This is a genomic window from Streptomyces sp. NPDC028314 (assembly GCF_055565795.1).
Genome location: NZ_JBVHTP010000008.1, coordinates 57,331 through 115,001, shown reverse-complemented (window position 1 = coordinate 115,001; position 57,671 = coordinate 57,331). Strand labels below are relative to the sequence as shown.

Here is a 57,671-nt window from a genome sequence, read left to right as displayed (position 1 = left end):
ACGCTGTGGCCGGGGCTGCCGGTGGGCGAGGTGATCCGGCGGTACGAGGAGGAGTACGGGGCCGCGGCCGCGCCGGCGGCTGCCGAGGCCTCGGTTCCGCCGCCGCGGATCGACTCGGAGCAGACGTCGTTCATGCTCAGTCCGCCCGGGTGGCTCCAGGCGGCCGCGGACCGGGCGGGGATTCCCGGGGGTTCGGCGCCTGCCGCTCCGGCGCCTGCCGCTCAGGCTCCGGCGCCCGCCGCTCCGGCGCCGGCTCCGGCCGATGCTCCGGCCGACGCCGTGCCGTTGCGGCGCGGGGGCGAGGTGCCGTACGAGCCGACCGCCAACGACAGGGTTCCGTCCGGGGCCACGCCCTGGGCCGGGACCGATGTGAACTCCGGTGCGGACGAGGGTTCCGTACCGCTGCCCGCGACGGTGTTCGCGCCGCCGCTCTCCGGCTCCGACCTGGAGGAGGCCTCCTCGACGCCGTCCGGGGTGGCCCCGGAGGCGAAGACCACGCTGATGGCGGGCGGCAGCCAGCTGCCGAGGACCACCGTCGCGCCGGTGCTGGGGCACGAGCCCGGGCAGGGCCAGGGGCCCGGGCAGCCGCAGGGTCCCGGGCAGGGCCCCGCAGGTCAGGGCGCGGACGCGGGCAACATCGCCGACGCGCCGACGAGCAAGGCCCAGGTCTCGCGGCCCGGTGCGCCGGCGACCCCGCCGGGGCCGCCCGGTGCGCCGACGCCGCCCGGGCCTCCCGGTGCTCCGGGTGCGCCCGGTGGCGGGCTCGACCATGCGGCGACGATGCTCGCGGGTCCGGGTGTGCCGCAGCCGCCCGGTCCGCCGGGTGTGCCTGGTGCGCCCACGCCGCCCGGTCCGCCCGGTGCGCCGACGCCTCCCGGGCCTCCCGGTGCTCCGGGTGCGCCCGGTGGTGGGCTCGACCATGCCGCGACGATGCTGGCCGGCCCCGCGATGGTGCAGCCGCCCAGGCCTCCGGGTGCGCCCGGTGCGCCGACGCCCCCCGGTCCGCCGGGGGCTCCCGGTGCTCCTGCGGCTCCCGGTGGCGGTGCGCATCACGCCGCGACGATGCTGGCGGGTCCCGGTGTGCCGCAGCCGCCCGGTCCGCCGGGTGCGCCTGGTGCTCCGGGTGTGCCTGGTGCGCCGACGCCTCCCGGGCCTCCCGGTGCTCCGGGTGCGCCCGGTGGTGGGCTCGACCACGCCGCGACGATGCTGGCCGGCCCCGCGATGGTCCAGCCGCCCGGGCCCCCCGGCGCGCCGACCCCTCCCGGGCCTCCCGGTGGCGGGGCGCACCACGCCGCGACGATGCTCGCGGGTCCCGGCGTACCCCAGCCGCCCGGGCCTCCCGGTCCGGCGCCGCAGCACATGGCTCCGCCCCCGGCCCAGTCCGGCGCGCCCACGGTCGGCCCCGGCTACCAGGCCGTACTGCGCTACCGCGCGGCCGACGGCTCCGAGCAGCAGCTGATCCGCCGCTCGGCGCCCGGTACCCCGCACCCCGAGTGGCAGATCCTGCACGAGCTGCGCGCCATGAACGTGGCGCCGCAGCAGGTGCTGGAGCTGCACACCGAGCTGGCGTCCTGTGAGCTGCCCGGCGGCTACTGCGCGCGGATGATCCGGGAGACCTGGCCGCAGGTCCGGATCACGAGCGTGGCCCCGTACGGCACCGACCACGGCAGCCGTCAGCAGGGCATGCGCCACCTCATCACCCACCAGAGCGAACTCCACCAGGTCGCGGACGGCCCGGCGCGCCCCGCTCCGGTCCGGGCGCCGCTTCCGCAGGTCCCGCTGCAGCCGGCGATCCCGCTGGACGCGATCGCGCAGGAGCTGGCGGGGGCGTTCGGCCCGCAGGGCGTGTTCCGCTTCGACCAGCGGGCGGTGTCCCGTCAGGGCGTGCCGGAGATCGTGGCGCAGACCCTGATGTGGTCGGGTCTGCCGGTGGACTTCGGGCCGTTCTTCTGGGCGCAGGCCGTGCCCGGTCAGCCGGTTCCGACGCTGGCCGAGATGGCCGCGCAGCGGCAGGTGCAGCCGGCGTCCGACGCGGGCTCGTACCTCGTCGTGGGCAGCGACTTCGGCAAGGCGCTCTGCGTGCAGTACGGGACGGCGCACATAGTGGCGGTCCCGGTGGAGGCCGGGCCGGGCGGGGCACCGGTGCCCCCGCAGTTCGTGAACTCCAGCCTGCCGCAGTTCGTGCGGTCGCTGGCGATGCTGGGTCACATGTGGCGGCTGCGCCAGCATCTGACGCCGGAGCAGGCCGGCCGCTGGACCGTCGATTTCCAGACGAATCTGGCAGGGCTCGACAGCGCGGCACTTGCCTCGCCGGAGAGCTGGTGGTCGGTGCTGCTGGAACAGATGTGGGACGGACTTCTCTGACCCCACAGGTCGGTGTGAATGGCCGGGCCGGAACCCTCGAACGGGGTACCGGCCCGGCCATTCCGGCTTCTGCTCGCAAATAACGCATCCTTGACAGGAATCCCCGCGAGAGAGGCGCTTCCAGGATGAGTGCACCCATGTCACCTCACGGACCCAAGGGTTTGGCGACCGTGCGCGGTCGCGGTTACCGGATGGAAGAGGTCGACCGGTATCTCGCGAGGCTGTCGGGCAGCCGGGACGAGGCCTGGGAACGGGTGGCACGGCTCACCGTCCTCGCGAAGCAGATGGAGGCGGAGGCGGAGCGGCTGCGCGGGGCGGTGGCCGCGCTGGCCCCGCAGACGTACGACGAGCTGAGCGAGCGCGCCCGGCGGATCCTGCTGCTCGCGGAGGAGGAGGCGGACTCGCTGCGGACGGACGCGCGGGTGGACGCCTCCACGACCCAGGGCGCGGCCGAGGCCCACGCCGACCGGGTCGCCGAACTGGCCAGGCAGGACGCGGAGGCGGTGCGCGAGCAGACCGAGGTCCGGGCGCGGCAGGGCCTGTTGCGGGCCCAGCGGGAGGCGGACGACTGCCGGACGGAGGCCCGCGACGACGCGGCGGGCTGGCGGGCCGAGGCGCAGGCGGCCCTGGTCGAGACGCGCCGCCGGGCGGAGACGCTGCTGGCCGACCGCGAGCAGGAGCAGGCGGAGCGCTGGGAGGCGGCCGAACGCGACCTGGCGGCGCGGGAGGCGGAACTGGAGGCGCGGCACGCCGAACTGGAACGCCACGCCGACGGCCGGCTGGCGGAGGCGCGGCGGGCCTTCGCCGAGGCCGAGGAGTCGGCGCGGCACGGGCAGGAGGACGCGGAGGCGCGGGCGGCGGAGCTGATCGCGGCGGCACGGGTGCAGGAGGAACGGACGGGCCGGGAGACGGACCGGGTCCTGCGGGAGCACGCGGAGGCGCAGGAGGAGATGCGGGCGCACATGAGCCACGTCAGGTCGAGCCTGGCGGCGCTGACGGGGCGGGCGGCGGCGGAGGGCTGACCGGTGCCCTGGCCGGGCGTTTGACGGGGTCGGGGTGTCCCCGTGGCCCCTGCCGTTGCCCTGGCCGGGCCGTTGGTCGGGGTTCGGTTGCCCCCTGCGGGGCGGGGTTTTGTTTGCGGCTCGGCTGCCGGTGCCCTGGCCGGGCGGGGGACGGGGTTCGGGTTGCCCCTGCCCTGGCCGGGCGGGGGTCGGGCTGCCCCTGCGGGGCCGGGCCCGATTGCAGCTCGGCTGCTGCGGGGCGCCTCAAGCGCCGGCCGTTGCCCTGGCCGGGCGGTTGAGTTGGTCGCCTGCGGCGCCGTTGCTTCCGGCCCCGGGCTGCGCCCGGGCGCCTCAAGCGCCGGCGGGGCTGGGTTTGGCTGCGGGTTGGGCGGGGTGCCGGTGGCGCCGGCGGGGCTGGGTTTGGCTGCGGGTTGGGCGGGGTGCCGGGGGCGGCGCCGGGGTGGGGTGTGGTCCGGGGCGGGCATGATTTATGGCGCCCGATCCGGGTCCCCAGTCGCTGGGCGGGCGGGGCGCCAACAAATCACGTTTTAGCTCCGGACGACACCCCACCCCGTCCCCGCCCCCGGCTGCGCAGCCCAGCCCCTGCGGTGGGGGGAATGACACCTGGTCGGTCAGGGGAGCTTGGAGAGGAAGGTGGTGATCAGGGGGGTGATTTCGGGGAGGTGGGTTTCCAGGGCGAAGTGGCCCGCGCCCTCGAAGACGTGTACCTCGGCGGCCGGGGCGTCCCGCAGGTAGGCCTTGGCGCCGGCCGGGGTGAAGAAGGGGTCGCCCGCGCCCCAGACGACCAGCACCGGTACTCCCGCCGACCGCAGCCACGCCTGCCAGTCCGGGTAGTGGGCGAAGTTCGAGGCGTAGTCGAAGGCCAGGTCGGCCTGGGCGTCGGCGCGCCCCGGCAGGCCGAGGTAGTGGACGTCCAGGGTCCAGCTGTCCGGCGAGATCAGGCTGGTGTCCGCGACCCCGGTCTCGTACTGGAAGCGGGTCCCCTCCAGGCCGAAGAGCCCCCGGACGCGTTCCTCGTCGCCCGGCACGTCGCGCCGCAGCCCCGCGAACTCCCGGGCCGCGTCCGACAGTCCCTCCTCGTACGCGTTGCCGTTCTGCACGATCAGGCCCGTCACCCGCTCCGGCCGGCGCGTGGCCAGCCGCAGCCCGACGGGGGCGCCGAAGTCGAAGACGTACAGCGCGAAGCGGTCCAGCCCGAGGGCGTCGGTGAAGCCCTCCACGATGTCCGCGAGCCGGTCGAAGGAGTACGTGAACCCCTGGGGGGTCTCGGTCCGCCCGAAGCCGGGGTAGTCGGGGGCGATGAGCCGGTACGGAGTGCCGCCGAGGGCGTCCATCAGGCGGGCGAACTGGTGGGAGGAGGTCGGGAAGCCGTGCAGGAGCAGCAACACGGGGGCGTCGGCGGGGCCGCTCTCGCGGTAGGCGACGGTGACGCCGTCCACGTCGACGGTCCGGTGCTGGATGCGGTGGGCGGTCATCACATGCCTCCTGGGGTCTTGGTGGCATTAGTCTTGATCAGGATTGGTAATGGGTCAAGGGGGTTGGGTAGCATTAGGTCTGTGACAGTGAACTTTCCGCTCATCGGCGAGCCCCTGGCCCTCGACCTGCTGAACACCCGCCCTGCCGAGGGGGACCTCATCGCCGACCCGGCGGGCCTGGCGGCCTGGCTCGCGGAGCAGTCCGGGCGGCTGGGGCCGGTCGTCGGGGAGGTGGGGGAGGCCGAGGTGGCTGCCGTGCGGGCGGTACGGGAGGCGGCGGGCGTCGCGCTGGCCGCCGTGCGGGGTGGTGAGCGGCCGCCGTCCGCCGCGCTGCGGGTGCTGAACTCCGCCATGGCGGGCGCCCCCGCGCACCACGAGCTGTCCTGGACCCCCGAGTCGGGCCTGACGTCCGCACCGCACCGCCCGGGCGCCGGGCGCCTGGCGGCGGAGCTGGCCGAGGCGGTGGCGCAGCTGCTGACCGGGCCGCGGGTGGGGGAGGTGCGGGAGTGCGAGGGGGCGGGCTGCGTGCTGCTGTTCCTCCCGGTGCACCCGCGCAGGCGGTGGTGCGTGGCCGGCGTATGCGGCAACCGGGCGCGGGTGGCGCGGCACTACGCCCGTCGCCGGGGCCCTGGCCGGGTCGTTTGACGGGGTCCGGGCTGCCGTTGCCCTGGCCGGGCGGGGGTGGGGTTCGGGTTGCCCCCCTGCGGGGCGGGATCAGGTTTGCAGCTCGGCTGCCGTTGCCCTGGCCGGGCGGTTGAGCTGGTCGCCTGCGGCGCCGTCGCTTCCGGCCCCGGGCTGCGCCCGGGCGCCTCAAGCGCCGGCGGGGCTGGGTTTGGCTGCGGCCTGGGCGGGGTGCCGGTGGCGCCGGCGGGGCTGGGTTTGGCTGCGGTCTGGGCGGGGTGCCGGGGGCGCCGCCGGGGTGGGGTGTGGTCCGGGGCGGGCATGATTTATGGCGCCCCAGCCGAGTCCCCAGTGGCCGGGCGGTACAGGGCGCCAACAAATCACGTTTTAGCCCCGGACAACACCCCACCCCGACACCGCCCCCGCCCACGAAGCCCAACCCCCACGGTAGGGGGACAGTTATCCGACCACCGGGGTCGGTGACGGGTCCGGGGTGGGGTGTCGACCGGGGCTAAAACGTGATTTGTGGCGCAGAGAGGCCCGAACTTCAAGGTCCGGAACGGGCGCCATAAATCATGCCCGCCCCGGACGACACCCCACCCCGGACACGGCACCGACCCACCACCCCAGCCCCGCCGGCGCTTGAGGCGACACGCAGCAGCCGAGCTGCAAACCGACCCGGCCCGGCACGGGACAGCCCGAACCCCGCCACCCGCCCGGCCAGGGCAACGGCAGCCGAGCTGCAAACAGGCCCGGGGCACCGGGGACACCCCGAACCCCGCCACCCGCCCGGCCAGGGCACAGGCCCGGGGTACCGGGGACACCCCGAACCCCGGAAACCGCCCGGCCAGGGCAGGGGCACCCCGGACCCCGTCACACGACCCGGCCAGGGCACGGCACCGGGCCGGGCGACCGGTCCGGGGGTGCGGGGACGCCCCGGGACTCGTCGGAAACCCGGCCAGGGTAGGGGTCGCTGCGGAGGCCCCGTGACGTCACCACCACCGTGAACGCCGGCGGGGCGGTCGGCGGGAGGGGGGCCGTCAGGGTGCCCGTCGTCGGGTCCAGCGTCGAGGGGACCACCGTGTCGTCCACCGTCACGCGGGCCCCGTCGAAGCCGCCGCCCGAGATCGTGAGGGTGCCGTCCGCGACGGTGACGTCGGTGATCACCGGGTTGGCCCGGGTGGCGAGCTTGTTCACCAGGTACGCCCCCGCCGGGGCCCCCGTCAGGGCCCAGATCTCCGTCGGGAGGTGGGGGAGGCCGGCGCCCACGTCCGACAGGAAGAAGAGCACGACGTAGAGCATCGTGATCGCGTTCAGGGCGACGTACTGGAGGTCCACCAGGTCGGTGCGGCCGCCGTCGTTCGCGATCAGTTCCCGCAGCGGCCGCCGGCCCGTGGCGGTCCGCTTCGGGGCGGGTTTGGCCATGCTGCCGTTCTCGACCCGGATCCCGACGACGGTCTTCGCCGCGATGAGCGCCACGTACGGGCCGCCGAGCAGCGGCAGGTACACCGTCGTGAGCGGGGACAGCGGGCCGTGCTCGCCCTGGAACCAGCCGGCTCCGCCGCCCGCCGTCAGTCCGTACGCGAGGATGGTGAGCAGCAGCCAGACGAGGATCACCGTCCAGGCCAGTGCCAGGGTGATGGACGTGGACAGGCGGCCGTCGCGGCCGGTGACGAAGCCCGGGTGGCGGGCGAGCCGCAGGGCGACGGGGCCGGCCAGGGCCGCCAGTAAGAGCAGTGCGAAGAGTGCGGAAGTCATCGTGTTCCCCCGGGGCGGCGTCAGTGGGTAGAGACATAACCCGCTCGCCCCGGTCATGACAACCAGGCCCCGTCCCGGCCGCCCGGCCGCCGCTACTCCTGCTCCGGCAGCACCGGGAACTTCCGCGGCGCCATGACCAGCAGCACCAGCAGCGCGGCCACCGCCGCCGCGGTCGCGCCGAGGAAGATGTGGTCCACCGCGGCGTCCACGGCCTCCCGCAGGTAGTCGGCGGCGGCCTGCGGGAGCAGCCCGGGCCGGTCGAGGGCCTTCGATACGTCGTCCAGGTGGTCCGGCAGCCCGGCCATGGGAGCGTCCGCCAGCCGGGCGGCGATGGTGGCGTTGGCGACGGCCCCCATCAATGCCGCTCCCACGCTCTGGCCGACCTGCCGGGAGAAGAGCACCGAGGCCGTCGTGGTGCCCCGTTCCGCCCAGCCCACCGTGGACTGGACCCCGACGATCAGCGGGAGCTGGAACAGCCCGAGCGCCCCGCCCAGCAGCAGCATGATCAGCGCGGGCTGCCACACCGAGCCGGGGTAGGGGAGCAGCGTGAAGGCGAGCAGCATCACGGCGGCCAGCCCCACCCCGACGGCGGCGCTGTTGCGGTGGCCGATGCGCCGGTAGACGTGCTGCGAGAAGGCGGCGGTGACGGGCCAGGTCAGGGTCATCGCGGAGGTGAGCAGCCCGGCGCCGACGGCCCCGAGGCCGAGCACGGTCTGGGCGTAGGTCGGCATGAACACCTGCGGGGCGACGATGAGCAGGCCGAGGGCGCCCATGGCGAGGTTGACGGCCGCGATGGTGCGCCGGCGCCAGACCCAGCCGGGCAGGATCGGTTCGGCGGCCCGGCGTTCCACCCGGACCACCACCGCGGCCAGGGCGGCGCTCGCGCCGAACAGGCCCAGCGAGGGCGGGGAGAGCCACGGCAAGGCGACTCCGCCCTGTACGAGGGCGAAGAGCAGCAGCCCGCCGCAGGCGAAGATGCCGACGGCGCCCGCCCAGTCGACGGGGCCCCGGCGGCCGGGGGACCGTACGGGCTCGACGAGGTGGCGGGCGATGAACCACAGGGCCACGGCGGCCGGCGGCAGGTTCACGAGGAAGATCCACCGCCAGTCCGCGTACGTGGCGATCGCCCCGCCGACCGCCGGGCCGGCCAGTGCGGACACGGCCCAGACCGCGGACATCCGGGCCTGTATGCGGGGGCGTTCCTTTCCCGGGTAGAGGTCGGCGGCGAGGGTCTGGACGGTGCCCTGGAGGGCGCCGCCGCCCAGGCCCTGGAGGATCCGGAAGCCGATGAGGGCGGCCATGTTCCAGGCGGCCGCGCACAGCAGGGAGCCGAGCAGGAAGAGGGCTATGCCGAGGAGGAGCACGGGCTTGCGGCCGTAGGTGTCGGACAGCTTGCCGTAGACGGGGAGCGTGACGGTGGTGGCGAGGACGTAGCCGGAGAAGATCCAGGAGAAGACGGAGAAGCCGCCGAGGTCGCCGACGATCTGGGGGACGGCGGTGGAGACGATGGCGGCGTCGAGGGCGACGAGGCTCATGGTCAGCATCAGGGAGGCGACGACGGCGGTCCTGGGCCGTCCGGGCGGCGGGGGCGCGGTGTCGGGGAGGCCCGTCGCGGAGGCTTCGCCGGCCGCGGCGGCCGGGCCCTCTCCGAGGGGTGCGTCCGCGCTCTCCCCCAAGCCCATCGAATCTCCTTCACCGTGCACGCATCTGCGGGGAACACCTTCTCACCGAGGTGTTTCCGGCGGTATCCCTCATGGCGGGTACTCCGAAGGATGGACATCCCCTAGGGGTTCCTCAGCACTAGGGCCCAGGGGTCTTTCGTCCCGGCGGAGGAGGTAGAAGGTCCCGGCGCGTCCTTAACTTGTTCATACGAGCGGGGCGCGGGGGTGGGGATAACCCCCGGACGGATACGGCGATGGGCACCAGGGCGCCGAAAGCCCCCCGCACCACAGACTTCACCACGGCGATCCACGCGGACCGACGCGGACCGATGCGGGCACACACGCCACTGACGAGGAGAAACACCGTGACAACGGCTATGACCGAAACCAGGCACGGGGGTACTGGAGGGCATGAAGCCGTCGCGGCCCGGGCACGCAAGGTGGTCAAGGCGTACGGGGCGGGCGAGACCCGTGTCGTGGCCCTCGACGAGGTGGACGTGGACATCCGCCGCGGCCAGTTCACCGCGATCATGGGTCCGTCCGGCTCCGGCAAGTCCACGCTGATGCACTGCCTCGCGGGTCTGGACACGGTGACGAGCGGTCAGATCTTCCTCGACGACACCGAGATCACCGGCCTGAAGGACAAGAAGCTCACCCAGCTGCGCCGCGACCGCATCGGTTTCATCTTCCAGGCGTTCAACCTGCTGCCGACGCTCAACGCCCTGGAGAACATCACGCTCCCCATGGACATAGCGGGCCGCAAGCCCGACGCGCAGTGGCTGGACCGGGTCGTGGAGACGGTGGGCCTCGCGGGCCGCCTCAAGCACCGCCCGACCGAGCTCTCCGGCGGCCAGCAGCAGCGCGTGGCGGTAGCCCGCGCGCTCGCCGCCCGCCCGCAGATCATCTTCGGCGACGAGCCGACCGGAAACCTCGACTCCCGGGCCGGCGCCGAGGTCCTCGGCTTCCTGCGCCAGTCGGTGGACGAGCTGGGCCAGACCATCGTCATGGTCACGCACGACCCGGTCGCCGCCTCCTACGCGGACCGCGTCATCTTCCTGGCCGACGGCCGGATCGTCGACGAGATGTTCAACCCGAGCGCCGACCAGGTGCTCGACCGGATGAAGGACTTCGACGCACGCGGGCGGACCTCGTGACCGTGATGAAGACGGCGCGGCGCAACTTCGTCGCGCACAAGGGAAGGATGGCGCTCTCCGCCATCGCCGTCCTGCTGTCCGTGGCCTTCGTCTGCGGCACGCTGGTGTTCACGGACACCATGAACACCACCTTCGACAAGCTGTTCGCCGTCACCAACTCCGATGTGACGGTCAGCCCCAAGGCGGCCGAGGCGGGGGACGAGACCCCCGACAGGGGCAAGCCCGAGACGCTGAACGGCTCGCTCGTCGAGCAGGTCAAGAAGGCCGAGGGCGTGAAGTCCGCCGAGGGCGGCGTCGTCTCGATGTCCGTCACGGTCGTCAACACCAAGAACGAGAACCTCGGCTCGACCACCGGCGCCCCGACCATCGCGGGCAGCTGGACCGAGAACGAGCTCAAGTCCATGAAGATCACCTCGGGTAACGCCCCGCGGGGCCCGACCGAGGTGATGATCGACGCCGACACCGCCGAGAAGCACCACCTGAAGCTCGGTGACGAGATCCGCACCATCGCGGTCACCGGCGACAACCGGGCCAAGATCAGCGGTATCGCCTCCTTCACCGTGACCAACCCGGGCGCGACCGTCGTCTACTTCGACACCGCGACCTCCCAGCAGTTCCTGCTCGGCGACCCCGGCGCGTTCACCCACATCAACGTCGTCGCCAAGGACGGGGTGAGCGACGAGCAGCTCAAGCAGCACGTCGCCACCGCGGTGGGCGCCGACACGTACAAGCTCCAGACGGCGAAGGAAGCCGCGGACGCCAACCGCAAGGACGTCGGCTCCTTCCTGGACGTCATGAAGTACGTGATGCTCGGCTTCGCCGGGATCGCCTTCCTGGTCGGCATCTTCCTGATCTTCAACACCTTCTCGATGCTGGTCGCCCAGCGCACCCGCGAGATCGGCCTGATGCGCGCCATCGGCGCCGACCGGCGGCAGATCAACCGGTCCGTCCTCCTGGAGGCCTTCCTCCTCGGGCTCGTCGGCTCCGTCCTCGGTGTCGCCGCCGGTGTGGGCCTGGCCGTCGCCCTGATGAAGCTCATGGGCCAGATGGGCATGGAGCTGTCCACCGACGACCTGACCATCGCCTGGACCACCCCGGTCCTCGGCCTGGTCCTCGGCGTGGCCGTCACCGTCGTCGCCGCCTACGTCCCGGGCCGCCGGGCCGGCAAGGTCTCCCCGATGGCCGCCCTGCGCGACGCCGGCAGCCCCGGCGACAAGAAGGCCGGCCGGATCCGGGCCGCCCTCGGCCTGGTCCTCACCGCAACCGGCGGCGCGGCCCTGTACCTCGCCGGCGCCGCCGAGAAGGCCGGACCGGGATCCATGTGGCTGGGCCTGGGTGTCGTCCTGACGCTGATCGGGTTCATCGTGATCGGCCCGCTGCTCGCGGGTGTCGTGGTCCGGGCGCTGTCCGCCCCGGTGCTGCGGCCCTTCGGCTCCGTCGGCCGGCTCGCCGAGCGCAACGCCCTGCGCAACCCGCGCCGCACCGGTGCCACCGCCGCGGCGCTGATGATCGGCCTGGCGCTGGTCGCCTGCCTGTCGGTGGTCGGCTCCTCGATGGTGGCCTCGGCCACCGACGAGCTCGACCGGACGGTCGGCGCGGACTACATCGTCGATTCCTCGGCCATGCAGCCGGTCGTGCCGCAGGCCGAGCAGGCCATGCGCGCCGTCAAGGGCCTCGACCACGTCACCGCCTACCGCAAGGTCACCGCGAAGATCACCGCCCCGGACGGGTCCAGCGCGCAGAGCGACCTGAGCGCCACCGACCCGACCTATGCCCAGGACCTGCGCCGCAAGACGCTCGCCGGCCGGCACGAGGACGCGTACGCGCCGGGCGCCATGTCGGTCGGCTCGCTCTACGCCGAGGAGCACCACGTCAAGGTCGGCGACGAGCTGACGGTCGCCTTCACCGGAGGCAGGACCGCCAGGCTGAAGGTCGCCGCGATCACCTCGGACGAGGGCAACATCGACAAGGGCGTGAAGTACATCAGCACCGCCACCGCCGAGGCCAACATCCCGGCCGAGGAGCTGGCACGCCCCTTCATGCTGATGGGCACCGCCAAGGCCGGCCAGGCCGACGCCGCGTACGGCGAGCTCAAGGCGGCGCTCGCCGGGTACCCGCAGTACACGGTGCGCAACCAGACCGACTACAAGCAGAACCTCAAGGACCAGGTCGGCCAGCTGCTGAACATGGTCTACGGGCTCCTCGCCCTCGCGATCATCGTCGCCGTCCTGGGTGTGGTGAACACCCTGGCCCTCTCGGTGGTCGAGCGGACCCGTGAGATCGGCCTGATGCGCGCCATCGGCCTCTCCCGCCGCCAGCTGCGCCGCATGATCCGCCTGGAGTCGGTGGTCATCGCCCTCTTCGGTGCACTGCTCGGCCTCGGCCTGGGCATGGGCTGGGGCGCCACCGCCCAGCAGCTGCTCGCCCTCCAGGGCCTGAAGGTGCTGGAGATCCCGTGGCCGACGATCCTCGGCGTGTTCGCCGGATCGGCCCTGGTGGGCCTGTTCGCCGCACTGGTCCCGGCCTTCCGGGCGGGGCGGATGAACGTACTGAACGCGATCGCCACCGACTAGCTCGGCAGCGGTTGTCACGGGGGTACGCCGGCCCCGGCCGTCCGAGAGGACGGCCGGGGCCGGCGTCGTGCGCGGGGGGCGAGCGGTCAGTACCGCTGGAGGAGGACGATCCCGTCGGCGTCGCCGACCAGGCGGAACCGGGCGTCCGGGTGCAGCCACCGGGCGTAGCCGAGCGGGTCCTGCCCGGCCCACCCGGCGGAGCCGTCGAAGACGAGGAAGGCCGGCCGCTGCCCGCGCGCGTCCCCGATCCAGAACACCCGGCAGCGTGAGGTCAGCCGGCTCAGCGGGGTGGTGTCGGCCTCGACGGTCGAGCCGTCCGGGATGCGGGCGAGGAGCCGCTCGACTTCGGTGACCCGCGCGGGCCGCTCGTACGCGGACGCGTGCCGCAGCCGCTCCAGCGGCAGGACGGTCATGCTCAGCGCGAGGGCGACCGCGAGGAGGGCGCCGGGCAGCTGGAGGGCGCAGGCGCGCAGCCACGGGCGGGGGCTGCGCGCGGTGGCGTCGAGGGCGTCGGTGAGGGCGAGGGCGACGACCGGCATCAGGACGGCGCTGTAGTGCCAGCCGGTGGACCAGTGGAGGCTGTCGCCCGACAGGAACCGCCAGCCGAGGGTGGGGGCGGCGACCAGCAGCAGCGGGGAGCGCAGCGCCAGCAGCCCGGTGGTGGGGACGAGGACCCAGCCCAGGGTCTCCAGCTTGGCGGCGAGCCCGTCGAGGGGGGCCGCGCCGCCGACCTTGTCCCAGTAGGCGTAGCCGCTGCCGAAGGCCGGGATGACGACGGTGAGCACCAGTACGGCGGCCACGACGGCCCCCGCCGCCACCCCGAGCGCGGCCCGGGCGGCCCGCGGGTCGGTGCGCCGGGCCCGCCAGGCGACCACCGCGGCCAGGGCCGCCAGGGTGAACCCGAGGTCCTCCTTGACCAGCAGCAGCGGCAGCCCCCACAGCAGGGCGGCCCGCCACCGCCGCGCGAGCAGCGCTTCGAGGGCGAAGGCGAGCAGGGGCACGGCGAAGCAGATCTCGTGGAAGTCGGCCTCGACGGCCCGCTGGAGGCCCCAGGCCAGCCCGTACGCCGCCCCGAGCGCGAGCCCCCGGACCCTTCCGAGCAGCCGGGCCGAGGCCCGGGTGACGGGCACGGCGGACACCGCGAAGAGGGCGGCCTGGACGACGAGCAGGGTCACGGGGCCGGGGAACAGCCGGTACAGGGGGGCGATCAGGGCGATGACGGGGCTGAAGTGATCGCCCAGGATGTTGGCCCCGGGCCCCTTGAGATCGACCACCGGCGCCTGGAAGTGCGCGTACGCCCGTACGGCCTGCTCGAAGATCCCCAGGTCCCAGGAGGCGGGGTCCATCCGCCGGTACCGGGATACGGACAGCACGGTGTAGGCGGCGAACAGCAGGGCGGCGAGCACGTACGGTCCGGGCCACCGGCGGTGCGGCGGGCCGGTCCCCGGCCGCGGGCCGGCGGTGGCCGGGCGGGTTGTCGCGCCACTCGTCACGGACTCGTGCTCCCTCGGCCGGTCGGAAGGACGGCACGGCGGGATGATCAGTACGAAAACATCGTAGGACGGTCGTACGGGTCACGCGTGGCGAGGCGGCGACTTGCAGGGGGCGGTGCGGAGGCGGGGGGCGGTGGGGGACCGGCGGGGCCGGTAGGAGAGCCGGGTCACTCCCCGGAGTGACGGCAATCCCCCGCGCGGCCGAGGGTGCCGCGTCGTAGGGTGGGAACCCCCGGCCCGTTCTCGTGTCGGGCCCTTCGCGTTGCCCCTCCACCGGACGGAAAGCCTCCTTCATGAGCCTGCACGGACTGCTCGACGCCGTCACCCGGGACCCCGCCCTCGCCGAGGCGGTCGCGGCGGCCGGTGACGGCAACCGGATGCATGTGGACCTCGTCGGCCCGGCCGCCGCGCGGCCCTTCGCGATCGCCGCGCTGGCCCGCAGCACCGGGCGGACCGTGCTCGCGGTGACCGCCACCGGGCGGGAGGCGGAGGACCTGGCCGCCGCGCTGCGCTCGATGATGCCGCCGGGCCGGCAGGACACGGTGGCGGAGTACCCGTCCTGGGAGACGCTGCCGCACGAGCGGCTCTCGCCGCGCAGCGACACCGTGGGCCGCCGCCTCGCGGTGCTGCGCCGGCTGACGCACCCGAGCGCGGACGACCCGGCCGCCGGGCCCGTGTCGGTGGTCGTCGCGCCGATCCGGTCGGTGCTCCAGCCGCAGGTCAAGGGGCTGGGGGAGCTGGTTCCGGTGAGCCTGCGGCAGGGTGAGAACGCCGATCTGGGGCAGGTCACCGAGGCGCTGGCCGCCGCCGCGTACGCGCGGGTGGAGCTGGTGGAGAAGCGCGGGGAGTTCGCCGTGCGCGGCGGCATCCTCGACGTGTTCCCGCCCACCGAGGAGCACCCGCTGCGCGTGGAGTTCTGGGGTGACGACGTCGAGGAGATCCGCTACTTCAAGGTCGCCGACCAGCGCTCCCTGGAGATCGCGGAGCACGGGCTGTGGGCCCCGCCCTGCCGTGAGCTGCTGCTGACCGAGCAGGTGCGGGAGCGGGCCGCGGCGCTCGCCGAGCAGCACCCGGAGCTCGGGGAACTGCTGAACAAGATCGCCGAGGGGATCGCGGTGGAGGGCATGGAGTCCCTCGCCCCGGTCCTGGTCGACGACATGGAACTGCTGATCGACGTACTGCCGGCCGGGGCGATGGCCGTGGTCTGCGACCCGGAGCGGGTGCGGACCCGGGCGGCCGACCTGGTCGCGACGAGCCAGGAGTTCCTGATGGCCTCCTGGGCGGCCACCGCGGGCGGCGGTGAGGCCCCCATCGACGTCGGCGCGGCCTCGCTGCGCGGCATCGCGGACGTCCGCGAACACGCCCGCGAGCTCGGCATGATGTGGTGGTCGGTCTCCCCCTTCGCCGCCGACGAGGTGACCGGCGGGGACACCCTCACGCTGGGCATGCACGCCCCCGAGGCGTACCGGGGCGACACGGCCCGGGCGCTCGCCGACACCAAGGGCTGGATCGCCGACGGCTGGCACACCGTCTACCTCACCGAGGGCCACGGCCCGGCCGCCCGTACCGTCGAGGTGCTCGGCGGCGAGGGCATCGCGGCCCGGCTGGAGGCCGACCTGCACACGCTGGAGCCCGGCATCGTCCAGGTGGCGTGCGGCTCGGTCGACAACGGGTTCGTGCACCCGGGGCTGGGGCTCGCCGTCCTGACCGAGACCGACCTGACGGGGCAGCGCACCGCCAGCAAGGACCTCGGCCGGATGCCGACCCGGCGCCGCAAGACGATCGATCCGCTGACCCTGGAGGTCGGCGACTACATCGTGCACGAGCAGCACGGCGTGGGCCGCTACATCGAGATGGTCCAGCGGACGGTGCAGGGCGCCACCCGCGAGTACCTCCTCGTCGAGTACGCGCCGGCCAAGCGCGGCCAGCCCGGCGACCGGCTGTACATCCCCACCGACCAGCTGGAGCAGGTCACCAAGTACGTCGGCGGCGAGGCCCCCACCCTGCACCGGCTGGGCGGCGCCGACTGGACCAAGACCAAGGCGCGGGCGAAGAAGGCCGTCAAGGAGATCGCCGCCGACCTGATCAAGCTCTACAGCGCCCGGATGGCGGCCCCCGGCCACACCTTCGGGCCGGACACCCCCTGGCAGCGCGAGCTGGAGGACGCGTTCCCGTACGCGGAGACGCCCGACCAGCTCACCACGATCGCCGAGGTCAAGGAGGACATGGAGAAGTCGGTCCCGATGGACCGGCTGATCTGCGGCGACGTCGGTTACGGCAAGACCGAGATCGCGGTGCGCGCCGCCTTCAAGGCGGTGCAGGACGGCAAGCAGGTCGCCGTCCTCGTGCCCACCACCCTGCTGGTGCAGCAGCACTTCGGGACCTTCTCCGAGCGGTACGCGCAGTTCCCCGTCAACGTGCGGGCGCTGTCCCGCTTCCAGACCGAGACGGAGTCGAAGGCGACGCTGGAGGGCCTGCGCGAGGGCTCGGTCGACATCGTCATCGGCACCCACCGGCTGTTCTCGCAGGAGACGAAGTTCAAGGACCTGGGCCTGGTCATCGTCGACGAGGAGCAGCGGTTCGGCGTCGAGCACAAGGAGCAGCTGAAGAAGCTCCGCGCCAACGTGGACGTGCTGACGATGTCCGCGACCCCGATCCCGCGCACCCTGGAGATGGCGGTGACCGGCATCCGCGAGATGTCGACGATCACCACCCCGCCGGAGGAGCGCCACCCGGTGCTGACCTTCGTCGGCCCGTACGAGGAGAAGCAGATCGGCGCGGCCATCCGTCGCGAGCTGCTGCGCGAGGGGCAGTGCTTCTACATCCACAACCGGGTCGAGTCCATCGACCGGGCGGCGGCCAAACTGCGTGAGATCGTGCCCGAGGCGCGGATCGCGACGGCGCACGGCCAGATGTCCGAACAGGCCCTGGAGCAGGTCGTGGTGGACTTCTGGGAGAAGAAGTTCGACGTCCTCGTCTCGACCACGATCGTCGAGTCCGGCATCGACATCTCCAACGCCAACACCCTCATCGTGGAGCGCGGCGACAACTTCGGCCTCTCCCAGCTGCACCAGCTGCGCGGCCGGGTGGGCCGCAGCCGCGAGCGCGGGTACGCGTACTTCCTCTACCCGCCGGAGAAGCCGCTGACCGAGACCGCGCACGAGCGGCTCGCGACGATCGCCCAGCACACCGAGATGGGCGCCGGCATGTACGTGGCGATGAAGGACCTGGAGATCCGCGGCGCGGGCAACCTGCTGGGCGGCGAGCAGTCCGGCCACATCGCGGGCGTGGGCTTCGACCTCTACATCCGGATGGTCGGCGAGGCGGTGGCCGACTACCGCGCCGCTGTCGAGGGCGGGGTGGAGGAGGAGCCGCCGCTGGAGGTCAAGATCGAGCTGCCGGTCGACGCGCACGTGCCGCACGACTACGCGCCCGGCGAGCGGCTGCGCCTGCAGGCGTACCGGTCGATCGCGGCCGCCAACTCCGAGGCCGACATCAAGGCCGTACGGGAGGAGCTCACCGACCGCTACGGCAAGCTGCCGGAGCCGGTGGAGAACCTGCTGATGGTGGCGGGCCTGCGGATGCTGGCGCGGGCCTGCGGGGTCGGGGACATCACCCTCCAGGGGCCCAACATCCGCTTCGGGCCGGTGGAGTTGCGGGAGTCGCAGGAGCTGCGGCTCAAGCGGCTGTACCCGGGGTCGGTGCTCAAGCCGGCCGCCTCGCAGGTGCTGATCCCGCGGCCGAAGACGGCGAGGGTCGGCGGCAAGCCGCTGGTCGGGCGGGAACTGCTGGCCTGGACCGGAGAATTCCTCACGACGATCCTCGACTCGTAGCCCTCTGGCGGCGGGGGCCGGGCGGGGCGGAAGGGGCCCAGTGCTGCGACCCTGCAACGGTTGCGGCCATCCCCTCACTGACTGCGGACAACGCTGTATACGCTCTGTCCCGAAACCCGTCGTCTTTTTTCCGCACGGCCCGTCAGGAGCAGCGATGCACGGCCCCGGCTTCCCGCCGCAGCATGGCCACCCAGGTCCCCGTCCCAACAACGGGAGCGTGGTGACGCTGCGCGTGCTGTTCGCGTTGCTGCCCCTGCTGACCTGCGGGTTCTTCGCCTGGGGCACGATGCTTCGGCTCGCGCTGGTCACCCGTAAGGCGCGGGACTGGGCGCTGCTGGTCCTCAGCGGTGTGCTCGCGGTCGCGTGGATCGTCTTCATCGAGCTCGACCCGACGGAGGACACCAGCGGCTGGCAGGGCAACCTGGGCGCCGGCGGCAGCATCTTCACCGGCTTCGCGACGTGCGTGTACTTCCTCGTCGTGGACATAAGGCACCACGAGAACCGGGGCGCCGTCGTCCCGCAGGGCCAGTGGTACCCCGCTCCCGCGCCGTACGCGCCGCCGCAGCAGACGCCCGCGCCCGGTTACGGGTACCCGCCGGCGGCCCAGACGGCGACCCCGGTCCCGGGCCAGGCGCCCGCCGTTCCGCCGCACGCGACCCCGCCGCCGCGGATCGGCCAGGTCCGCGCCGAACTCGACGAGCTGAGCGAACTGCTGCGCCAGCAGCCGCCGCAGCCGAACCGGCCCCCGCAGCCCGGCGGTCCCTACCAGGACCCGAACCGGACCGCGATCCAGGACCCGAACCAGTGACCGACCGGCTCATCGGGGACCGCTACCAGCTCGCCACCATCCTGGGCCAGGGCGGCATGGGGCAGGTGTGGACGGCGTACGACCGCAGGCTGGACCGCCGCGTCGCCGTCAAACTGCTGCGCCCCGACAAGGTGGCCGGCCCGGGCACGGTCGCCGAGGAGCTGCGCCGCCGGTTCGTGCGCGAATGCCGCGTCACGGCCCAGGTGGACCACCCCGGGCTGGTCACGGTCCACGACGCGGGAAACGACGGGGACGAGCTCTACCTGGTCATGGGCTACGTCGAGGGCTCCGACCTCGCCGACCACCTCGCCGAGCACACCCCGTACCCCTGGCAGTGGGCGGTGGCCGTCGCCGCCCAGCTGTGCTCGGTGCTGTCCGCCGTGCACGCGGTGCCGATCGTGCACCGCGACCTGAAGCCGCGCAACGTGATGGTCCGCCCCGACGGCACCGTCCTGGTCCTCGACCTCGGCGTGGCCTCCGTGATGGACACCGACACCACGCGCCTCACCAGCACCGGCACCCCCATCGGCAGCCCGGCGTACATGGCGCCCGAGCAGGCCATGAGCGGCGCGGTCGGCCCGTACACCGACCTCTACGCGCTCGGCGTGCTGCTGTACGAACTCCTCAGCGGCAACGTGCCCTTCGCCGGATCCACCGCCCTGGGGGTGCTCCACCGCCACCTCTACGAACCCCCCGCCCCGATCCGCGGGCAGCGCCCGGAGATCCCGGCGGAGCTGGAGGCGCTCCTGATGCGCCTGCTCGCCAAGGACCCGCAGGACCGCCCCGACTCCGCGCAGGCCGTCTACGAGGCCCTCGCACCGATGCTCCCCGGCAGCGGCAGCCGGACCCCGGCCGGCCCGCTCGACCCCACCCGGCCCTTCCTGCGCCCGCACGCCCCGTGGCCGGACCGGGCCGCGGTGATCCCCCCGCAGCCCACCTCCCCGCCCACCCCGGCGCCCGCGCGGCCGGACATCCCCGGCGCCGTGGACGAGGCCCGCACGCTCCTGGACCAGGGCCGGCTCACCCAGGCCGTGGACATCCTCGGCGGCATCCTGCCGGCGGCCGCGGCGCAGCACGGCGAGCACTCGCCGGTGGTCCGCTCGCTGCGCAAGCAGTACGCGGCCACGCTGATGGACGACGGCCAGTACCGGCGGGCGCTGCCCGAACTGCGCCGCCTCGCGGACGAGTTCCCGGCCGGGGACACCCAGTCGCTGCGCTTCCGCTACGACGCGGCCCAGTGCCTGGAACAGCTCGGGGAACCGGCGGCGGCGCTCGCCGAGTACCGCTCCCTGCTGCCGCTGTTCGAGAACCACTACGCCAACCCGGACCCGGGCCTGCCCCTGGAGGTCCGCCGCCGGATAGCCCACCTGCTGCTGTCCCTCGGCGACCGCCCGGCGGCGCACGACACCCTGGTCCGCCTCCTCTTCGACGCGGACCGCCTGCACGGCCCGAACCACCCCCTCCCGGTGGACATCCGCCGCACCCTCCACTGGCTCGGCCAGGTCCGCTGACGCGCCGCGCGCGGCCGGTCAGCCGGCCGCGGCGGCCCGGCGGCGGCGCCGCGACACCCCGCCGAGGACGGCCGCCGCCAGCAGGGCCGCCGCTGCCGCGGCCAGGCCCGCCGTGAGCCCGGGGGGACGGAAGGTGCAGGTCAGGGCCGGGGCGGCGGGATCCAAGGGGGCGGCGACCAGGCCCAGATGGGCGGCGGCCGGGCGGCCGTTGCAGGTCCAGCCCGCGATGGCCGGGGCGGAGAGGACCGCCGTGCCCGTACTGCCCGGGGGCAGGGTGGCCCGGATGCCTGACGGGCCGACCCGTACGGAGGTCGCCGCGCCGGCCCGCAGCGCGGCCACCGCCGCGTCCAGGCGGGAGCGGTCCAGGCAGGACAGCTCCCACCGGGGCGGCTCGGGCCGGTCGAACACCAGGTGCGAGGCGGGCCCCCGGGAGGGGCCCATCGGCTGGAGCGCGGCCCGGTTGCGCGGCGGGCTCGCGTTCAGCCGGAAGGCGGGGCCGTCCGCGAGGCGGGCCGTGGCGTTGTACTCGGGGGCCCACAGGAAGGCTTCGGTGCCCGCGCGGCAGACGCCGGGGGCGACCGGGTCCTCGTAGACCTTCGCGCCCAGCAGGAGCTCCTGGTTGGCGAAGGGGGAGGGGCCGTAGGCGAGGCCCGGTCCGGGCGGGCGGACCGTGACCAGCGGCGGGACCTCGGCCCGGGCGATCGTGCCGTCCGGCCGGAGCCGGGCGCCCACCGCGAAGACGGCGTCCGTGACCGGGTTGTCGAGGCTCTGCACGTTGCGGCCCCGCGAGGTCCAGCCGGCCCCGAGGGCGACCATGGTGCGGGTGAACACGTCCGGGGTGTGGCTGCTGTAGTACGCGCCGCCCTCGCCGCCCAGCAGCAGCGGGTCGTTGCCCGACAGGGCGGGCCGCCCCGCGTCGGTGCGGTACGCGGGCCAGCCCTCGGCCCCCGCCAGCGCCTCGGCGCGCGCCGTGTGGGCGGGGCCCCAGGAGGGGTAGTCGTCGAGCCCGCCCAGCTTGCCCCGGTGGCCGTAGGCCGTGGTGGCCGCGGCCTGGGCCACGAGGACCACGGCCAGCAGCCCGGCCGCCGGCAGCGCCCAGCGGCGGTGGCGCAGCGCCCACCAGGCGGCGGCCGCCGCGGCCAGCCCGCCGCAGAACAGGGCGTACCCCCAGGCGGTGGCCAGGGGGCTGCCGCTCGCCCCCAGCGCGGCCGCGCCGAGCACCGCCGCCCCGGCCGCCAGCGCCCGCGGCCCCGGCAGGCCCGCCGCGAGCCCGGTCCAGGCGGCGATGACCGCGATCCCGGCGAGCACGAAGGTCTGCCGGTACGGGCTGCCGTTGGGGGTCGCGAACACGTGCCAGGCCAGGTGGGTCGGCGCCCACTGGAGCGACAGCAGCACCGCCGCCACCAGCCCCGCCCACCACAGCCGGGTCCGCACCGGCACCGCCCGGTGGAACGGCAGCGCCGCCACCAGCAGCAGGGTCCCGGTGCCGACGAAGAGGGCGGGGGAGGAGAAGGAGTACGTGGCGGGCAGCAGCCGCGCCAGCAGATCCCCGGCCGGCACCGGCGCGAACTCCTTGAACCACCCCGGGTACGCCTGCTTCGAGCTGAGGAACAGCGGCACCAGCACCGGAGCCGACAGCGCGATGCCCAGCACGGTCGTGCCCGCCGCCCGAACGAGCACCCGCACCCGCTCCCGCAGCCCCTGCCGGGTCAGCACCACCCGTACGCACAGCACCAGCGCGGCACCCAGCGTCGCCATGTAGGCGGTGTAGAAGTTCGCCGTCCAGCAGACGGCCACCACGGCCGCCGCCGCCGTCGGCCGGCGGGAGCGCAGCGCCCATTCACCCGTCAGACACAGGAGCGGGAAGGCGATCAGCCCGTCCAGCCACATCGGGTTGTACGAGGCCTCGATCACCGACCAGCCGCAGAGCGCGTACGAGGCTCCGAGCAGCCCCGCCGCCCACCAGGGCCCGCGCCGCTGCGTGCGCAGCAGCCAGGCCATCGCGGCCGCCGCGGCCGTCATCTTGAGCACGGTGACCACGTACACCGCGAGGTCCGTCTCCGCGCGCGGGAAGAGCCCCACCAGCGCCGCGAAGGGGCTGGTGAGGTACGTCCCGAAGTCGGGCAGGAAGCTGGTCCCGTACCCGGACTGCCAGTTGAGGAGCAGGCCGCCGTGGGCGCGCCCGTGCAGCAGGTCCCACAGGTGCGCGTGGAAGGGCACGAACTGGTTGCCGAGGTCGTTGACGCTGCGGTGGCGGGGCCCGTACGGGTAGACGCGGGCGGCGGCGTCCCCGGCGCACACGGCCACGGCCGTGATCAGGGCGGCGAGCGCGGAGCCGGACAGGCTGCGGCGCCGCGGCGAGCTGTGCGGTGTCGACATGGTGGGCCGACCCTGGCAGCAGCGGAGGGCGGGGGGATGGCCGCGGGGTGGCCGGGACGCGAATCCGCGACGCAGAGCCGGGACGCGCCGGCCGGATGCGGAGCCGGGACGCGGACGGGGGTGTTGGGGCACGGACGGGGCCGCACCCCAACACCCCGGGAATCGTTGGTCGAATTGGTGGCTCGGACCAGCCTGACTGCATACCATCGGTCACCGCACGGCCCTTGTGCACCGACGCACAATCTCCCGGCCCTGGAGGCTCCTTTGCACCGTCGCACTGCGCTCTCCGTCTCCGCCGCCCTGCTCGCGGCGGCCCCCCTGCTGTCCGCCTGCTCGGGCGAGACCCGCCCCGGTACGGCGGCCGTCGTCGGCGGCGAACGGATCACCACCTCCGCGCTCCAGGCCCAGGTGAACGACGTCCGCGCGGCCCAGAACCGCTCCGAGCAGGGCGCCCAGCTCATCGAGGCGACCCCGCGCCTGGACCGCGACAAGCTCAACCGGCTCATCCAGACCGCCGTCCTGGAGCGGGCGGCGAAGGAGGCCGGGGTGAGCGTGTCCACCAAGGAGATCGAGGACGTCCGCAAGACCCAGCTGGAGAAGGCGCGCACCTCCGAGGCGCTGGAGTCGGCGGCCCTCCAGCAGGCCCACCTGGCCCCCGGGCAGATGGCCGAGGACACCCGCTTCCGGCTGCTGCGCGACAAGCTCTTCGAGCACTACGGCGACCAGGACAAGGCGCTGGCCAGGCTCGGGGCGGCCGCCAAGGCCCTGCACGTGGAGGTCAACCCGCGCTACGGCAGCTGGGACGCCCAGCAGATCGTGCTCGGCGACACGGAGACCCCGTGGATCACCCAGCGGACCAGGCCCGAGCAGGTGCCCCCCGCCGGGGCCTGAGCCGCGCGGGCGGAGGTAGGTTCGGGGGGTGACTGAGCACGCGTCCCCCGAGCCCGCCGAGCCCACCGGCCGCATCGTCCTGCTGACCACCAGCCACCGGGTCGCCCCCGGGCTGCTGTCCTGGCCGGCGTGGCAGACCCTGCACGCCGCGGACCGGGTGCTGTGCGCGGACCCCGGCCACCCGCAGCTGCCGTACCTGCGCGAGGCGGGGGTCGAGGTGGTCCACGCGGCCCCCGACGCCCACGAGCTCGTCGAGGCCTGCGCGGGCGGCGGCACCGTCGTGGTGCTCCCCGGCGGCGAAGGCGACCAGCGGCTCACCGACGGGCTGGCCCGGCTGGCCGGCTCCGGCCGGGTCAGCATGCCCGACCTGGAGCTGCTGCCCGGGTCGTACGACCTGCCCGGTGCGCGGCTGCTCGACCTGGTGCAGGTGATGGACCGGGTGCGCCGCGAGTGCCCCTGGACCTCCGTGCAGACCCACGAGGGGCTGGTGAAGTACGCGATCGAGGAGGCGTACGAGCTGGTCGAGGCGATCGAGGCGGGCGACCGCGAGGAACTGCGCGAGGAGCTCGGGGACGTACTGCTCCAGGTCTTCTTCCACGCCCGCATCGCGCAGGAGCACGCCGACGAGCCGTTCTCCGTCGACGACGTGGCCGGGGACCTCGTGGAGAAGCTGATCCGCAGGCATCCGCACGTCTTCGGCGACGCGCGGGCGCAGACCCCCGAGGACGTCAGCGCGCACTGGCAGCGCACCAAGGCGGTGGAGAAGCAGCGTGAGTCGGTGACCGACGGCATTCCGCTGGGCCAGCCCGGTCTGGCGCTCGCGGCCAAGCTCGCCGGCCGGGCCCGTACGGGCGGGCTCGCGGTCGAGCTGCCGCGCGGCGAGGGCGTCGGGTACGAACTGCTGGAGCTGGCGGCGCGCGCCGAGGCGGCGGGGATCGACCCCGAGGCCGCGCTGCGCGCGGCGGCCCGCGCCTACCGGGACGCGATCCGGGCCGCCGAGGGCGTCGGCGGGTAGCCGCCGGCGGCCAGGCCGGGGTCAGAGATCGCGCGGGGCGCGCCCGGAGGGGTCGTGCCAGTGCGGGGCGGGGCGGTTCAGGAACCACTCCCCGAAGCCCAGCGGGCGGGTCCGCGAGGAGCCGCCGGCGGGGACCGCGTCGTGGAAGATCCGGCCGGGCTGCGCGCCGAGTTCCTCCAGGAGGTACGCGGTCTCCTCGATGAACACCGACGGCCCGCTGAGGTAGACGTCCTGGTCCCGCCACAGGCCGCGGTGGCCGAGCGCGGTCGTCAGCCGGTCGGTGGCCTGGTTGCGGTGCTGCCCGGGCGCGGGCGTGATGTAGGTGACGCCGAGCCAGCCGAAGGCCCCGGCGTACGCGTCGATGAGCGGCCGGTCGTAGAGGTGCGCGGCGTCCCGGGCCACCACGAAGAGCCGTACGTCCTGATCGGGAGGGTGCTCCGCGAGGTCCTCCAGCATGGCCCGGATCGGGGCCCAGCCGGTGCCGGCGGCTATGAAGCTGACCGGGCGGTCCGCACGGCGCAGGGTGAGCTCCCCGCCGGGCGCGCCCAGCCGGAGCATGTCCCCGGGGCGCGCCTCGCGGACCAGCGCGGTGGAGAGCCGGCCGTCCTCGATCCGGCTGACGTGCAGGTCGACCGTGGTGTCGGCGCGGGGCGCGTTGCCGATGGAGTACGTGCGCCAGGTGGTCGGGACGCGGTCGCTGCTCACGCTGACGTACTGGCCCGGCAGGTAGGGGAGCGGGGCGTGCGGACGCAGGGTCAGTACGCCGATGTCCTGCCCGTACTGGAGGTGGCGGACGATCTCGGCGTCCCACCAGGGCGGGTCGGTGCTCTCGGCGGCTCCGGCCGTCATCGCGTCGGCGATCACCTGGTAGGCCTCGGCCCAGGCCTTCTCCACGTCCGGGGTCCACGCCTCGCCGGAGGTCTCGGCGAGGGCGGCGAGCAGGCTGGTGCCGACGGCGGCGTAGTGCTCGGGGCCGACGAGGAACTTGCGGTGGTCGCGGCCGAGGTGGCGCAGGTAGGGGACGAGCGTCCCGTCCTCCAGGTGGGCGATGACGTGGGTGAGCGCGGCGAAGAGCCGGTCCCGCTGGCGTTCCATGTCCTCGAAGGAGGCCGGGAAGAGCGCGCGCAGTGCGGGGTTGTGCCAGAACAGGTGGGAGTAGAAGTACTTGACCGCGTGCTCGGCCCGTCTCTCCACCACCGCGAAGCTGCTCTTCAAGATCCTCACATCCACAAAACCGAAAGTAGGAACGGCGGGCAACGCGAGGTCAAGGTTGAGGGGATCTACGGACAGCCGCGACGAAGCGCCCATATGGGATGCCCCGCCGGGGGCCGGGATACGGTCAGCGGGTGCATGAGCAGACCCCCGCAGACCCCGCAGACCCGACTTCCGCCCAGGGCCCGACCCTGTTCGACTGGGAGTTCGCCACCGACCCCTACCCGGCCTACGCCTGGCTGCGCGAGCACGCGCCGGTGCACCGCACCAAGCTCCCCAGCGGGGTCGAGGCCTGGCTGGTCACCCGGTACGCGGACGCCCGCCAGGCCCTCGCCGACCAGCGGCTCAGCAAGAACCCCGCGCACCACGCGGAGCCGGCGCACGCCAAGGGCAAGACCGGGATTCCGGGGGAGCGCAAGGCGGAGCTGATGACGCACCTGCTGAACATCGACCCGCCGGACCACACCAGGCTGCGGCGGCTCGTGTCGAAGGCGTTCACCCCGCGCCGGGTCGCGGAGTTCACCCCGCGCGTCCAGGAGCTCACCGACCAGCTCATCGACCGGTTCGCGGAAAGGGGGGAGGCGGATCTCATCCACGAGTTCGCCTTCCCGCTGCCCATCTACGCCATCTGCGAGATGCTCGGGGTACCGCGCGAGGACCAGGACGACTTCCGCGACTGGGCCGGGATGATGATCCGCCACGGCGGCGGGCCGCGCGGCGGAGTGGCCCGTTCGGTGAAGCAGATGCGGACCTACCTCGGGGAACTCATCCACCGCAAACGTGACGATCTGGGCAATGACCTGATCTCGGATCTGATCCGGGCCAGCGATCACGGCGACCACCTGACGGAGGCCGAGGCCACCGCGATGGCCTTCATCCTGCTCTTCGCCGGCTTCGAGACGACCGTGAACCTCATCGGGAACGGCGTCCACTCCCTCTTCATGAACCCGGAGCAGCGCGAGCGCCTCCAGGCCTCCCTCGCCGCCGGCGAACGCGGGCTGCTGGAGACCGGGGTCGAGGAGCTGCTGCGCTACGACGGCCCCGTGGAGCTGGCCACCTGGCGGTTCGCCACCGAGCCGTTCGTCCTCGGGGGCCGCGACATCGCGGCCGGAGACCCGGTGCTGGTGGTCCTCGCGGCCGCCGACCGGGACCCCGAGCGGTTCGCGGAGCCGGACACCCTGGACCTGTCCCGGAGTGACAATCAGCACCTCGGATACGGGCACGGCATCCACTACTGCCTCGGCGCTCCGCTCGCCCGGCTGGAGGGCCAGACGGCGCTCGCGACTTTGCTGATGCGTCTGCCAGATCTGGAACTCGCTGTTCCGCCCGCGGACCTGCGGTGGCGGGGCGGGCTCATCATGCGTGGCCTGCGCACCCTTCCGGTCCGCTTCACACCCCGAAACAACTGAGTTCCGACCGGCACCCGCCTGACTGAAGGTCAGTTTTCGACCGAACTTGTAACGAACGTGCCAAGGCCGCTAGGTTCTGCCGTTACCCCGCCGTTATGCGAAAGGTACAGCCTCATGCGTTCCGGGAACGGCCGCCACAGACGCCCCAAGCAGATACCCGCACTTGTCGTCACCGCCGGAGTCACCGGCTCCGCCCTGGCCCTGCCGCTGCTCGCGGCGACCGGCGCGAGCGCGGCAGACGCCCCCACGTGGGACAAGGTCGCCGAGTGCGAGAGCGGCGGAACCTGGAGCGCCAACTTCGGCAGCGGCGCGTACGGCGGGCTGCAGTTCACCCAGGAGCAGTGGAACGCCCACGGCGGCCTCGCCTACGCGGCGCGCCCCGACCTCGCCAGCCGCTCCCAGCAGATCGCCGTCGCCGAACAGGTGCTGGCCGCCCAGGGCCCCCAGGCGTGGTCGCAGTGCGGCGCCTCGGCCGGGCTGACCCAGCAGGGGCCGGCCGCCGAGGTGGACCCGGGCCGGGCCGAGGCGCCCGGGCCGATCGCGCCCACCCCGTCCCGCCCCGACGCGTCCGTGCCGAAGACCGGCTCCACCCCGGCCACGGACTTCGGGGCCCCGACCCCGGTCGCCCCGGTCCCCGGGCTGCCCAGCCCGACCGGCACGCCGTCCTTCACGCTGCCCGACATCCCGCTCGCGCCCCACAGCGGACTGCCCGTCATGCCCGACCCGGACCCGACCGTGCCGGCTCCGGAGCTCCCGGGCACCCCCACCGCGACGCCGCCCGCGGACCCGGCGGCCCCGGTCCTCCCGACGGCCCCGTCCGCCCCGACGGACCCGGCCACCCCGGTGCTCCCGGGCGCCCCTTCGACCCCCGCCGACCCGACCGCGACGCCCTCGGCCCCGGCGGGGAGCCCGGCCGACTCCGCGGCGGACGGCGGCGGCAAGCACCGCGGCCCGGCCGCGATCGAGACCCCGCCCGCCGCGCCCGCGGCCGCGCCGAAGCCCACGTACACGGTGAAGTCGGGCGACAGCCTGGCCGCCATCGCGGACGCCAAGGGACTCAAGGGGGGCTGGAACGCGCTCTACGAGGCCAACGAGCAGGTCATCGGCAAGGACGCGGACCTCATCAAGCCCGGCCAGAACCTGGATCTAACCAAGTAATAGGGGCAGTTCGGCCACCCGGAAAGATCCAAATGTCCGGTATATCTAAGTGAGACATGCGTCTCTTCCGGTCAACTGGCGTGTCTCGTACCGAAGCTTCCGCAAACCCGGCCCTCACCTGCGCAAACGTCCCTAAGCGGAACGCAAGTAGGGCTGTTTCCCCCCGATGTCGCGCGTTGAACATCGGGGGGAGACCTGTCTACCTTCTGAATCGCTCGCCACCGCGGGCCTCTTCGACCGCATCGCCGAATCCTGCCGGCGGACGGAGAGAACAGTCGTCGCGTAAAGCGCCGGAGGCAGGAGCGGGGGAACCAAGGTAAGCGCCGGGACCGGCCATTGAGAGATGGTCACGGAACCGGCTAGGGGTTAAGTCACGCGCTAGGCCGCGTGACCGGGCAACTCACTCGCCCGAACCCGACAGCTCACCTCGTAGGCGTCGGTGAGGAGAAACTCCATGCTGCTTTCCGGCAAGGGCAAGCACCGCCGCGCCTCCAAGGCCGCCCGCATCGTCACGCTCGCCGGTGTCGCCGGTGTCGCCGTCGCGGCGCCCCTGATGGCCGCGGGCTCGGCTTCCGCCGCGACCGCCTCCGAGTGGGACAAGGTCGCCGCCTGCGAGTCCGGCGGCAACTGGTCCATCAACACGGGCAACGGCTACTACGGCGGCGTGCAGTTCTCGGCGTCCACCTGGGCCGCCTACGGCGGCAAGGCGTACGCGGCGCAGGCCAACCAGGCCTCCAAGGCGCAGCAGATAGCCATCGCGGAGAAGGTCCTCAAGGGCCAGGGCAAGGGCGCCTGGCCGTCCTGTGGCGTGGGCCTGTCGAACTCCTCCTACAGCGGCGGCGGCTCGGCCGAGGCTCCCAAGCCGAAGCCGAAGCCCGAGGCGAAGAAGCAGGAAGCCGCTCCGAAGAAGCAGCAGGCGGCGCCGAAGAAGGAGTCCCGCTCCGAGGCCTCCGTCACCACCCGCTCCGAGCGTTCCGAGGCCGTCCCGGCCCCGACGAAGGCCCCCAAGACCGAGGCCCCGAAGACCGGCAACGGCTCGTACGAGGTCAAGTCGGGCGACACCCTGGGCACCATCGCCGAGGCGAACGGCGTCAAGGGCGGCTGGGAGAAGGTCTTCGAGCTGAACAAGGACATCGTCGACGATGCCGACCTGATCTTCCCCGGCCAGAAGCTGAAGCTCAGCTGAATGCCGCGGTAACACCGCATCACCTCACCGCCCGGCGCGTATTCCCCCACGCGCCGGGCGGTGGTGCGTTCCCCGCCGGGCACCGAACGATCAAGAGTCCTATGTCCTGGAAGAGGGGTATTCGGGCCCTTTTTCGTCCCAGGACCCGGGCGGTCGGCCGGCCCAGTGCCCGGAGCCGGTTAGGCTCTAGCTCGGCAGGCCGTCCCACGGTCCCAAGCCACCGCACACCCAGCGTCACATCCCAGAAGGAGATGCTCGTGCCGTCCATCGACGTCGTCGTAGCCCGGGAAATCCTGGACTCCCGAGGCAACCCCACGGTCGAGGTCGAGGTTGGCCTCGACGATGGCAGCACCGGTCGTGCTGCAGTTCCGTCCGGCGCCTCCACCGGTGCATTCGAGGCCATCGAGCTCCGTGACGGTGACCCCAACCGTTACATGGGCAAGGGCGTCGAAAAGGCCGTCCTCGCCGTCATCGAGCAGATCGGCCCGGAGCTCGTCGGCTACGACGCCACCGAGCAGCGCCTGATCGACCAGGCCATGTTCGACCTGGACGCCACCGACAACAAGGGCTCGCTCGGCGCCAACGCCATCCTCGGCGTCTCCCTGGCCGTCGCGCACGCCGCGTCCGAGGCCTCGGACCTCCCCCTCTTCCGCTACCTCGGCGGCCCGAACGCGCACCTGCTGCCCGTTCCGATGATGAACATCCTCAACGGTGGGTCGCACGCCGACTCCAACGTGGACATCCAGGAGTTCATGATCGCCCCGATCGGCGCGGAGTCCTTCTCCGAGGCGCTGCGCTGGGGTGCCGAGGTCTACCACACCCTCAAGAAGGTCCTGCACACCAAGGGCCTCTCCACCGGCCTGGGCGACGAGGGCGGCTTCGCCCCGAACCTGGAGTCCAACCGCGCCGCGCTCGACCTCATCGTCGAGGCCATCAAGCAGGCCGGCTACACCCCGGGCAAGGACATCGCGCTCGCGCTCGACGTCGCCGCGTCCGAGTTCTACAAGGACGGCAAGTACGAGTTCGAGGGCCAGTCCCGCTCGGCCGCCGAGATGACCGAGTACTACGAGGAGCTCGTCTCCGCGTACCCGCTGGTCTCCATCGAGGACCCGCTGTACGAGGACGACTGGGCCGGCTGGAAGGTCATCACCGACCGCCTCGGCGCCAAGGTCCAGATCGTCGGCGACGACCTCTTCGTCACCAACCCCGAACGTCTGGCCCGCGGCATCGAGGAGGGCTCCGCGAACGCCCTGCTCGTCAAGGTCAACCAGATCGGTTCGCTGACCGAGACCCTCGACGCCGTCGAGATGGCCCAGCGCAACGGCTTCAAGTGCATGATGTCGCACCGCTCCGGCGAGACCGAGGACGTCACCATCGCCGACCTCGCGGTCGCCGTGAACTGCGGCCAGATCAAGACCGGCGCCCCGGCCCGCTCGGACCGCGTCGCCAAGTACAACCAGCTGCTGCGCATCGAGGAGATCCTCGACGACGCCGCGGTGTACGCGGGCCGCAGCGCGTTCCCGCGCTTCAAGGGCTAACCACGCCCTAGCCTCCGTACGTCCCCGCACTCGGTCCCGTACCGTGTGCGGGGACGTATTGCGTAGTGCGCATATAGGGGAGGCGGGACCATGGCCGGGAACCGGGATCGGTTCTCCACCTTCTCGACCGCGACCAGGCTCAAGGCACTCGGCGAACGGACCGCGGCGCACGTCTACCGCTCGCAGTCGCGCCGCCAGGTCCGCCGCAGCCGGCTCACCGGCCGGGCCGCACTCCTGGTGCTGGTCCTCTGTACCCTGGTCGTCGCCCTCGCGTATCCGATGCGCCAGTACGTATCCCAGCGCTCGGAGATCGCGGAGCAGCAGCGGGCCGCCGACGACGCGCGCCAGCGCCTCGAACAGCTCCGCGACGAGAAGGCCCGCTGGCAGGACCCGGCCTACGCGGAGCAGCAGGCGCGCAAGCACCTGCACTTCCTCCGCCCGGGGGAGATCGGCTACATCATGCACGACCCCGGGGCAGAGGCCGCCGAGCACCGCCGTACCGGGCAGGAAGGGTCGGACCGGCCCTGGTACTCCAACGTCTGGGACGGCGTCGACAAGGCCGACCGGCCCGGCGACTGACCCCGACCGCACCGACCCGCCCGCGACACCCCGCGTAACACACCGCGACACACCCGCACACGAAACGAAGAGACTTCCTCCAGGCATGCAGACGCCCCCGCCCCAGACCGACCGCACCGAGCCGACCGCCGCGGACATCGAGGCGTTCGAGCAGCAGCTCGGCCGCCCGCCCCGCGGGCTGCGCGCCATCGCGCACCGCTGCCCCTGCGGGCAGCCGGACGTCGTCGAGACCGCGCCCCGGCTCCCCGACGGCACCCCCTTCCCGACGCTGTACTACCTGACCTGCCCGCGCGCCGCCGGAGCCATCGGCACGCTGGAGGCCAACGGCGTGATGAAGCAGATGCAGGCCCGGCTCGCCGAGGACCCGGAGCTCGCCGCCGCCTACCGGGCCGCGCACGAGGACTACATCACCCGCCGTGACGCCATCGAGGTGCTCCAGGGCTTCCCCAGCGCCGGCGGCATGCCGGACCGGGTGAAGTGCCTGCACGTGCTCGTCGGGCACTCGCTGGCCGCCGGCCCCGGGGTCAACCCGTTCGGCGACGAGGCCCTGGCGATGCTGCCCGAGTGGTGGGCCAAGGGCCCCTGCGTCACGCCGTGCGGCGAGAAGAAGGACGGCGGGGCATGAGCCGACGCCGGGTCGCGGCCATCGACTGCGGTACGAACTCCATCCGCCTGCTCGTCGCGGACCTCGACCCGGCCACGGGCGAGTTCGCCGAGCTGGACCGCCGGATGACCGTCGTCCGGCTCGGCCAGGGCGTGGACAAGACCGGCCGGCTGGCTCCGGAGGCGCTGGAGCGCACCTTCGCGGCCTGCCGTGAGTACGCGGCCGTCATCAAGGAACTCGGCGCCGAGCGGGTCCGCTTCGTGGCCACGTCGGCCTCGCGGGACGCCGAGAACCGGGACGAGTTCGTCCGGGGCGTCCTGGACATCCTGGGCGTGGAGCCCGAGGTGATCTCCGGGGACCAGGAGGCGGAGTTCTCCTTCGACGGCGCCACCAAGGAGCTCGCGGGCCGCACCGACCTGGAGCGGCCGTTCCTGGTGGTGGACATCGGCGGCGGTTCCACCGAGTTCGTGGTGGGCTCCGAGCACGTCCGGGCCGCCCGCTCCGTGGACGTGGGCTGCGTCCGGATGACCGAACGCCACCTGGTGGTGGACGGGGTCGTCTCCGACCCGCCGACCGAGGGACAGATCGCCGCCATACGGGCCGACATCGAGGCGGCCCTGGACCTCGCGGCCCGGACGGTACCGCTGGCCGAGGCGCACACGCTGGTGGGCCTGGCGGGCTCGGTGACCACGGTCGCCGCGATCGCACTGGGGCTGACCGGGTACGACTCGGCGGCCCTCCACCACGCGCGGATCCCCTACGAGACGGTCCGCGAGATCAGCGAGCGCCTGCTGCGCTCCACGCACGCCGAGCGCGCGGCGATCCCGGTGATGCACCCGGGACGGGTCGACGTGATCGGCGCCGGCGCGCTGGTCCTGCTGGCGGTCATGGAGCGCGTCGGGGCCACGGAGGTCCTGGTCTCGGAGCACGACATCCTCGACGGCATCGCCTGGTCGGCGGCGGCCGAGGCCTAGCCCGCCCAGCAGCGGCCCTGACCGGCAAAGCCGTTGAACGGCGGCGCTCCGGCGACCCGACCGGAGCGCCGCCGGCGTATTCAGATGCCGCGGTAGATGTCGCGCCGGTCGCCGACCTTGACGACGAGAATGACGAGCTCGCCGTCCAAAACCTGATAGGCGATCCGGTAACTGCCTACCCGGAGCCGGTAGAGGCCGGACGGTCCGGTGAGCTTCTTGACGTCGGCGTCCTCGCGGTACGGATCGTCTCCCAGCGCGGTCAGCGCGGCGAGGATGCGCATTGCGGCCGGCTTGTCGATCGCCCGAAGCTGCCGTTGCGCCGCGGTGGTGAACCGGAACGCGTACTTCACGCCGCTCCGTCCCCCCGCTCACTGAACAGGTCGGCCAGCAGCTCGGCCATGGTCACGGTCGGACCGCCTTCGGCCAGCACGGCCTCCGCCTCGCGTGCCAGCAGTTCGTCGGCCGCCTCTTCGAGTGCGTTGAAGTCCGCGATGGGAACCAGGGCCGCCACCGGGGCGCCGTTACGGGTGATTATGGTCGGAGCGCCCTGCTCTGCCCGGTTGATGTGGTCCGCGAGATGGGCACGGGCTTCGCGCACGGTCACAGCGTTCTCACTCATGTCAGCAGTGTACGCGGGAATGTGTACACGCGCCGCGGTGGGTCTCGCGCCGGTCGCCGACCTTGACGACGAGGACGCGAGCGCCTGGTCGCGCGCTCGTCCGGGAGTGGTCCGCGCCTGGATGGGGGGCCTTGAGGGGGCTCTCAGGGGGGCGGAAGTCCCGTCCTCCACATCAAGTTCGTGAAGTTCTTCACAAGGAAAAAAGGCCTGATGGGTCAAGGTGGGGGCCGTTCGGACCCTTCGCGGGGCTCGGAGGGTCGTTTCAGCCGAGCGTTCGTGCGATTCGGGGGCGCCGTCGAGGTCTGTCGGTAGGTATCCACCAACCCGGTGGTCTACTCCGGTTCAAGCCTTGGAGGCCAGTTCAGGACTGGTGTACAACGACTCCCGTTACACCGTGGTTCCCGTTCGGCGCCATGACCTGGGTCACGTGGGCCGCGCAGTGTAGCAGAGGGTACCCAGCACCTTGTGAAGGGGCTCACGAGCGTCACCCCTCTGGGTGCTGGATACTCGTTCCATGAGCACCACGGAGCGTCCCAGGATCCTCGTTGTAGGAGGTGGGTACGTAGGCCTGTACGCAGCCAAGCGCATCATGAAGAAGATGCGCTACGGCGAGGCGACCGTCACGGTCGTCGACCCGCGCTCGTACATGACCTACCAGCCCTTCCTCCCCGAAGTGGCCGCAGGCAGCATCTCGCCTCGGCACGTCGTCGTCCCGCTGCGACGCGTGCTGCCCAAGGCTGAGGTTCTCACCGGCCGGGTCACGACCATCGACCAGGACCGCAAGGTCGCCGTCGTCACGCCGCTGGTCGGCGAGGCGTACGAGCTGCCTTTCGACTACCTGGTGATCGCGCTCGGCGCCGTCTCCCGCACCTTCCCGATCCCCGGCCTCGCCGAACAGGGCATCGGCATGAAGGGCGTCGAAGAGGGCATCGGCCTGCGCAACCACGTACTCGAGCAGCTCGACAAGGCCGAGTCCACGACGGACGAGAACGTCCGCCGCAAGGCCCTCACCTTCGTCTTCGTCGGCGGCGGCTTCGCCGGTGCGGAGACCATCGGTGAGGTCGAGGACATGGCCCGCGACGCCGCCAAGTACTACTCCAGCATCAAGCGCGAGGACATGCGCTTCATCCTGGTCGACGCGGCCGACAAGATCCTTCCCGAGGTCGGGCCCAAGCTCGGCACCTGGGGCAAGGAGCACCTCGAGTCCCGCGGCATCGAGATCTACCTCAACACCTCCATGGACTCCTGCGTGGACGGCCACGTGGTGCTGAAGAACGGCCTCGAGGTCGACTCCAACACCATCGTGTGGACCGCCGGCGTCAAGCCCAACCCCGCGCTGGCCCGCTACGGCCTCCCGCTGGGCCCCCGCGGCCACGTGGACGCCGAGCCGACCCTCCAGGTCAAGGGCACGGACTACATCTGGACCGCCGGCGACAACGCCCAGGTTCCCGACGTGGCCGCCCGCAAGGCCGGCGTCGAGAACGCCTGGTGCCCGCCGAACGCCCAGCACGCGCTGCGCCAGGCCAAGGTCCTCGGCGACAACGTCATCTCGGGCATGCGGGGCTTCCCGCAGACCGAGTACTCGCACTCCAACAAGGGTGCGGTGGCGGGCCTCGGCCTCCACAAGGGCGTCGCGATGATCGTCATGGGCAAGATGAAGATCAAGCTCAAGGGCCGGCTCGCCTGGTACATGCACCGTGGCTACCACGGCATGGCCATGCCGACCTGGAACCGCAAGATCCGCGTCTTCGCCGACTGGACCCTCGGCATGTTCCTCAAGCGCGAGGTCGTCTCCCTCGGAGCGCTGGAGAGCCCCCGCGAGGAGTTCTACGAGGCCGCCAAGCCGGCGCCGGCCCCGGCCGCCGCCCAGGCTCCGGCCGCGAAGGCAAAGGCCTCCTGACCCGGCGCGAGCCGGCAGGGCCCTGAGCACGACCAGCACGACCAGCACGTCCCCGAAGGGGCTGCCCGCCATCCGTGGTGCGGGCAGCCCCTTCGGCGTTCCTCCAGATTGTGCGGCGCCGGAAATGGGTAGGTCGTTCGGTCGGAACTTTATGGAGGTGCCTACGATGACCGACGCCGCGCCGCGGCTGGCCGCTCTTGCCGAGACCCTGCTGGGCGCCCCCCTGCCCGTCCGCATACGAGCCTGGGACGGGAGCGAGGCCGGACCGCCCTCGGGGCCCGTCCTCGTACTGACCAGCCGGCGCGCCCTGCGCCGCATGCTGTGGAAGCCCGGCGAGCTCGGGCTGGCCCGCGCCTGGGTCGCCGGTGACCTGACGGTCGAGGGCGACCTGTTCGAGCTGCTGGACCGGGTGGCCGGCCTGCTCTGGGAGCGGGACCCCGCCCCCGCTGCGGTGCCCGCGGCCCCCCTCACCGGCCTGGCCAAGATCGCCGCCCTGCGCCCGCGCCTGCCCGCGCGGGCCTCCGGAGCGGCCGGCACGACCGCGTTACTGCGCGACCCCGAGGCACGGGCGGCCGTACGCGACCTCGTCGCCCTGGCCCGGCCGTGGCCCGCGCCCGCGCCGCCGCCCGAGGAGGCCGTCCGGCGCGGCGGGCAGCGGCACACCAAGGGCCGCGACCGCCAGGCCATCAGCCACCACTACGACGTCGGCAATGAGTTCTACGAGCGGGTGCTCGGCCCCTCGATGGTGTACTCCTGCGCCTACTGGAGCCCGGGCAGCACCCTGGAGGAGGCCCAGCGCGACAAGCTCGACCTGGTCTGCCGCAAGCTCGACCTCGCGCCCGGACAGCGGCTCCTCGACGTCGGCTGCGGCTGGGGCTCCATGGCCCTGCACGCGGCCCGCGGGTACGGGGTCCAGGTCACCGGCATCACGCTCTCGCGGGAGCAGGCCGTGTACGCCCGCAAGCGCGTCGCGGAGGAGGGCCTGGCCGACCGGGTCGAGATCCGGGTCCAGGACTACCGCGACGTCAAGGACGGCCCGTACGACGCCATTTCCTCGATCGGCATGGCCGAGCACGTCGGCGCCGAGCGCTACCGCGAGTACGCCCGCACCCTGCACGCGCTGCTGCGGCCCGGCGGGCGGCTGCTGAACCACCAGATCGCCCGGCCGCCGGAGCCCGACGAAGAGGCGTACCGGATCGACGAGTTCATCGACGCGTACGTGTTCCCCGACGGGGAGCTCTCCCCGATCGGCAGCACCATCGGCGAGCTGGAGCGGGCCGGCTTCGAGGTCCGCGACGTGGAGGCGCTGCGCGAGCACTACGCGCTCACCCTGCGCGCCTGGGTCGAACGGCTGGAGCGGCACTGGGACGAGGCCGTACGGCTGACCTCGCCCGGGCGGGCCCGCGTGTGGCGGCTGTACATGGCGGCCTCGGCGCTCGGCTTCGAGCACGACCGGCTCGGGGTCAACCAGGTCCTCGCGGTCCGGCCCGGGCCCGGCGGGGCCTCGGGCATGCCGCTGCGGGCCCGTGAGTGGGGCGCGCGCGAGGCTCCGTAGCGGCCCGGGACGACGGGAAGGGCCCCGCGACGCGTTCGTCGCGGGGCCCTTCCCCGTGCGGCCCGCCAAGGCCCGCCCTGCGGCGGGGCTACTCCGTCTTGATGGCGGTCAGCATGTTCAGCCGGGCGGCGCTGCGGGCGGGCCACATGGCCGCCAGGGCGCCGACCAGACCGGCCAGCAGCAGGAAGATCGCGATGCGGTCGAACGGCACGACCAGCGCGTAGTTCGGCACGCTGCTCCTGATGGTCTCGCCGACCGCCCAGGCGACGAAGGTGCCGAGGGCGACACCGATGACCGCGCCGAAGAGCGAGATCACGATGGCCTCCAGGCGGATCATGTTCTTGACCCGGCCCCGGTCGAGACCGATGGCGCGCAGCATGCCGATCTCCTGGGTCCGCTCGTAGACGGACATCGCCAGGGTGTTGACGACGCCGAGGACCGAGATGATCAGCGCCATGCCGAGCAGGCCGTACATGATGTTCAGCGCGGTGTTGATCGCGCCGCCCATCTCGTTGCGCATGTCCTGCTGGGTGGCGATGGAGATCGCCGGGTTCTTGCCGAGGGCGTCGACCAGGGTCTGCTCGGCCTTGGCCGAGGAGCCGCCGTCCATCTTGACGAAGACCTCGGGCAGGTAGCCCTTCTCCTCGTGCTGGTTGAGGATCTTGTAGTCGATCACGTAGGGGGAGAGCATGCCCTCCATGTCCTCGTAGATCGCGCCGACCTTCAGGTCCGCCTTCTGGTTGTCGTCGAAGGTGGTCTTCAGGGTGGAGCCGACCGAGAGGCCGGCGGACTTCGCCGACTTCTCCGCGACGGCGACCTCGCCCCTGCCGAGGCTGTCCAGCGAACCGCTGACCACGTCGATGTTGAGCAGCTGGCCGATGGTGGCCGGGTTGACGCCGGAGGCGGAGCGGAACTCCTTCTTCTCGCCGGTCCGCAGGGTGCCGGCCTGCTGCGGGGAGACCGCCTTGACGCCCGGGGCCTTCTCCAGGGCGCCGATCACGGACTGGTCGAGTCCGCCGAAGCCGCCGGACATGGAGACCTTGTAGTCGGCCTTGAGCTTGTCCGTGGTCATCCGGTCCACGGCCTTGCCCATGGTGAGGCCGAGCACGGACAGGGCGGTGACCAGGGTCAGGCCGATGGCCAGGGAGGCCGCGGTGACGGCCGTACGGCGCGGGTTGCGCACGGCGTTCTGCGCGGCCAGCTTGCCGGCGACGCCGAACATCTTCTGCAGCGCGGGACGGATCGCCGCGATCACCGGCCGGGAGAGCGCCGGCAGCAGGATGATGATGCCGATCATCGTCAGGAAGGCGCCGGCCCCGATGATCATCTTGCCGTCCTTCCCGGTCAGCGCGCCGCCGAGGATCGCGGCGAGGCCGAGGAGGGTCAGCACGCCGCCGATGCTGTTGCGCAGCACCAGGGACTTGGCGGTGGCCGGGAGGTGGGCGCTGCCCATGGCGGCGACCGGGGCGATCTTGGCGGTCCGGCGGGCCGGCAGCCAGGCGGCGAGCATCGTGACGAGGACGCCGATGACGATCGCGATGAGGACGGTGACCGGGGCGACGACCAGCGGGCCGGCCGGGATCTTCGCGCCGATGGAGTCCATCAGCGAGCGCATGCCGACCGCCAGGCCGACACCGGCGGCCAGGCCGATGGCGGACGAGATCACGCCGACCACCAGGGCCTCGGCGAGCACCGAGCGCTTGACCTGGCCGCGGTTGGCGCCGACGGCGCGCAGCAGGGCCAGCTCCTTCGTGCGCTGGGCGACCAGCATCGTGAAGGTGTTGTAGATCAGGAAGATGCCGACGAAGAGCGCGATGAGGGCGAACGTCAGCAGCATCTGGTTGGTGGTCTCCATCTGCCGCTCGATGGACTTGGCCTGGTCCGCGGCGAGTTCCGCGCCGGTCTGGGCCGTGGCGTCCTTGCCGACCAGCGGCTTGATCGCGGAGAGGAGCTGGTCGGCGGTGGTGCCGGCCTTGGCGCTGACCGACAGCTCGTCGTAGAAGCCGGGCTCCAGGTAGAGCTTCTGGGCGGTGGCGGTGTCGAACAGCACCAGGCTGCCGCCCGCGTTGACCGCGCCGTCCTCGGTGGTGAAGACACCGGTCAGGCTGTACTCGGTGGGCAGCCCGTTCGAGGCGACCCGGACCTTGTCACCGACCTTGTACTTGCCGCGCTGGGCGGTCTCCTTGTCGAGGGCGATCTGGCCGGGGCCGGCCGGGCCGCTGCCCTCGGTGAAGGCGTAGCGCGGGTCCTTGCCGTCCTTGACGGGGGCGAAGTTGGCGCCGGCGTTGGCCCAGCCGTTGCCGATCAGCTTGCCGTCGGGGTCGCCGACCCCGGCGAAGCCGGTCACGCGGCCGGACACGGCGTCGACGCCGTTCACGGCCTTGACCTTGTCGAGGGTCTGCTGGCTGATGCCCGGCTCGCCCTCCTTGGCCCCGTCGTCGTTGCGGGAGGGTCCGTGGGCGGTGACCGAGACGGCGATGCCGTCGAAGCTCTTGGCGGACTGGTTCGACATCGCCTTGCCGACGGTGTCGGTGAAGACGAGCGTGCCGGAGACGAAGGCCACGCCGAGGACGACGGCGAGCACCGTCATCAACAGCCTTGCCTTGTGCGCGAGTACGTTGCGCAGGGCGGTACGGAACATGGTGGAGGCGTCCAGGATGTCGAGGGCAGGAGCGGGGGGTCAGCGGGGACGGGGAGGGGATGTCCCTCAGCTGGTGCGGCCCTTGGCGTCGAAGGCCTTCATACGGTCCAGCACGCCGTCGGCGCTGGGGGCGAGCATCTCGTCGACGATCCGGCCGTCGGCGAGGAAGATGACGCGGTCCGCGTAGGAGGCGGCGACCGGGTCGTGGGTGACCATGACGACGGTCTGGCCCAGCTCCCGGACCGAGTTGCGCAGGAAGCCGAGGACCTCGGCGCCGGAGCGCGAGTCGAGGTTTCCGGTCGGCTCGTCACCGAAGATGATCTCGGGACGCGAGGCCAGGGCGCGGGCGACGGCCACGCGCTGCTGCTGGCCGCCGGAGAGCTGGGTCGGGCGGTGGCCGAGCCGGTCGGAGAGGCCGACCATGCGGATCACGTTCTCCAGCCACTGCTTGTCGGGCTTGCGGCCCGCGATGTCCATGGGGAGGGTGATGTTCTCCAGGGCGGTCAGGGTCGGGAGCAGGTTGAACGCCTGGAAGATGAAGCCGATCTTGTCCCGGCGCAGCTGGGTCAGCTGCTTGTCCTTGAGGGAGCCCAGCTCGGTCTCGCCGATGCGGACGGAACCCGCGGAGAAGGTGTCCAGGCCGGCCACGCAGTGCATCAGCGTGGACTTGCCGGAGCCGGACGGGCCCATGATCGCGGTGAACTGGCCCGCGGCGAAGTCGACCGAGACGTTGTCCAGCGCCACCACCTGGGTCTCGCCCTGGCCGTACACCTTGGAGAGCTGGGTGGCGCGGGCGGCCACGGCCTGGCTGGTGTGCGGGGCGTGGTTCATGGTGGTCACGGGGGACTCCTGTCGAGCATGGTGCTGCGGTGTGGCGGGACCCTTCCATCTTCACCGCGGCCACCCCCGCTCCGGATCAGCCGCGGTGCCCGTTCTCCGGCCCACTGGAGTCTGATCGCCGACGGCTCCGTCTCCTCCTCTGGTATGACAGGTCCGCGGCGGGACGGTACGCCGGACGTAGTCCCCTTCCCGGCGGCCCGGGGCGGCGGGCGGGGGTGGCCCCGGGGTCGCGGGCGGGGCGGGCCGGGGTGGCGGACGGGGTGGCCCGGGGTGGCGGGCGGGGTGGCCCGGGGTGGCGCGCGGCAGCGAAATCCCGTCATTCCCGTACCGGGGGTGATCGTCCTCCGGAAGGTGCCGACAACGCGTTATCAAGCCTGACGGCCCCTCAAGCGCCAATAAAATCAGACAACATCGGACAGACGCCCAGGTCGGGGCAGGGGCGTTCCGGATAGGCTCGGCACAGCGTCGAAGGCTTTTCCACGGGGGCCGCCACGCCCTGCCCGGATGGTGGAATGCAGACACGGCGAGCTTAAACCTCGCTGGCCCTCGGGCCGTGCCGGTTCAAGTCCGGCTCCGGGCACTTTCGTACTCGTGCGTTTATCCTCAGCGGTTCGCCGTGTCTTCTCCTAAGATCCTCCTCCAGCAGTAGGGTGCTTTCTTTGCGAACGCATTACTCTTGTTGCTAAGGCTGCGCACGGTGGCCATGGAGGAGTGAGATGAGGAGCAGTAACCCGGTCTTCTCGCGACGGGGGTTCAGCCGCGACAACGGCGGCTACGCGGGCTTCGAAGCGCAGCAGGCGCAGGCCGGGACCGCGACCAACCCGTACGCGACGAACCCTTACGCCACGGACCCCACCACGGGGATGCCGCAGGCGCCGGTGCGCGCCAACGCGATGACCATCGACGACGTCGTGAGCCGTACGGCCATGACGCTCGGCACGCTCATCGTGACGGCGACCCTCTCCTGGGTCCTGCTGCCGGTCGACCCGGCCAACGTCAACAAGTCGTACATGATCGGCGTCGGTGCGGCGCTGGTCGCGTTCGTGCTGGTCATCATCCAGTCCTTCAAGCGCAAGCCGGTCCCGGCCCTGATCCTGGGGTACGCGGCTCTCGAGGGCGTCTTCCTCGGCGTCATCAGCTCGGCCACCAGCACCTACATCAGCCCCGGCGTGGTCATCCAGGCCGTCATGGGCACGATGTGCGTCTTCGCGGCCGTGCTCTTCGCGTACAAGATGCGCTGGATCCGCGTCACGCGCCGCTTCACCGGCTTCGTGATGGCGGCCGCCCTGGGCTTCGTCCTGCTCATGGTCGCCAACTCGCTGTTCGCGCTCTTCGGCGGCGGTGACGGCCTCGGCTTCCGCAGCGGCGGCCTCGGCATCCTGTTCGGCGTCATCGGCATCATCCTCGGCGCCTGCTTCCTCGCCCTCGACTTCAAGCAGGTCGAGGACGGCGTGACGTACGGCGCCCCGCGCGAGGAGGCCTGGCTGGCGGCCTTCGGCCTCACCCTGACCCTGGTGTGGATCTACCTGGAGATGCTGCGGCTCTTCTCGATCCTCTCCGGCGACGACTAGTCGTACCGGCCACGCGCCCACACGGCATGAGGAAGGCCCCGCGAGCACCGTGCTCGCGGGGCCTTCCCGCGTCGTGTGAGGGATACGGGGGTCGTCGGGGGACTCGGACGAGGGGCAGGGGCTCAGCCCAGTCTGCGGGCGGCCCTGCGCAGGTCGTACTCGTGGATGATCGCCTTGGCCTGGCCGTACGACAGCTCGTGCGCGCCGCGCAGCCAGCTGACCTTCTCCTCGAACCGGACGAGGGAGGGGCCGTCGTCCACAGCGCGGAGCCAGTCGGAGAGTTCACGACCGGTGGTCAGGGGGATTCTGTCGATCATGTTGCGGTGTGTCTGCTCGGAGAACTCTACGGACATGGGCGCCTCCGGAGGTATCGCCGTGTTCTCTTCACGACACCGTGCCTCAGCGTTCGGCCGTTGGCAATGGTGCCCGGGCGGCGCGTAAGGTCGGCCGGGTGCTTGATACTTCGCCCCTGACCGCCGTGGTCGAACGTTTCGCCGACCGGCTGCGGGCCGCTCCGCAGAGCCGGCTCCAGCGCGGAGCCGCCGCCGAGGCGCTGGAACTGGCCCGGGAACTGGCCGTACGGGCCCAGCGGATCGAGACCGCCGCCGACGGCGCGCGGGGAGCGGCTCCGGCGCGTGTCATGCCGGACGCGGGGATCTTCGCCGTCGGGGACCAGGTGGCGGTCGCCGGCCTGGACCTCGCCGAGGCGCTGCGCACCGTACGGGACGGGGACGGCGCGAAGGCCCCGTCCGAGGTGCTGGACGAGGCCGTGCGGCTGGTGGAGCAGGCGGAAGTCAGAGCGATGCGATGACGCGGTCCGCGAGGATGTAGACGTTGCTGTCCGGGTCCTCGCCGTCCCCGCAGGAGAACGTCAGGGCGTAGGCGCCGGAGATGCCCGAGCCGCCCAGCAGCACCGGCGCGGTGCCGGAGCGCAGGGCCTCGGCGAGCCGCTCCGCGGTCTCCCGGTGCCCCGGGGTCATGCACAGCGTGGTGCCGTCGGTGAAGACGTACACGTCCAGGGTGCCCAGGGGGCCCGGGCGGACGTCCGCGAGGGCCGTACGGGCCTCCGCGAGCTCCTCCAGGCGGCTGACCGTGCGCTCGTGGTCCGCGCCCGGGTACGAGGCCTGGACGGGCACGAAGTCGGGGTGCGAGGGGTGGCGCCGGCGCGCGGCCGCCAGCTCGGCGGAGTCCTCGGGGTAGTCGTCGAGGCCGTCGTCGCCCAGGACCGGCTCCAGGCCGACCAGATCCGCCTGCCGGGGCAGGAAGACCGGGCTGTCCTCGCCGAGGCCCGGCAGACCGCCGAGCAGCGAGGGGGCGTCCGCGGCGTCACGGGCCTCCTGCGCGGCCCAGAAGGCCCGCGCCTCGGCCAGCTCGCGCTCGCGCTCCTCGGCGAGGGCTTCGGCCACGGCGGCTCGTATCTCCGCGGCGGGGGACTCCACGGCGCTGCGGGCATGCGGGACGGTCGCACCGCGGGGGTGGGCCGACACCGTCAGCTCACCGCGCAGGGCCGTGACCTGCTTGCGCAGTCCGTGTACGGCGTGCAGCGCAGCAGCGCCCACGGCCGTGGCAGCGGCCGTGGTCAGCAGCAGGGCAAGAGACATGGCGCTCACTGACTAACTCCTGATTGATTCGATCCCCCGACTTCCTACATCAGCTTGGCCTCTGCTGGGAATGGCATGCAGTGCATTACGTCATGAATTGGACAGGCCTTTCGTCCCTGAGGGGTCCAGCGTGCACCCTCTGACCTGGGCAAATGCCGAACCCCCAGGACAAAGGTCACATCCTGGGGGAGATTCGGTCACAGGTCGGCCGCGACGGGGTTAGATTCGGTGTCAGTACGGCGCAGCGAATCCGGCGGAATCCTTACGGCGTCTGGGGACCGCCCTTGATCACGGCCGAAACCCCCTCCACAGCCGGTCGCACAGAGCTCCGGCACCACTGCGGACAGGGACCGCCCTTGTCCTGTGGGCGGCTCCCTACCCTCCGCTACGGCTCAGCTCAGCCGCTCGTCTTCTCGGTCGCGCTGAGCTTCGCCACCGCTGCGGGCAGGTGCCCCCTCGTTCCTCGGGGGCCCCTACCCTCCGCTACGGCTCAGCTCAGCCGCTCGATCACCATGGCCATGCCCTGGCCGCCGCCCACGCACATCGTCTCCAGGCCGAACTGCTTGTCGTGGAACTGCAGGCTGTTGATCAGCGTGCCGGTGATGCGGGCACCGGTCATCCCGAACGGGTGACCGACGGCGATGGCTCCGCCGTTGACGTTCAGCTTCTCCAGCGGGATCTCCAGGTCCCGGTAGGAGGGGATGACCTGGGCCGCGAAGGCCTCGTTGATCTCGAACAGGTCGATGTCGCCGACGGTCAGGCCGGCCCGCTTCAGGGCCTGCTTGGACGCCTCGACCGGGCCCAGGCCCATGATCTCGGGGGAGAGGCCGGTGACGCCGGTGGAGACGATCCGGGCCAGCGGGGTCAGGCCCAGCTCGCGCGCCTTGGTGTCGCTCATGATGACGAGCGCGGCGGCGCCGTCGTTGAGCGGGCAGCAGTTGGCGGCCGTGACCAGGCCGTCGGGGCGGAAGACGGGCTTGAGGCCCGAGACGCCCTCCAGCGTGACCCCGGCGCGCGGGCCGTCGTCGGTGGAGACGACCGTGCCGTCCGGGGTGGTGACCGGGGTGATCTCGCGGGCCCAGAAGCCGTTCTTGATGGCTTCCTCGGCCAGGTTCTGGGAGCGGACGCCGAACTCGTCCATGTCCGCGCGGGTCACGCCCTTGAGGCGGGCCAGGTTCTCGGCGGTCTGCCCCATCGCGATGTACGCGTCGGGGATCAGACCGTCCTCGCGCGGGTCGTGCCAGGACGCGCCCTCGCTCTGCGCGACGGCCTCGGTACGGGCCTCGGCGTCCGCGAAGAGCGGGTTGTGGGTGTCCGGGAGGCCGTCCGAGGAGCCCTTCACGGACCGGGAGACCATCTCGACGCCCGCGGAGATGAAGACGTCGCCCTCGCCCGCCTTGATGGCGTGCAGGGCCATGCGCGAGGTCTGGAGGGAGGAGGAACAGTAACGGGTGATCGTCGCGCCCGGCAGGAAGTCCATGCCCATCTGCACGGCGACGATACGGGCCAGGTTGTGGCCCTGCTCACCGCCGGGGAGGCCGCAGCCGAGCATCAGGTCGTCGATGTCGCGCGGGTCCAGCTCGGGGACCTTGGCGAGGGCGGCCTGGATGATCGTGGCGGTCAGATCGTCCGGCCGGACGTCCTTGAGGGACCCCTTGAAGGCACGCCCGATGGGCGAGCGGGCGGTGGAAACGATGACGGCTTCGGGCATCGGGGCTCCAAGGGGGGTGCGTTGCGGCTCGTATCGGACCGCATGTGAAGTTACCGGCCCGTACCGTCGAGGTCACCGGCCTCGGCATGTGATGAGGGCCGCACTGGGCGCCCCGGGGTGCCGCCCGGGGTCTCCAGGGTCCCTCCGGCCCGCCCGCCCGTGACGCCTCGGACCGGCACCGACACGGCCTACTGGCCCGCCGTCTGGCTGCCCGAGAGGCCGGCCGTGGCCTCGCCCTCCCCCGGCTGGCCGATGGCCGGGCTGGTCGGCACCCGCCGGCGCCGCCGGTGCTTGAGCAGGGCCCAGGGGCCCCGGGCCGCCGTGACCTCCGTACCGGCCTCGTCGGCCGCGGCGGAGGCGGCCTTGGCCACCGGCAGCATGTCCTCGTCGCGGGAGACGTCCAGGCGGTCCGACTCCGGCCACAGGCCCAGCGCCGCGCACAGGGTCGGCAGGACGGCCATCGCGGCGGTGGCGTACCCCTCCGCCGACGGGTGGTAGGAGTCCGGGCCGAACATCTCGCGCGGGTTCGCGGCGAACTCCGGGCCCAGCAGGTCCCCCATCGAGACCGTACGGGCCCCCAGTGCGACCACGCCGATCGTCTGCGCGGCGGCCAGCTGGCGCGAGACCCGGCGGGCCAGCATGCGCAACGGCTGGTAGACCGGCTCGATCGTGCCCAGGTCCGGGCAGGTGCCGACCACGACCTCGGCTCCGGCGAGCCGCAGTCTCCGTACGGCCGAGGTGAGCAGGCGGACCGACTGGGTGGGCGGCATCCGGCGGGTCACGTCGTTCGCCCCGATGATGATCACGCAGACGTCCGGGGCGGGCGCGCCGGCCTCCACGCCGTCGAGGAGCAGCCCCACCTGGCGGTCCAGGTCGTCGGACATGGCCCCGGACAGGGCCACGTTGCGCAGCTCCACCGGCCGCTCGGCCACCGCCGCGAGCCCCGAGGCCAGGAGCGCGCCCGGGGTCTGCCTCGCCCGCCGCACCCCGAGTCCGGCGGCCGTGGAATCGCCCAGCATGCCCATCCGCAGCGGCCCGGGGCTCAGCTCGGGGCCGCCGAACTCGCTCCCGTACAGGCCGTCCGCGCGGGGCGGATCGGGCAGCCCGGTGCCCACCGTGCGCTTCGCGAACTGGACCTCCGCCAGCACCAGCCCCACCGCGGCGACCCCGACGAGCCCGAGCCCGCCCCCGCCGTACGCCGCGCCCGCCGCGATCCGGCGGGCCGTTCTCGCCCTGGACACCGTTCGAGCCACCTCGCTTTCCTGCCTGGCCCTGATGACCTACCTGCCCCGTAGTGCCGGTCGGCCAATCCCTTTCCGCATACTCTGGCCGGACCTCCCGGAGAACCCGTGGAGTCCCCTCCTTGGAGAACATGGTGCAATTCCACGACTCGATGATCAGCCTCGTCGGCAACACCCCGCTGGTGAAGCTCAACCGTGTGACCGAAGGGCTTCAGGCGACCGTCCTGGCCAAGGTCGAGTACTTCAACCCCGGCGGTTCGGTCAAGGACCGCATCGCCGTCCGGATGATCGAGGCCGCCGAGCAGAGCGGTGCCCTCAAGCCCGGCGGCACCATCGTGGAGCCGACCAGTGGCAACACCGGCGTAGGACTCGCCATCGTGGCCCAGCAGAAGGGCTACAAGTGCATCTTCGTCTGCCCTGACAAGGTGTCCATGGACAAGATCAACGTGATGCGCGCGTACGGCGCGGAGGTCGTGGTCTGCCCGACCGCCGTCGACCCCGAGCACCCGGACTCGTACTACAACGTGTCCGACCGCCTCGCGCGCGAGCCCGGCGCCTGGAAGCCCGACCAGTACAGCAACCCGAACAACCCCCGTTCGCACTACGAGACCACCGGTCCCGAGCTGTGGGAGCAGACGGACGGGAAGATCACGCACTTCGTCGCCGGCGTCGGCACGGGCGGCACGATCTCGGGCACCGGCAACTACCTCAAGGAGGTGTCCGGCGGCAAGGTCAAGGTCATCGGCGCCGACCCCGAGGGCTCGGTCTACTCCGGCGGCAGCGGCCGCCCGTACCTCGTCGAGGGCGTCGGCGAGGACTTCTGGCCGACCGCGTACGACCCCGACGTCACCGACGAGATCATCGCGGTGTCCGACAAGGACTCCTTCCAGATGACCCGCCGCCTGGCGAAGGAAGAGGGCCTGCTGGTCGGCGGCTCCTGCGGCATGGCGGTCGTCGCCGCGCTGCGCGCCGCCGAGGGCCTCGGCCCGGACGACGTGGTCGTCGTCCTGCTGCCGGACAGCGGCCGCGGCTACCTCAGCAAGATCTTCAGTGACGAGTGGATGGCCGGGCACGGCTTCCTGGAGGAGGCGGGCCCCGCGGCGCGCATCGGGGACGTGCTCGCGGACAAGGAGGGCGCCATGCCCTCCCTCGTCCACATGCACCCCGAGGAGACCGTCGGCGAGGCCATCGAGGTCCTGCGCGAGTACGGCGTCTCGCAGATGCCGATCGTCAAGCCGGGCGCCGGACACCCGGACGTGATGGCCGCCGAGGTCATCGGCTCGGTCGTCGAGAAGGAGCTGCTGGCGGCGCTGTTCGCGCAGCGGGCCTCGCTGGGCGACCCGCTGGAGAAGCACATGAGCGCGCCGCTGCCGCAGGTCGGCTCCGGCGAGCCGGTGTCCGAGCTCATGGCGGTGCTGGGCGAGGCGGACGCGGCCATCGTGCTGGTCGAGGGCAAGCCGACGGGTGTGGTGAGCCGTCAGGACCTGCTCGCCTTCCTGGCGAAGGGCGCGAAGTAACCCGACGCGCAAACGGTACGGGCCCGACACGTGACGGCAGCACCGGCTTAACACGGCTCCGGCACAGTGGTGGTTGTCGGCAGGAACGCACAGCGGTCCTCGCCGGCCCCACCGACTGGCGTCGGCGTAGCTCCGGAGCGGCTCCCGGACCGCGACGACGTCTTGGACGCGGACGGCCCTGACCCGGCCCGTGTCCTTCGCGGGGACCGCCGTCGTCCCGCCCCCGGGCGACCGGGGTGCGGCGGTCCCCGCGCAGTTCTTCCTTGCGCGGGGCCGGGGTCCTGCCGCCCGGGGTCAATGCCCCAGCTGCTCCCGTCGGCCTTGTGGGCCCGGTCGGAGCGATTTGGCCGCGTGGACGAAGTTGACCCCGAGGATCCCCGCCCAGGCCACCAGCAGCCCCTTCAGGCCCGCTTGGACGGCGCCGATCGCGGACAGCGGGATCGCCAGGACCAGCGTGATGACGGCGAACCCGAAGCGCTCCCCGAAGCCGGCGACCGCCGAGGCCCCGGCGGGGCCGTCGCCGCGGGCCGCCGCCAGCCGTTCCTCGGCCAGGCGCCGCCGGACCTGGATGTCGACCTTCTCGACGAACGAGTCCACCAGCGCGGCCTCGTAGTCGGGGCCCAGTTCGCGCCGGGCGTCCAGTGCCGCGTCGAGTTCCTTCTTCAGCTCTTGGCGCTCCATGCGCCCACCCTAGGAAGCGCGGCGGGCTCGGGCACTGGGGCTAGCCCCCGTCTCGCGGTCTCGCGCAGTGGCCTGCGGGTTGCCGTCCTGCATAACCGCATGCAGAGTGCTCGGTGACTGAATAATCACCGGGACGGGGACGGAGGGGGACGGGATGAGCGACAGCCCGGCCGCGCGGCTGCAGAAGCTCTTCGAGGGGCACCGGCTGACGCCGACGCAGCGGCGGATCGCGCACTGCATGGTGCGCGGGGCGGCGGAGGTGCCGTTCCTGTCGAGCGTGGAACTCGCCGAACTGGCCGGGGTGAGCCAGCCGTCGGTGACCCGGTTCGCGGTGGCGCTCGGCTTCGACGGCTACCCGGCGCTGCGGCGGCACCTGCGCGAGGTGGCTCCCGCCGGGCAGGTGGCGGAGGGCGGCGACGAGGACTCGTACAACGAATACCAGCAGGCCGTCCAGGGCGAGATCGAGAACCTGCGGCGGCTGTCGGCCATGCTGGCGGATCCCGCGCCGGTCGTCGAGGCGGGCCGGCTGCTGGCCGGCTCCACCCCGCTGCCGGTGCTGGGGCTGCGGGCGGCGTCCTCACAGGCGCGGGGGTTCGCGTACTTCGCGGCCAAGGTCCATCCGGACGTACGGCTGCTCGACGAGGGCGGCTCGATGCTCGCGGACCGGATCGACGCGGCCGTGGCCGCCGGGGCGTCGGCGCTGCTGTGCTTCGCGCTGCCGAGGCATCCGCGGGAGGTGGCGGAGGCGCTGGAGCACGGGCGTGCGGCCGGGCTGACGGTGGTGACGGTCGCGGACTCGGCGTTCGCGCCGGTGGCGCGGTATTCGGACCTGCTGATCCCGGCGCCGGTCGGGACCGGGCTGGCGTTCGACACGGCGTGCGCGCCGATGCTGCTGGGGCGGGTGCTGCTGGAGGCGATGGCGGACGCGCTGCCGGGGGCGCAGGCGCGGCTGGAGGCGTTCGACGCGCGGGCGGCGGCGCGGGGGCTGTTCGTGGAGTGACGTTGCCCTGGCCGGGCGTTTGACGGGGTTCGGGGTGCCCCGTGGGCCGGGTCGGTTTGCAGCTCGGCTGCCGTTGCCCTGGCCGGGCGTCGGTCGGGGTTCGGGGTGCCCCCTGCCGGGCCGGGGCTGATCTGCTGTTCGGCAGTGTGGTCGCCTCAAGCGCCGGCGGGGCTGGGGTGGTGGGTCGGTGACGGGGCCGGGGTGGGGTGTCGTCCGGGGCGGGCATGATTTATGGCGCCTGTTCAGGACCTTGAAGTTCGGGGCTGTGTGCGCCACAAATCACGTTTTAGCCCCGGTCGACACCCCACCCCGGCCCCGTCACCGACCCAGGTGGTCGGGTGTCCTTTTCCCCCTCACGGTGGGGGTTGGGCTTCGTGGCCGGGGGCGGTGTCGGGGTGGGGTGTCGTCCGGGGCTAAAACGTGATTTGTTGGCGCCCTGCACCGCCCGGCAATAGGGACTCGGATCGGGCGCCATAAATCATGCCCGCCCCGGACCACACCCCACCCCGACGGCGCCCCCGGCACCCCGCCCAGACCGCAGCCAAACCCAGCCCCGCCGGCGCTTGAGGCGACCCGCAGCAGCCGAGCTGCAAACCTGATCCCGGGGCCAGGGGGACACCCCGAACCCCACCCCCGCCCGGCCAGGGCAACAGCAGCCGAGCTGCAAACGAGCCCCGCCCCGCAGGGGGCAACCCACCCCCGCCCGGCCAGGGCAACGGTCCCGGGGCCCCGGGGACACCCCGAACCCCACCCCCGCCCGGCCAGGGCAGGGGCAACGGCCCGGGGCATGGGGCCACCCCGAACCCCGTCAACCGCCCGGCCAGGGCACGGGCAGCCCGAACCCCGGAAACCGCCCGGCCAGGGCACCGGTTACGGGGATGCCCCGGACCCGTCATGCGACCCGGCCAGGGCAAGGACATCGCGGTACGCCCCGCCCGATTCCGCCACCAGGTCGGCGATCGGCTGCGCCGCTCGGGCCAGGGCGAAGCGGACCTCGCCCCGCGGGGTCACGGTGAAGCCGTGGACCGCCGGGCGGGGGAGGGTGTTGTAGCCGTAGTGGGCGGTGAAGAAGTACGCCCCCGTGTCCGGGACGGCGATCAGGTCGCCCGGGGCCAGTTCCGGCAGGTCCCGCGCCGTGGCCAGCAGGTCTCCCGCGAAGCAGGCCGGGCCCGCGATGTCCTGGGGGACGGGGACGCCCGTCTTCGGGGTGCCCTTCGCGTCGTACGGGAGGATCCGTACGGGCCAGGACGCCGGGGCGTACACCGTCCGGGTGGCCAGCTGGACCCCGGCGTGCGTGAGGGCGATGGGGCGGGCGCCGGTCACCTTCGTGTACTCGACCCGGGCCAGGATCAGCCCGTGCTTGGCCAGCAGTGAGCGGCCGAACTCGGTGACCAGCCCGTAGCGGCCGGAGAACAGGCCCGGGGCGGCGGAACGCAGGGCGGCCACGTACTCCGCGTAGGTCGGCGTCTCGGTGTCCGAGGCGAAGTTCACCGGCAGGCCGCCGCCGATGTCGAGGGTGTCGACCTGCCGGCGCCCGGCCGCCCCGTTGATCTCCTCGGCCAGGGCGTGCAGCTCCCGCACCCCTTCGGCGATCAGCGGCAGGGGGACGCCCTGGGAGCCCGAGTGGGTGTGCAGCCGGGTCAGCCACGGCCGGTCCAGGTAGGCCCGTACGAGCCATGCGCGCGCGCCCGGGTCGCGCAGCGGGATCCCGAACTTGGAGGTGGCCGTGGCGGTGGACAGGGCGTCGATGGAGCCGGCGCCGGTCTGCGGGTTGATCCGTACGCCGATCGGGGACCGGGTGGGGCCCTCCGCGACCAGGGCGTCGAGCCGGTCGAGTTCCTGGCGGTTGTCGGCGTTGACGGCGATGCCCAGGGCGAGGGCCTCGCGCAGTTCCGCCGGGGTTTTGACGGGGGAGTCCAGCACGGTGTGCTCCGGCGCGACCCCGGCCGCCCGGGCCAGCGCCAGTTCGCCGGGGCTGGCGACCTCGCAGCCGATTCCGGCCGAGGCGAGCAGCCGCAGTACGGGGACCAGCGGGCAGGCCTTCGCCGCGAAGGCGTGCAGGACGGGGGTCCCGGAGGGCAGTGCGGCGGCGAAGGCGCTGGTCAGGGCGGTGGCGGAGGCGCGGATCCCGGCGGTGTCCAGCAGGCAGACCAGGGGCTGCGGGCCCACCAGGCCCTGCTCCACGGCGGCCCGTACGGCCTGATCCCGTCGGGTGGTGGCGCTCTGCGCGTGCGTGTCGGCAGCCATGTCCGCATCCCATCATCCGACGGAGCCGCCCGCAGCTGTTGACTGAATCTATTCAGCGAGCAAGGATGTGAATGGATTGACCAACACCGGAGGAGGCACCGCCATGTCAGGACCCCGCCCCGTACGGGCCGCGCGAGGCACCGAACTCAGCACCCTGGGATGGCAGCAGGAGGCCGCCCTGCGGATGCTCCAGAACAACCTCGACCCCGAGGTCGCCGAGCACCCCGACAAGCTCGTCGTCTACGGCGGCACCGGCAAGGCCGCGCGCGACTGGCGCTCGTACGACGCCATGGTCCGCACCCTGCGCACGCTGAAGCAGGACGAGACGATGCTCGTCCAGTCCGGCCGCCCGGTCGGCGTGATGCAGACCCACGAGTGGGCGCCGCGCGTCCTGCTCGCGAACTCCAACCTGGTCGGCGACTGGGCCAACTGGGAGGAGTTCCGCCGCCTGGAGAACCTCGGCCTGACCATGTACGGCCAGATGACGGCCGGCTCGTGGATCTACATCGGCACCCAGGGCATCCTCCAGGGCACGTACGAGACCTTCTCGGCCGTCGCCGCGAAGAAGTTCGGCGGCACCCTCGCGGGCACCATCACCCTCACCGCCGGCCTCGGCGGCATGGGCGGCGCCCAGCCGCTGGCCGCGACGATGAACGACGGCGTCGCGATCTGCATCGACGTCGACCCGCGCGCCATCGAGCGCCGCATCGAGCACCGCTACCTCGACGTGAAGGCCGACAGCCTCCAGCACGCGCTGCGCCTCGCCGTCGAGGCGCGCGACGCCCGCAAGCCGCTCTCCATCGGCCTGCTCGGCAACGCGGCCGAGCTGCTGCCGCAGATGCTGGCCGAGGGCGCCCCGATCGACATCGTGACGGACCAGACCTCCGCCCACGACCCGCTCGCCTACCTGCCGGTCGGCGTCGAGTTCGACGACATGGCGGACTACGCCGCCAAGGACCCGGCGGGCTTCACCACCCGCGCCCGCGAGTCCATGGCCAAGCACGTGGAGGCCATGGTCGGCTTCATGGACGCCGGCGCCGAGGTCTTCGACTACGGCAACTCCATCCGCGGCGAGGCCCAGCTGGCCGGCTACGACCGCGCCTTCGCCTTCCCCGGCTTCGTCCCCGCCTACATCCGCCCCCTCTTCTGCGAGGGCAAGGGCCCCTTCCGCTGGGCGGCGCTGTCCGGCGAGGCCTCGGACATCCACAAGACCGACAAGGCGATGCTCGAACTCTTCCCCGAGAACGAGTCCCTGCACCGCTGGATCAAGATGGCCGGCGAGCGCGTCCACTTCCAGGGCCTGCCCGCACGCATCTGCTGGCTCGGCTACGGCGAGCGCGACAAGGCCGGCGAGCGCTTCAACGAGATGGTCGCCGACGGCACGCTCGCCGCGCCGCTGGCCATCGGCCGCGACCACCTCGACTGCGGCTCCGTGGCCTCCCCGTACCGCGAGACCGAGGCCATGCTGGACGGCTCCGACGCGATCGCGGACTGGCCGCTGCTCAACGCCATGGTGAACGTCGCCTCCGGCGCCTCCTGGGTGTCCATCCACCACGGCGGCGGCGTCGGCATGGGCCGCTCGATCCACGCCGGCCAGGTCACCGTCGCGGACGGCACCAAGCTCGCGGGCGAGAAGATCCGCCGCGTGCTGACCAACGACCCCGGCATGGGTGTCATCCGCCACGTCGACGCGGGCTACGACATCGCCGAATCGGTGGCGGACGAGCGCGGTGTCCGCGTCCCCATGCGCGAAGGTGACCCGGCGTGACCCAGCACGCCTCCGCGGCCGGAGCCTCGTTCCACGAGATGTGGGCCGAGCTCCGGCCCATCGGCCGCCACGCGGACTCCGGCGGGTACCGCCGCTACGCCTGGAGCGGCGCCGACGCCGACTGCCGGACCTGGTTCCGGGAGCAGGCGCAGGCCCGCGGCCTCACGTACGAGACGGACCGCAACGGCAACCAGTGGGCCTGGCTCGGCGACCCCCTCGCCGGGGACGCCGTCGTCACGGGCTCGCACCTGGACTCCGTCCCCGACGGCGGGGCCTTCGACGGCCCCCTCGGCGTGGTCTCCTCCTTCGCCGCGCTGGACGAGCTCCGCGGGCGGGGAGCGGCGTTCTCCAGGCCGCTGGCCATCACCAACTTCGGTGACGAGGAAGGGGCCCGCTTCGGCCTCGCCTGCGTCGGCTCCCGGCTCGCCGCCGGGCAGCTGACCAAGGAGAAGGCGTACGAGCTCCGCGACGCGGACGGCATCACGCTGCCCCGGGCCATGGAGGCCGCCGGGTACGACCCGCAGGCCATCGGGGCCGATCCCGAACGCCTGGCCCGGATCGGCGCCTTCGTCGAGCTGCACGTCGAGCAGGGCCGCGCCCTGGACCTGTCCGGGGACCGGGTCGGCATCGCCTCCGCGATCTGGCCGCACGGCCGCTGGCGGTTCGACTTCCACGGCGAGGCCAACCACGCCGGCACCACCCGGCTCGTGGACCGGCGCGACCCGATGCTCACGTACGCGGCGACCGTGCTGGCCGCCCGCACCGAGGCGGCCCTCGCCGGCGCCGTCGCCACCTTCGGGAAGATCGCGGTCGAGCCCAACGGGGTCAACGCCATCCCCTCGCTGGTGCGCGGCTGGCTCGACTCCCGCGCCGCCGACCAGGCCACCTTGGACACGGTCGTCACGGCGGTGGAGAAGGCCGCCCGCGAGCGCGCCGACCAGGACGGGATCGACCTGGAGATCGTCCGGGAGTCCTTCACCCCGGTCGTCGAGTTCGAGCACGCCCTGCGCGACGAGATGAACCGGATCCTGGGCGGGGCCGTCCCGGTCCTCGGCACGGGGGCGGGACACGACGCGGGAATCCTCTCCGCCGCCGTCCCGACCGCCATGCTGTTCGTACGGAATCCCACCGGCGTCTCCCACTCCCCGAAGGAGTTCGCCGCCGAGGACGACTGCGTGGCCGGCGTCCTCGCCCTCGCCGACGTACTGGAAGGTCTCGCGTGCCGCTGAAGACGTACTGGCTGGAGCACGCCTGGCTCGGCACCCATGTCGAGCCGGGCGTGGCCCTGGAGGTGGGCGCCGACGGGCGGATCGCCGCTCTGCGGACCGAGGCCGAGACGCCGCCCCCCGGCGCGGAGGTCCTGCGCGGGCTCACCGTCCCCGGGCTGGCGAACGCGCACTCGCACGCCTTCCACCGGGCGTTGCGCGGTACCGTCCAGGTCGGCAGCGGCACCTTCTGGACCTGGCGCGACTTCATGTACAAGGTCGCCCAGAACCTCACCCCGGACACCTACTTCGCCCTGGCCCGCGCGGTGTACGCGGAGATGGCCCTGGCCGGCATCACCAACGTCGGCGAGTTCCACTACGTCCACCACGCCCCCGGCGGCACCCCCTACGCCGACCCGAACGCCATGGGCGAGGCGCTGATCGAGGCCGCCGCCGCGGCCGGCATCCGGATCACCCTCCTCGACACCGCCTACCTCTCGGCGGGCTTCGGCGAGGCCCCCAACGCCCACCAGCAGCGCTTCTCCGACGGCACCGCCGACGCCTGGGCCGAGCGGGTCGGCGCCCTCAAGCCCCGCGCGCACGCCCTGATCGGCGCCGCCGTCCACTCGGTCCGCGCCGTCCCCGCGGGGCAGCTCGCCACCGTGGCCCGCTGGGCGCAGGAGCGCCGGGCTCCGCTGCACGTCCACCTCTCCGAGCAGACCGCCGAGAACGACGCCTGCCAGGCCGCCCACGGCCGCACCCCGACCCAGCTGCTGGCCGACCACGGCGTGCTCGGCCCGCGCACCACCGGTGTGCACAACACGCACCTCACCGACGCGGACATCGCCCTCCTCGGCGGCACCACCACCGGCACCTGCATGTGCCCCACCACCGAACGGGACCTGGCCGACGGGATCGGCCCGGCCGGCCGCCTCCAGCACGCGGGCAGCCCGCTCTCCCTCGGCAGCGACAGCCACGCGGTGATCGACCTGCTGGAAGAGGCCCGCGCGATGGAGCTGAACGAGCGCCTGCGCAGCCGCACCCGCGGCCACTGGACGGCGAACGCCCTGCTCACCGCCGCCACCGCAGGCGGCCACGCGGCGCTCGGCCTGCCGGACGCGGGCCGCCTGGAGAGCGGCGCGCTCGCGGACTTCACCACCATCGCCCTGGACTCCGTACGGACGGCGGGGCCGCTGCCGCGGCTGGGCGCCGAGACGGCGGTGTTCGCGGCGACGGCCGCCGATGTCCGTCACACCGTCGTGGCGGGCCGCCACATCGTCCGCGACGGCGCCCACACCCTGGTCCCCGACGTCCCGTCGGCCCTGGCCGAGTCCATCGCAGCCCTCCGCGGCTGACGCTGCTCGTCCCCCACCCCGCCCCTTCCCGAAACCGGGGGCAAGCCCCCCGGACCCCCCGTACGGACGCTGCGCGCCCGTGCGCTCAAACGCCGCGCGGGCTGGAAATGCCGCGCAGCGGCATCTCCAGCCCCGCCGGCGTTTGAGGCGCGGGGTCCGGGGCGGAGCCCCGGTTTCGGGAAGGGGCGGGGTGGGGGAAGGAACCCCTGAGAGGAACCCCGTGACCACCACCCTCATCAAGAACATCGGCAGCCTCGTCACCAACGACCCCGCCCTCGGCGACGGTTCCCCCCTCGGCCTCCTCCAGGACGCGGCCGTCGTCATCGAGGACGACAGGATCGCCTGGGTCGGCCCCGCCGCGAAGGCCCCGGCCACGGACACGGCGTTCGACGCCCACGGCCGCGCCCTGATCCCCGGCTTCGTCGACTCCCACTCCCACCTCGTCTTCGCCGGCGACCGCACCGCCGAGTTCAACGCCCGGATGTCCGGCCGCAGCTACTCCGCCGGAGGCATCCGCACCACCGTCGCCGCCACCCGCGCCGCCACCGACGCCGAGCTCGAAGCCAATCTGGTACGCCACCTCGACGAGGCCCGCCGCCAGGGCACGACGACCTTCGAGACCAAGTCCGGCTACGGCCTCACCGTCGCCGACGAGGCCCGCGCCCTGCGCATCGCCGCCGCGCACACCGAGGAGGTCACCTACCTCGGCGCGCACATCGTCTCCCCGGACTACGCCGAGGACCCGGCGGCCTACGTCGACCTCGTCACCGGCGAGATGCTGACCGCCTGCGCCCCGTACGCCCGCTGGGTGGACGTGTTCTGCGAGAAGGGCGCCTTCGACGGCGACCAGGCCCGCGCGATCCTCACCGCCGGCGCCGCCGCCGGGCTGATCCCGCGCGTCCACGCCAACCAGCTCTCCTACGGCCCCGGCGTGCAGCTGGCCGTCGAGCTGGAGGCCGCCTCCGCCGACCACTGCACCCACCTCACGGACGCCGACGTGG

General features: G+C 72.9%; 43 protein-coding genes, 1 tRNA gene and 1 riboswitch (2 of these 45 only partly in view). Of the genes, 28 read left to right on the top strand and 16 right to left on the bottom strand.

Annotation, left to right across the window (positions count from 1 at the left end; all coding sequences use genetic code 11):
• On the top strand, positions 1–2,364 hold the 3' portion of the coding sequence (locus tag ACZ4TG_RS19580) for an SUKH-4 family immunity protein (protein ID WP_468164349.1). Its footprint begins 195 nt before the window's first position; only the last 2,364 of its 2,559 coding nucleotides appear in the window; its start codon lies off the left edge, out of view; it ends in the stop codon at positions 2,362–2,364.
• Positions 2,365–2,489: 125 nt separating this feature from the next.
• A complete protein-coding gene (locus tag ACZ4TG_RS19575) occupies positions 2,490–3,386 on the top strand; it encodes a cellulose-binding protein (RefSeq protein ID WP_468164347.1) in 897 nt (298 codons plus the stop codon).
• A 611-nt stretch (positions 3,387–3,997) separates the two neighbouring features.
• Here the strand turns inward: ACZ4TG_RS19575 and ACZ4TG_RS19570 are convergent.
• On the bottom strand, positions 3,998–4,861 hold the full coding sequence (locus ACZ4TG_RS19570; RefSeq protein WP_468164345.1) for an alpha/beta fold hydrolase: 864 nt from the start codon (positions 4,859–4,861) through the stop codon (positions 3,998–4,000).
• 81 nt (positions 4,862–4,942) lie between these two features.
• Between ACZ4TG_RS19570 and ACZ4TG_RS19565 the strand changes: the two genes are divergently transcribed.
• On the top strand, positions 4,943–5,506 hold the full coding sequence (locus tag ACZ4TG_RS19565; RefSeq protein WP_468164343.1) for a CGNR zinc finger domain-containing protein: 564 nt from the start codon (positions 4,943–4,945) through the stop codon (positions 5,504–5,506).
• An 849-nt stretch (positions 5,507–6,355) separates the two neighbouring features.
• On the opposite strand, the gene ACZ4TG_RS19560 is transcribed toward ACZ4TG_RS19565, so the two are convergent.
• Positions 6,356–7,240: a hypothetical protein gene (locus ACZ4TG_RS19560; protein ID WP_468164341.1), complete on the bottom strand. Its 885-nt coding sequence runs from the start codon at positions 7,238–7,240 to the stop codon at positions 6,356–6,358.
• A gap of 92 nt (positions 7,241–7,332) precedes the next feature.
• Positions 7,333–8,922 (bottom strand): MFS transporter, encoded by a 1,590-nt coding sequence (locus tag ACZ4TG_RS19555; protein WP_468164339.1) that lies wholly within the window; start codon positions 8,920–8,922, stop codon positions 7,333–7,335.
• Positions 8,923–9,278: 356 nt separating this feature from the next.
• Here ACZ4TG_RS19555 and ACZ4TG_RS19550 point away from each other — a divergent pair, with 356 nt between their 5' ends.
• Together ACZ4TG_RS19550 and ACZ4TG_RS19545 are read left to right on the top strand one after the other, a co-directional pair.
• A complete protein-coding gene (locus ACZ4TG_RS19550) occupies positions 9,279–10,055 on the top strand; it encodes an ABC transporter ATP-binding protein (protein ID WP_468164337.1) in 777 nt (258 codons plus the stop codon).
• A complete protein-coding gene (locus ACZ4TG_RS19545; RefSeq protein WP_468164335.1) occupies positions 10,052–12,628 on the top strand; it encodes an ABC transporter permease in 2,577 nt (858 codons plus the stop codon). Before ACZ4TG_RS19550 ends, ACZ4TG_RS19545 begins: the two co-directional genes overlap by 4 nt.
• Positions 12,629–12,714: 86 nt before the next feature.
• Here the strand turns inward: ACZ4TG_RS19545 and ACZ4TG_RS19540 are convergent, their stop codons facing one another.
• Positions 12,715–14,121, bottom strand: coding sequence for a DUF2079 domain-containing protein (locus tag ACZ4TG_RS19540; protein ID WP_468164333.1), 1,407 nt, complete (start codon positions 14,119–14,121; stop codon positions 12,715–12,717).
• 293 nt (positions 14,122–14,414) lie between these two features.
• Here ACZ4TG_RS19540 and mfd point away from each other — a divergent pair, with 293 nt between their 5' ends.
• The 3 genes from mfd (at position 14,415) to ACZ4TG_RS19525 (ending at position 20,273) form a co-directional block, all read left to right on the top strand.
• A complete protein-coding gene (gene mfd / locus ACZ4TG_RS19535; RefSeq protein WP_468164331.1) occupies positions 14,415–17,954 on the top strand; it encodes a transcription-repair coupling factor in 3,540 nt (1,179 codons plus the stop codon).
• 217 nt (positions 17,955–18,171) lie between these two features.
• Positions 18,172–18,762, top strand: coding sequence for a hypothetical protein (locus ACZ4TG_RS19530; protein ID WP_468164329.1), 591 nt, complete (start codon positions 18,172–18,174; stop codon positions 18,760–18,762).
• Positions 18,759–20,273 carry a protein kinase domain-containing protein gene (locus tag ACZ4TG_RS19525; RefSeq protein ID WP_468164326.1) on the top strand — a complete coding sequence of 505 codons (1,515 nt, stop codon included), beginning with the start codon at positions 18,759–18,761 and terminating at the stop codon, positions 20,271–20,273. Before ACZ4TG_RS19530 ends, ACZ4TG_RS19525 begins: the two co-directional genes overlap by 4 nt.
• Positions 20,274–20,291: 18 nt before the next feature.
• Here the strand turns inward: ACZ4TG_RS19525 and ACZ4TG_RS19520 are convergent, their stop codons facing one another.
• Positions 20,292–22,652, bottom strand: coding sequence for a YfhO family protein (locus ACZ4TG_RS19520; RefSeq protein WP_468164324.1), 2,361 nt, complete (start codon positions 22,650–22,652; stop codon positions 20,292–20,294).
• Between the two features lie 264 nt (positions 22,653–22,916).
• Here ACZ4TG_RS19520 and ACZ4TG_RS19515 point away from each other — a divergent pair, with 264 nt between their 5' ends.
• Positions 22,917–23,543, top strand: coding sequence for a SurA N-terminal domain-containing protein (locus tag ACZ4TG_RS19515; RefSeq protein WP_468164322.1), 627 nt, complete (start codon positions 22,917–22,919; stop codon positions 23,541–23,543).
• Between the two features lie 28 nt (positions 23,544–23,571).
• Entirely contained in the window at positions 23,572–24,558 is a 987-nt protein-coding gene (locus ACZ4TG_RS19510) for a nucleoside triphosphate pyrophosphohydrolase (protein ID WP_468164320.1), read from the top strand.
• A 21-nt stretch (positions 24,559–24,579) separates the two neighbouring features.
• Here ACZ4TG_RS19510 and ACZ4TG_RS19505 read toward each other — a convergent pair whose 3' ends face one another.
• Positions 24,580–25,782 carry a globin domain-containing protein gene (locus ACZ4TG_RS19505; protein ID WP_468164318.1) on the bottom strand — a complete coding sequence of 401 codons (1,203 nt, stop codon included), beginning with the start codon at positions 25,780–25,782 and terminating at the stop codon, positions 24,580–24,582.
• A gap of 122 nt (positions 25,783–25,904) precedes the next feature.
• On the opposite strand from ACZ4TG_RS19505, the gene ACZ4TG_RS19500 reads away from it, so the two are divergent.
• From ACZ4TG_RS19500 to ACZ4TG_RS19470, 7 genes are all read left to right on the top strand, one after another.
• Positions 25,905–27,179, top strand: coding sequence for a cytochrome P450 family protein (locus ACZ4TG_RS19500; RefSeq protein WP_468164316.1), 1,275 nt, complete (start codon positions 25,905–25,907; stop codon positions 27,177–27,179).
• A 114-nt stretch (positions 27,180–27,293) separates the two neighbouring features.
• Entirely contained in the window at positions 27,294–28,337 is a 1,044-nt protein-coding gene (locus tag ACZ4TG_RS19495; RefSeq protein WP_468164313.1) for a LysM peptidoglycan-binding domain-containing protein, read from the top strand.
• A gap of 278 nt (positions 28,338–28,615) precedes the next feature.
• A riboswitch (cyclic di-AMP (ydaO/yuaA leader) is annotated at positions 28,616–28,788 on the top strand.
• Between the two features lie 3 nt (positions 28,789–28,791).
• Positions 28,792–29,523 (top strand): transglycosylase family protein, encoded by a 732-nt coding sequence (locus tag ACZ4TG_RS19490; protein ID WP_468164311.1) that lies wholly within the window; start codon positions 28,792–28,794, stop codon positions 29,521–29,523.
• Between the two features lie 251 nt (positions 29,524–29,774).
• Positions 29,775–31,061 (top strand): phosphopyruvate hydratase, encoded by a 1,287-nt coding sequence (eno, locus tag ACZ4TG_RS19485; protein ID WP_030156501.1) that lies wholly within the window; start codon positions 29,775–29,777, stop codon positions 31,059–31,061.
• Between the two features lie 90 nt (positions 31,062–31,151).
• A complete protein-coding gene (locus tag ACZ4TG_RS19480; RefSeq protein WP_468164308.1) occupies positions 31,152–31,640 on the top strand; it encodes an FtsB family cell division protein in 489 nt (162 codons plus the stop codon).
• 85 nt (positions 31,641–31,725) lie between these two features.
• Entirely contained in the window at positions 31,726–32,265 is a 540-nt protein-coding gene (locus ACZ4TG_RS19475) for a DUF501 domain-containing protein (RefSeq protein WP_468164306.1), read from the top strand.
• Positions 32,262–33,218 carry a Ppx/GppA phosphatase family protein gene (locus ACZ4TG_RS19470; RefSeq protein WP_468164304.1) on the top strand — a complete coding sequence of 319 codons (957 nt, stop codon included), beginning with the start codon at positions 32,262–32,264 and terminating at the stop codon, positions 33,216–33,218. Before ACZ4TG_RS19475 ends, ACZ4TG_RS19470 begins: the two co-directional genes overlap by 4 nt.
• Positions 33,219–33,298: 80 nt before the next feature.
• Here the strand turns inward: ACZ4TG_RS19470 and ACZ4TG_RS19465 are convergent, their stop codons facing one another.
• Complete coding sequence (locus ACZ4TG_RS19465; protein ID WP_468164302.1) at positions 33,299–33,568, bottom strand: type II toxin-antitoxin system RelE family toxin; 270 nt, start codon at positions 33,566–33,568, stop codon at positions 33,299–33,301.
• Entirely contained in the window at positions 33,565–33,837 is a 273-nt protein-coding gene (locus ACZ4TG_RS19460) for a type II toxin-antitoxin system Phd/YefM family antitoxin (protein WP_134073792.1), read from the bottom strand. The genes ACZ4TG_RS19465 and ACZ4TG_RS19460 overlap by 4 nt, the downstream gene beginning before the upstream one ends.
• A 514-nt stretch (positions 33,838–34,351) precedes the next feature.
• On the opposite strand from ACZ4TG_RS19460, the gene ACZ4TG_RS19455 reads away from it, so the two are divergent.
• Positions 34,352–35,737, top strand: a complete 1,386-nt coding sequence (locus tag ACZ4TG_RS19455) for an NAD(P)/FAD-dependent oxidoreductase (protein ID WP_468164299.1) — start codon at positions 34,352–34,354, stop codon at positions 35,735–35,737.
• A gap of 166 nt (positions 35,738–35,903) precedes the next feature.
• Positions 35,904–37,292, top strand: a complete 1,389-nt coding sequence (locus ACZ4TG_RS19450; protein ID WP_468164296.1) for a class I SAM-dependent methyltransferase — start codon at positions 35,904–35,906, stop codon at positions 37,290–37,292.
• 88 nt (positions 37,293–37,380) lie between these two features.
• Here the strand turns inward: ACZ4TG_RS19450 and ACZ4TG_RS19445 are convergent, their stop codons facing one another.
• Together ACZ4TG_RS19445 and ACZ4TG_RS19440 are read right to left on the bottom strand one after the other, a co-directional pair.
• Entirely contained in the window at positions 37,381–39,933 is a 2,553-nt protein-coding gene (locus ACZ4TG_RS19445; protein WP_468164294.1) for an ABC transporter permease, read from the bottom strand.
• Positions 39,934–39,999: 66 nt separating this feature from the next.
• On the bottom strand, positions 40,000–40,764 hold the full coding sequence (locus ACZ4TG_RS19440) for an ABC transporter ATP-binding protein (protein WP_468164835.1): 765 nt from the start codon (positions 40,762–40,764) through the stop codon (positions 40,000–40,002).
• Positions 40,765–41,271: 507 nt separating this feature from the next.
• Here ACZ4TG_RS19440 and ACZ4TG_RS19435 point away from each other — a divergent pair.
• Positions 41,272–41,353 (top strand) — tRNA-Leu (locus ACZ4TG_RS19435).
• 136 nt (positions 41,354–41,489) lie between these two features.
• The gene (locus ACZ4TG_RS19430; RefSeq protein WP_468164292.1) at positions 41,490–42,344 is read left to right on the top strand and encodes a Bax inhibitor-1/YccA family protein; all 855 of its coding nucleotides are present in this window, start codon (positions 41,490–41,492) and stop codon (positions 42,342–42,344) included.
• Between the two features lie 122 nt (positions 42,345–42,466).
• Here ACZ4TG_RS19430 and ACZ4TG_RS19425 read toward each other — a convergent pair whose 3' ends face one another.
• A complete protein-coding gene (locus ACZ4TG_RS19425) occupies positions 42,467–42,697 on the bottom strand; it encodes a DUF4287 domain-containing protein (RefSeq protein WP_351384444.1) in 231 nt (76 codons plus the stop codon).
• 98 nt (positions 42,698–42,795) lie between these two features.
• On the opposite strand from ACZ4TG_RS19425, the gene ACZ4TG_RS19420 reads away from it, so the two are divergent.
• Positions 42,796–43,155, top strand: coding sequence for a hypothetical protein (locus ACZ4TG_RS19420; RefSeq protein ID WP_468164290.1), 360 nt, complete (start codon positions 42,796–42,798; stop codon positions 43,153–43,155).
• On the opposite strand, the gene ACZ4TG_RS19415 is transcribed toward ACZ4TG_RS19420, so the two are convergent.
• The 3 genes from ACZ4TG_RS19415 to ACZ4TG_RS19405 form a co-directional block, all read right to left on the bottom strand.
• Positions 43,139–43,945, bottom strand: a complete 807-nt coding sequence (locus ACZ4TG_RS19415) for a hypothetical protein (RefSeq protein WP_468164833.1) — start codon at positions 43,943–43,945, stop codon at positions 43,139–43,141. The genes ACZ4TG_RS19420 and ACZ4TG_RS19415 overlap by 17 nt on opposite strands.
• Before the next feature lie 490 nt (positions 43,946–44,435).
• Positions 44,436–45,656 (bottom strand): acetyl-CoA C-acetyltransferase, encoded by a 1,221-nt coding sequence (locus tag ACZ4TG_RS19410; protein ID WP_468164288.1) that lies wholly within the window; start codon positions 45,654–45,656, stop codon positions 44,436–44,438.
• A gap of 188 nt (positions 45,657–45,844) precedes the next feature.
• Positions 45,845–46,897: an SGNH/GDSL hydrolase family protein gene (locus ACZ4TG_RS19405; RefSeq protein WP_468164286.1), complete on the bottom strand. Its 1,053-nt coding sequence runs from the start codon at positions 46,895–46,897 to the stop codon at positions 45,845–45,847.
• A gap of 134 nt (positions 46,898–47,031) precedes the next feature.
• Here ACZ4TG_RS19405 and ACZ4TG_RS19400 point away from each other — a divergent pair, with 134 nt between their 5' ends.
• Positions 47,032–48,414, top strand: coding sequence for a cystathionine beta-synthase (locus tag ACZ4TG_RS19400; RefSeq protein WP_468164831.1), 1,383 nt, complete (start codon positions 47,032–47,034; stop codon positions 48,412–48,414).
• A gap of 294 nt (positions 48,415–48,708) precedes the next feature.
• Here ACZ4TG_RS19400 and ACZ4TG_RS19395 read toward each other — a convergent pair whose 3' ends face one another.
• On the bottom strand, positions 48,709–49,095 hold the full coding sequence (locus ACZ4TG_RS19395) for a hypothetical protein (protein ID WP_468164284.1): 387 nt from the start codon (positions 49,093–49,095) through the stop codon (positions 48,709–48,711).
• Between the two features lie 154 nt (positions 49,096–49,249).
• Between ACZ4TG_RS19395 and ACZ4TG_RS19390 the strand changes: the two genes are divergently transcribed.
• Positions 49,250–50,095: a MurR/RpiR family transcriptional regulator gene (locus ACZ4TG_RS19390; protein WP_468164282.1), complete on the top strand. Its 846-nt coding sequence runs from the start codon at positions 49,250–49,252 to the stop codon at positions 50,093–50,095.
• Positions 50,096–50,965: 870 nt separating this feature from the next.
• On the opposite strand, the gene ACZ4TG_RS19385 is transcribed toward ACZ4TG_RS19390, so the two are convergent.
• On the bottom strand, positions 50,966–52,342 hold the full coding sequence (locus tag ACZ4TG_RS19385; RefSeq protein WP_468164280.1) for a type III PLP-dependent enzyme domain-containing protein: 1,377 nt from the start codon (positions 52,340–52,342) through the stop codon (positions 50,966–50,968).
• A gap of 103 nt (positions 52,343–52,445) precedes the next feature.
• On the opposite strand from ACZ4TG_RS19385, the gene hutU reads away from it, so the two are divergent.
• From hutU to hutI, 4 genes are all read left to right on the top strand, one after another.
• Complete coding sequence (gene hutU / locus ACZ4TG_RS19380; protein WP_468164278.1) at positions 52,446–54,110, top strand: urocanate hydratase; 1,665 nt, start codon at positions 52,446–52,448, stop codon at positions 54,108–54,110.
• 38 nt (positions 54,111–54,148) lie between these two features.
• The gene (locus ACZ4TG_RS19375; protein WP_468164829.1) at positions 54,149–55,339 is read left to right on the top strand and encodes an allantoate amidohydrolase; all 1,191 of its coding nucleotides are present in this window, start codon (positions 54,149–54,151) and stop codon (positions 55,337–55,339) included.
• The gene (locus tag ACZ4TG_RS19370) at positions 55,330–56,670 is read left to right on the top strand and encodes a formimidoylglutamate deiminase (RefSeq protein ID WP_468164276.1); all 1,341 of its coding nucleotides are present in this window, start codon (positions 55,330–55,332) and stop codon (positions 56,668–56,670) included. The genes ACZ4TG_RS19375 and ACZ4TG_RS19370 overlap by 10 nt, the downstream gene beginning before the upstream one ends.
• A 220-nt stretch (positions 56,671–56,890) precedes the next feature.
• Positions 56,891–57,671, top strand: partial view of an imidazolonepropionase gene (gene hutI, locus ACZ4TG_RS19365; protein ID WP_468164274.1) — the 5' portion only. The gene runs 398 nt beyond the window's last position; 781 of the gene's 1,179 nt are visible here — the first part of the coding sequence; its start codon is at positions 56,891–56,893; its stop codon lies off the right edge, out of view.

Coding starts and splice junctions, on each gene's coding strand:
- ACZ4TG_RS19450 (WP_468164296.1), top strand. CDS start 35,904: ATGACCGACGCCGCGCCGCGGCTGGCCGCTCTTGCCGAGACCCTGCTG.
- ACZ4TG_RS19570 (WP_468164345.1), bottom strand. CDS start 4,861: ATGACCGCCCACCGCATCCAGCACCGGACCGTCGACGTGGACGGCGTC.
- ACZ4TG_RS19555 (WP_468164339.1), bottom strand. CDS start 8,922: ATGGGCTTGGGGGAGAGCGCGGACGCACCCCTCGGAGAGGGCCCGGCC.
- ACZ4TG_RS19550 (WP_468164337.1), top strand. CDS start 9,279: ATGACCGAAACCAGGCACGGGGGTACTGGAGGGCATGAAGCCGTCGCG.
- ACZ4TG_RS19520 (WP_468164324.1), bottom strand. CDS start 22,652: ATGTCGACACCGCACAGCTCGCCGCGGCGCCGCAGCCTGTCCGGCTCC.
- ACZ4TG_RS19375 (WP_468164829.1), top strand. CDS start 54,149: ATGTGGGCCGAGCTCCGGCCCATCGGCCGCCACGCGGACTCCGGCGGG.
- mfd (WP_468164331.1), top strand. CDS start 14,415: ATGAGCCTGCACGGACTGCTCGACGCCGTCACCCGGGACCCCGCCCTC.
- ACZ4TG_RS19575 (WP_468164347.1), top strand. CDS start 2,490: ATGAGTGCACCCATGTCACCTCACGGACCCAAGGGTTTGGCGACCGTG.
- ACZ4TG_RS19560 (WP_468164341.1), bottom strand. CDS start 7,240: ATGACTTCCGCACTCTTCGCACTGCTCTTACTGGCGGCCCTGGCCGGC.
- hutU (WP_468164278.1), top strand. CDS start 52,446: ATGTCAGGACCCCGCCCCGTACGGGCCGCGCGAGGCACCGAACTCAGC.
- ACZ4TG_RS19495 (WP_468164313.1), top strand. CDS start 27,294: ATGCGTTCCGGGAACGGCCGCCACAGACGCCCCAAGCAGATACCCGCA.
- ACZ4TG_RS19395 (WP_468164284.1), bottom strand. CDS start 49,095: ATGGAGCGCCAAGAGCTGAAGAAGGAACTCGACGCGGCACTGGACGCC.
- ACZ4TG_RS19460 (WP_134073792.1), bottom strand. CDS start 33,837: ATGAGTGAGAACGCTGTGACCGTGCGCGAAGCCCGTGCCCATCTCGCG.
- ACZ4TG_RS19425 (WP_351384444.1), bottom strand. CDS start 42,697: ATGTCCGTAGAGTTCTCCGAGCAGACACACCGCAACATGATCGACAGA.
- ACZ4TG_RS19475 (WP_468164306.1), top strand. CDS start 31,726: ATGCAGACGCCCCCGCCCCAGACCGACCGCACCGAGCCGACCGCCGCG.
- ACZ4TG_RS19445 (WP_468164294.1), bottom strand. CDS start 39,933: ATGTTCCGTACCGCCCTGCGCAACGTACTCGCGCACAAGGCAAGGCTG.
- ACZ4TG_RS19440 (WP_468164835.1), bottom strand. CDS start 40,764: ATGAACCACGCCCCGCACACCAGCCAGGCCGTGGCCGCCCGCGCCACC.
- ACZ4TG_RS19490 (WP_468164311.1), top strand. CDS start 28,792: ATGCTGCTTTCCGGCAAGGGCAAGCACCGCCGCGCCTCCAAGGCCGCC.
- ACZ4TG_RS19410 (WP_468164288.1), bottom strand. CDS start 45,656: ATGCCCGAAGCCGTCATCGTTTCCACCGCCCGCTCGCCCATCGGGCGT.
- ACZ4TG_RS19415 (WP_468164833.1), bottom strand. CDS start 43,945: ATGTCTCTTGCCCTGCTGCTGACCACGGCCGCTGCCACGGCCGTGGGC.
- eno (WP_030156501.1), top strand. CDS start 29,775: ATGCTCGTGCCGTCCATCGACGTCGTCGTAGCCCGGGAAATCCTGGAC.
- ACZ4TG_RS19470 (WP_468164304.1), top strand. CDS start 32,262: ATGAGCCGACGCCGGGTCGCGGCCATCGACTGCGGTACGAACTCCATC.
- ACZ4TG_RS19390 (WP_468164282.1), top strand. CDS start 49,250: ATGAGCGACAGCCCGGCCGCGCGGCTGCAGAAGCTCTTCGAGGGGCAC.
- ACZ4TG_RS19480 (WP_468164308.1), top strand. CDS start 31,152: ATGGCCGGGAACCGGGATCGGTTCTCCACCTTCTCGACCGCGACCAGG.
- ACZ4TG_RS19455 (WP_468164299.1), top strand. CDS start 34,352: ATGAGCACCACGGAGCGTCCCAGGATCCTCGTTGTAGGAGGTGGGTAC.
- ACZ4TG_RS19385 (WP_468164280.1), bottom strand. CDS start 52,342: ATGGCTGCCGACACGCACGCGCAGAGCGCCACCACCCGACGGGATCAG.
- ACZ4TG_RS19430 (WP_468164292.1), top strand. CDS start 41,490: ATGAGGAGCAGTAACCCGGTCTTCTCGCGACGGGGGTTCAGCCGCGAC.